General features: G+C 41.5%; 62 protein-coding genes, 1 pseudogene and 1 riboswitch (2 of these 64 cut by a window edge). Of the genes and pseudogenes, 17 read left to right on the top strand and 46 right to left on the bottom strand.

Going from position 1 to position 57,671, the window contains the following annotated elements; genetic code table 11:
- Positions 1-140: the 3' portion of an ABC transporter permease gene (locus tag BM195_RS05670; protein ID WP_090234918.1), read on the top strand. Its footprint begins 667 nt before the window's first position; the window shows 140 of its 807 coding nt (coding positions 668-807); the start codon falls outside the window, past its left edge; it ends in the stop codon at positions 138-140.
- 12 nt (positions 141-152) lie between these two features.
- Here BM195_RS05670 and ytkD read toward each other — a convergent pair whose 3' ends face one another.
- From ytkD to BM195_RS05625, 9 genes are all read right to left on the bottom strand, one after another.
- Positions 153-653: an RNA deprotection pyrophosphohydrolase gene (gene ytkD / locus BM195_RS05665; protein WP_280141237.1), complete on the bottom strand. Its 501-nt coding sequence runs from the start codon at positions 651-653 to the stop codon at positions 153-155.
- A 222-nt stretch (positions 654-875) separates the two neighbouring features.
- Positions 876-1,433: a hypothetical protein gene (locus tag BM195_RS05660; RefSeq protein ID WP_090234916.1), complete on the bottom strand. Its 558-nt coding sequence runs from the start codon at positions 1,431-1,433 to the stop codon at positions 876-878.
- Positions 1,434-1,548: 115 nt separating this feature from the next.
- The gene (locus BM195_RS05655; protein WP_342028015.1) at positions 1,549-1,866 is read right to left on the bottom strand and encodes a hydrolase; all 318 of its coding nucleotides are present in this window, start codon (positions 1,864-1,866) and stop codon (positions 1,549-1,551) included.
- A gap of 179 nt (positions 1,867-2,045) precedes the next feature.
- Positions 2,046-2,876, bottom strand: coding sequence for an ABC transporter ATP-binding protein (locus tag BM195_RS05650; RefSeq protein WP_090234914.1), 831 nt, complete (start codon positions 2,874-2,876; stop codon positions 2,046-2,048).
- Between the two features lie 125 nt (positions 2,877-3,001).
- On the bottom strand, positions 3,002-4,456 hold the full coding sequence (locus BM195_RS05645; protein WP_090234911.1) for an o-succinylbenzoate--CoA ligase: 1,455 nt from the start codon (positions 4,454-4,456) through the stop codon (positions 3,002-3,004).
- 323 nt (positions 4,457-4,779) lie between these two features.
- Positions 4,780-5,598, bottom strand: a complete 819-nt coding sequence (menB, locus tag BM195_RS05640) for a 1,4-dihydroxy-2-naphthoyl-CoA synthase (RefSeq protein WP_090234908.1) — start codon at positions 5,596-5,598, stop codon at positions 4,780-4,782.
- A 33-nt stretch (positions 5,599-5,631) separates the two neighbouring features.
- Entirely contained in the window at positions 5,632-6,435 is an 804-nt protein-coding gene (gene menH / locus BM195_RS05635; RefSeq protein WP_090234905.1) for a 2-succinyl-6-hydroxy-2,4-cyclohexadiene-1-carboxylate synthase, read from the bottom strand.
- Positions 6,436-6,439: 4 nt separating this feature from the next.
- On the bottom strand, positions 6,440-8,182 hold the full coding sequence (menD, locus tag BM195_RS05630; RefSeq protein WP_090234900.1) for a 2-succinyl-5-enolpyruvyl-6-hydroxy-3-cyclohexene-1-carboxylic-acid synthase: 1,743 nt from the start codon (positions 8,180-8,182) through the stop codon (positions 6,440-6,442).
- Between the two features lie 3 nt (positions 8,183-8,185).
- Positions 8,186-9,571: an isochorismate synthase gene (locus BM195_RS05625; protein WP_090234893.1), complete on the bottom strand. Its 1,386-nt coding sequence runs from the start codon at positions 9,569-9,571 to the stop codon at positions 8,186-8,188.
- 312 nt (positions 9,572-9,883) lie between these two features.
- On the opposite strand from BM195_RS05625, the gene BM195_RS05620 reads away from it, so the two are divergent.
- Positions 9,884-10,813 (top strand): 1,4-dihydroxy-2-naphthoate polyprenyltransferase, encoded by a 930-nt coding sequence (locus BM195_RS05620; RefSeq protein WP_090234886.1) that lies wholly within the window; start codon positions 9,884-9,886, stop codon positions 10,811-10,813.
- Positions 10,814-10,855: 42 nt separating this feature from the next.
- Positions 10,856-11,239 (top strand): hotdog fold thioesterase, encoded by a 384-nt coding sequence (locus BM195_RS05615; protein ID WP_090234884.1) that lies wholly within the window; start codon positions 10,856-10,858, stop codon positions 11,237-11,239.
- 187 nt (positions 11,240-11,426) lie between these two features.
- Here BM195_RS05615 and BM195_RS19070 read toward each other — a convergent pair.
- From BM195_RS19070 to BM195_RS05595, 5 genes and pseudogenes are all read right to left on the bottom strand, one after another.
- Positions 11,427-11,528 (bottom strand): annotated as a pseudogene (locus tag BM195_RS19070) (hypothetical protein); the annotation flags it as partial.
- Positions 11,529-11,561: 33 nt separating this feature from the next.
- Positions 11,562-11,765 carry a DUF1153 domain-containing protein gene (locus BM195_RS05610; protein ID WP_090234881.1) on the bottom strand — a complete coding sequence of 68 codons (204 nt, stop codon included), beginning with the start codon at positions 11,763-11,765 and terminating at the stop codon, positions 11,562-11,564.
- Between the two features lie 689 nt (positions 11,766-12,454).
- Positions 12,455-13,048 carry an ECF transporter S component gene (locus BM195_RS05605; RefSeq protein ID WP_170848162.1) on the bottom strand — a complete coding sequence of 198 codons (594 nt, stop codon included), beginning with the start codon at positions 13,046-13,048 and terminating at the stop codon, positions 12,455-12,457.
- 209 nt (positions 13,049-13,257) lie between these two features.
- Positions 13,258-13,405: riboswitch (FMN riboswitch) on the bottom strand.
- A 231-nt stretch (positions 13,406-13,636) separates the two neighbouring features.
- Positions 13,637-18,034: a S8 family peptidase gene (locus tag BM195_RS05600; protein ID WP_090234877.1), complete on the bottom strand. Its 4,398-nt coding sequence runs from the start codon at positions 18,032-18,034 to the stop codon at positions 13,637-13,639.
- 556 nt (positions 18,035-18,590) lie between these two features.
- Complete coding sequence (locus BM195_RS05595; protein ID WP_090234873.1) at positions 18,591-19,646, bottom strand: M20/M25/M40 family metallo-hydrolase; 1,056 nt, start codon at positions 19,644-19,646, stop codon at positions 18,591-18,593.
- A gap of 149 nt (positions 19,647-19,795) precedes the next feature.
- Between BM195_RS05595 and BM195_RS05590 the strand changes: the two genes are divergently transcribed.
- On the top strand, positions 19,796-20,359 hold the full coding sequence (locus BM195_RS05590; protein ID WP_090234866.1) for a thioredoxin family protein: 564 nt from the start codon (positions 19,796-19,798) through the stop codon (positions 20,357-20,359).
- Between the two features lie 191 nt (positions 20,360-20,550).
- The gene (locus tag BM195_RS05585; protein ID WP_090234864.1) at positions 20,551-21,549 is read left to right on the top strand and encodes a potassium channel family protein; all 999 of its coding nucleotides are present in this window, start codon (positions 20,551-20,553) and stop codon (positions 21,547-21,549) included.
- Here BM195_RS05585 and BM195_RS05580 read toward each other — a convergent pair.
- Complete coding sequence (locus tag BM195_RS05580; RefSeq protein WP_090234861.1) at positions 21,535-21,942, bottom strand: YugN family protein; 408 nt, start codon at positions 21,940-21,942, stop codon at positions 21,535-21,537. The genes BM195_RS05585 and BM195_RS05580 overlap by 15 nt on opposite strands.
- A gap of 102 nt (positions 21,943-22,044) precedes the next feature.
- Here BM195_RS05580 and yugI point away from each other — a divergent pair, with 102 nt between their 5' ends.
- The 3 genes from yugI (at position 22,045) to BM195_RS05565 (ending at position 25,409) form a co-directional block, all read left to right on the top strand.
- Positions 22,045-22,431 carry a S1 domain-containing post-transcriptional regulator GSP13 gene (yugI, locus tag BM195_RS05575; RefSeq protein ID WP_090234858.1) on the top strand — a complete coding sequence of 129 codons (387 nt, stop codon included), beginning with the start codon at positions 22,045-22,047 and terminating at the stop codon, positions 22,429-22,431.
- Between the two features lie 133 nt (positions 22,432-22,564).
- Positions 22,565-23,914, top strand: a complete 1,350-nt coding sequence (locus BM195_RS05570) for a glucose-6-phosphate isomerase (RefSeq protein WP_090234855.1) — start codon at positions 22,565-22,567, stop codon at positions 23,912-23,914.
- 328 nt (positions 23,915-24,242) lie between these two features.
- The gene (locus tag BM195_RS05565; RefSeq protein WP_090234852.1) at positions 24,243-25,409 is read left to right on the top strand and encodes a MalY/PatB family protein; all 1,167 of its coding nucleotides are present in this window, start codon (positions 24,243-24,245) and stop codon (positions 25,407-25,409) included.
- Between the two features lie 175 nt (positions 25,410-25,584).
- On the opposite strand, the gene BM195_RS05560 is transcribed toward BM195_RS05565, so the two are convergent.
- Together BM195_RS05560 and BM195_RS05555 are read right to left on the bottom strand one after the other, a co-directional pair.
- Positions 25,585-26,160: a superoxide dismutase family protein gene (locus BM195_RS05560; protein ID WP_090234849.1), complete on the bottom strand. Its 576-nt coding sequence runs from the start codon at positions 26,158-26,160 to the stop codon at positions 25,585-25,587.
- An 87-nt stretch (positions 26,161-26,247) separates the two neighbouring features.
- A complete protein-coding gene (locus BM195_RS05555) occupies positions 26,248-26,469 on the bottom strand; it encodes a hypothetical protein (RefSeq protein ID WP_139223975.1) in 222 nt (73 codons plus the stop codon).
- 83 nt (positions 26,470-26,552) lie between these two features.
- Between BM195_RS05555 and kapB the strand changes: the two genes are divergently transcribed.
- On the top strand, positions 26,553-26,945 hold the full coding sequence (gene kapB, locus BM195_RS05550) for a kinase-associated lipoprotein KapB (RefSeq protein ID WP_090234841.1): 393 nt from the start codon (positions 26,553-26,555) through the stop codon (positions 26,943-26,945).
- A 162-nt stretch (positions 26,946-27,107) separates the two neighbouring features.
- On the opposite strand, the gene BM195_RS05545 is transcribed toward kapB, so the two are convergent.
- The gene (locus BM195_RS05545; RefSeq protein WP_090234836.1) at positions 27,108-27,371 is read right to left on the bottom strand and encodes a phosphocarrier protein HPr; all 264 of its coding nucleotides are present in this window, start codon (positions 27,369-27,371) and stop codon (positions 27,108-27,110) included.
- 202 nt (positions 27,372-27,573) lie between these two features.
- Here BM195_RS05545 and deoD point away from each other — a divergent pair, with 202 nt between their 5' ends.
- From deoD to BM195_RS05530, 3 genes are all read left to right on the top strand, one after another.
- A complete protein-coding gene (gene deoD / locus BM195_RS05540) occupies positions 27,574-28,281 on the top strand; it encodes a purine-nucleoside phosphorylase (RefSeq protein WP_090234833.1) in 708 nt (235 codons plus the stop codon).
- 298 nt (positions 28,282-28,579) lie between these two features.
- Complete coding sequence (locus tag BM195_RS05535) at positions 28,580-29,179, top strand: biotin transporter BioY (RefSeq protein WP_090234829.1); 600 nt, start codon at positions 28,580-28,582, stop codon at positions 29,177-29,179.
- 177 nt (positions 29,180-29,356) lie between these two features.
- Complete coding sequence (locus tag BM195_RS05530) at positions 29,357-29,833, top strand: divergent PAP2 family protein (RefSeq protein ID WP_090234825.1); 477 nt, start codon at positions 29,357-29,359, stop codon at positions 29,831-29,833.
- A gap of 760 nt (positions 29,834-30,593) precedes the next feature.
- Here BM195_RS05530 and BM195_RS05525 read toward each other — a convergent pair.
- The 3 genes from BM195_RS05525 to BM195_RS05515 form a co-directional block, all read right to left on the bottom strand.
- Positions 30,594-31,256, bottom strand: coding sequence for a 3D domain-containing protein (locus BM195_RS05525; protein ID WP_090234990.1), 663 nt, complete (start codon positions 31,254-31,256; stop codon positions 30,594-30,596).
- A gap of 970 nt (positions 31,257-32,226) precedes the next feature.
- Entirely contained in the window at positions 32,227-32,538 is a 312-nt protein-coding gene (locus BM195_RS05520) for a YuiB family protein (protein ID WP_090234821.1), read from the bottom strand.
- A 98-nt stretch (positions 32,539-32,636) separates the two neighbouring features.
- A complete protein-coding gene (locus BM195_RS05515) occupies positions 32,637-33,860 on the bottom strand; it encodes an NAD(P)/FAD-dependent oxidoreductase (RefSeq protein ID WP_090234817.1) in 1,224 nt (407 codons plus the stop codon).
- A gap of 278 nt (positions 33,861-34,138) precedes the next feature.
- Here BM195_RS05515 and BM195_RS05510 point away from each other — a divergent pair, with 278 nt between their 5' ends.
- The gene (locus BM195_RS05510) at positions 34,139-35,125 is read left to right on the top strand and encodes an NAD(P)/FAD-dependent oxidoreductase (protein WP_090234814.1); all 987 of its coding nucleotides are present in this window, start codon (positions 34,139-34,141) and stop codon (positions 35,123-35,125) included.
- A gap of 214 nt (positions 35,126-35,339) precedes the next feature.
- On the opposite strand, the gene BM195_RS05505 is transcribed toward BM195_RS05510, so the two are convergent.
- From BM195_RS05505 to BM195_RS05495, 3 genes are all read right to left on the bottom strand, one after another.
- Positions 35,340-35,696, bottom strand: coding sequence for a HesB/IscA family protein (locus BM195_RS05505; RefSeq protein ID WP_090234810.1), 357 nt, complete (start codon positions 35,694-35,696; stop codon positions 35,340-35,342).
- Positions 35,697-35,818: 122 nt separating this feature from the next.
- Positions 35,819-36,688: a diaminopimelate epimerase gene (dapF, locus tag BM195_RS05500; protein ID WP_090234804.1), complete on the bottom strand. Its 870-nt coding sequence runs from the start codon at positions 36,686-36,688 to the stop codon at positions 35,819-35,821.
- Between the two features lie 18 nt (positions 36,689-36,706).
- Positions 36,707-37,033 (bottom strand): YuzD family protein, encoded by a 327-nt coding sequence (locus BM195_RS05495; protein ID WP_090234799.1) that lies wholly within the window; start codon positions 37,031-37,033, stop codon positions 36,707-36,709.
- Positions 37,034-37,181: 148 nt separating this feature from the next.
- Between BM195_RS05495 and BM195_RS05490 the strand changes: the two genes are divergently transcribed.
- Positions 37,182-37,406 carry a NifU family protein gene (locus BM195_RS05490; RefSeq protein ID WP_090234795.1) on the top strand — a complete coding sequence of 75 codons (225 nt, stop codon included), beginning with the start codon at positions 37,182-37,184 and terminating at the stop codon, positions 37,404-37,406.
- 48 nt (positions 37,407-37,454) lie between these two features.
- Here the strand turns inward: BM195_RS05490 and BM195_RS05485 are convergent, their stop codons facing one another.
- Entirely contained in the window at positions 37,455-38,423 is a 969-nt protein-coding gene (locus BM195_RS05485) for a 2-hydroxyacid dehydrogenase (protein WP_090234793.1), read from the bottom strand.
- A 281-nt stretch (positions 38,424-38,704) separates the two neighbouring features.
- The gene (locus BM195_RS05480) at positions 38,705-39,679 is read right to left on the bottom strand and encodes a protein kinase family protein (RefSeq protein ID WP_244535674.1); all 975 of its coding nucleotides are present in this window, start codon (positions 39,677-39,679) and stop codon (positions 38,705-38,707) included.
- Positions 39,680-39,759: 80 nt separating this feature from the next.
- On the opposite strand from BM195_RS05480, the gene BM195_RS05475 reads away from it, so the two are divergent.
- Entirely contained in the window at positions 39,760-40,272 is a 513-nt protein-coding gene (locus BM195_RS05475) for a phosphatidylglycerophosphatase A family protein (protein ID WP_090234787.1), read from the top strand.
- A gap of 115 nt (positions 40,273-40,387) precedes the next feature.
- Here BM195_RS05475 and BM195_RS05470 read toward each other — a convergent pair whose 3' ends face one another.
- Positions 40,388-41,158 carry a TIGR01457 family HAD-type hydrolase gene (locus BM195_RS05470; RefSeq protein WP_090234781.1) on the bottom strand — a complete coding sequence of 257 codons (771 nt, stop codon included), beginning with the start codon at positions 41,156-41,158 and terminating at the stop codon, positions 40,388-40,390.
- Between the two features lie 52 nt (positions 41,159-41,210).
- Positions 41,211-41,648, bottom strand: a complete 438-nt coding sequence (locus BM195_RS05465) for a DUF86 domain-containing protein (RefSeq protein WP_090234777.1) — start codon at positions 41,646-41,648, stop codon at positions 41,211-41,213.
- Positions 41,649-41,762: 114 nt separating this feature from the next.
- Between BM195_RS05465 and BM195_RS05460 the strand changes: the two genes are divergently transcribed.
- Entirely contained in the window at positions 41,763-42,032 is a 270-nt protein-coding gene (locus BM195_RS05460) for an SAV0927 family protein (protein ID WP_090234774.1), read from the top strand.
- Between the two features lie 35 nt (positions 42,033-42,067).
- Here the strand turns inward: BM195_RS05460 and BM195_RS05455 are convergent, their stop codons facing one another.
- The 17 genes from BM195_RS05455 to BM195_RS05375 form a co-directional block, all read right to left on the bottom strand.
- Complete coding sequence (locus BM195_RS05455; RefSeq protein WP_090234770.1) at positions 42,068-42,742, bottom strand: hypothetical protein; 675 nt, start codon at positions 42,740-42,742, stop codon at positions 42,068-42,070.
- A 182-nt stretch (positions 42,743-42,924) separates the two neighbouring features.
- The gene (locus BM195_RS05450; protein ID WP_090234766.1) at positions 42,925-43,134 is read right to left on the bottom strand and encodes a hypothetical protein; all 210 of its coding nucleotides are present in this window, start codon (positions 43,132-43,134) and stop codon (positions 42,925-42,927) included.
- A 21-nt stretch (positions 43,135-43,155) separates the two neighbouring features.
- Positions 43,156-43,665: a hypothetical protein gene (locus BM195_RS05445; protein WP_139223974.1), complete on the bottom strand. Its 510-nt coding sequence runs from the start codon at positions 43,663-43,665 to the stop codon at positions 43,156-43,158.
- Between the two features lie 22 nt (positions 43,666-43,687).
- Positions 43,688-44,359 carry a Tad domain-containing protein gene (locus tag BM195_RS05440; RefSeq protein WP_090234758.1) on the bottom strand — a complete coding sequence of 224 codons (672 nt, stop codon included), beginning with the start codon at positions 44,357-44,359 and terminating at the stop codon, positions 43,688-43,690.
- Positions 44,356-44,757, bottom strand: coding sequence for a TadE/TadG family type IV pilus assembly protein (locus BM195_RS05435; protein WP_090234755.1), 402 nt, complete (start codon positions 44,755-44,757; stop codon positions 44,356-44,358). Before BM195_RS05435 ends, BM195_RS05440 begins: the two co-directional genes overlap by 4 nt.
- 78 nt (positions 44,758-44,835) lie before the next feature.
- A complete protein-coding gene (locus BM195_RS05430) occupies positions 44,836-45,666 on the bottom strand; it encodes a hypothetical protein (protein ID WP_090234752.1) in 831 nt (276 codons plus the stop codon).
- 32 nt (positions 45,667-45,698) lie between these two features.
- The gene (locus BM195_RS05425; protein WP_090234750.1) at positions 45,699-46,940 is read right to left on the bottom strand and encodes a hypothetical protein; all 1,242 of its coding nucleotides are present in this window, start codon (positions 46,938-46,940) and stop codon (positions 45,699-45,701) included.
- 16 nt (positions 46,941-46,956) lie between these two features.
- Positions 46,957-47,673 (bottom strand): hypothetical protein, encoded by a 717-nt coding sequence (locus BM195_RS05420; protein ID WP_090234748.1) that lies wholly within the window; start codon positions 47,671-47,673, stop codon positions 46,957-46,959.
- A 53-nt stretch (positions 47,674-47,726) separates the two neighbouring features.
- The gene (locus tag BM195_RS05415) at positions 47,727-48,554 is read right to left on the bottom strand and encodes a hypothetical protein (protein ID WP_090234745.1); all 828 of its coding nucleotides are present in this window, start codon (positions 48,552-48,554) and stop codon (positions 47,727-47,729) included.
- 62 nt (positions 48,555-48,616) lie between these two features.
- Positions 48,617-49,954, bottom strand: coding sequence for a hypothetical protein (locus tag BM195_RS05410; RefSeq protein ID WP_090234741.1), 1,338 nt, complete (start codon positions 49,952-49,954; stop codon positions 48,617-48,619).
- Positions 49,955-49,981: 27 nt separating this feature from the next.
- Complete coding sequence (locus BM195_RS05405) at positions 49,982-51,397, bottom strand: VWA domain-containing protein (RefSeq protein WP_090234738.1); 1,416 nt, start codon at positions 51,395-51,397, stop codon at positions 49,982-49,984.
- A 55-nt stretch (positions 51,398-51,452) separates the two neighbouring features.
- Positions 51,453-51,662, bottom strand: coding sequence for a hypothetical protein (locus BM195_RS05400; protein WP_090234734.1), 210 nt, complete (start codon positions 51,660-51,662; stop codon positions 51,453-51,455).
- Positions 51,663-51,684: 22 nt separating this feature from the next.
- Positions 51,685-52,620, bottom strand: coding sequence for a type II secretion system F family protein (locus BM195_RS05395; RefSeq protein WP_090234730.1), 936 nt, complete (start codon positions 52,618-52,620; stop codon positions 51,685-51,687).
- 3 nt (positions 52,621-52,623) lie between these two features.
- Positions 52,624-53,553, bottom strand: coding sequence for a type II secretion system F family protein (locus tag BM195_RS05390; protein ID WP_090234726.1), 930 nt, complete (start codon positions 53,551-53,553; stop codon positions 52,624-52,626).
- Positions 53,525-54,895 (bottom strand): TadA family conjugal transfer-associated ATPase, encoded by a 1,371-nt coding sequence (locus BM195_RS05385; protein WP_170848161.1) that lies wholly within the window; start codon positions 54,893-54,895, stop codon positions 53,525-53,527. The genes BM195_RS05390 and BM195_RS05385 overlap by 29 nt, the downstream gene beginning before the upstream one ends.
- 18 nt (positions 54,896-54,913) lie before the next feature.
- Positions 54,914-56,044 (bottom strand): CpaE/TadZ family protein, encoded by a 1,131-nt coding sequence (locus BM195_RS05380; RefSeq protein WP_090234721.1) that lies wholly within the window; start codon positions 56,042-56,044, stop codon positions 54,914-54,916.
- Positions 56,045-56,073: 29 nt separating this feature from the next.
- A complete protein-coding gene (locus BM195_RS05375) occupies positions 56,074-56,814 on the bottom strand; it encodes a flagella basal body P-ring formation protein FlgA (RefSeq protein WP_090234717.1) in 741 nt (246 codons plus the stop codon).
- A 362-nt stretch (positions 56,815-57,176) separates the two neighbouring features.
- Here BM195_RS05375 and BM195_RS05370 point away from each other — a divergent pair, with 362 nt between their 5' ends.
- Positions 57,177-57,455, top strand: a complete 279-nt coding sequence (locus tag BM195_RS05370; RefSeq protein WP_090234714.1) for a hypothetical protein — start codon at positions 57,177-57,179, stop codon at positions 57,453-57,455.
- 23 nt (positions 57,456-57,478) lie between these two features.
- On the opposite strand, the gene BM195_RS05365 is transcribed toward BM195_RS05370, so the two are convergent.
- Positions 57,479-57,671: the 3' portion of a YutD family protein gene (locus BM195_RS05365; protein ID WP_090234711.1), read on the bottom strand. Its footprint extends 83 nt past the window's final position; the window shows 193 of its 276 coding nt (coding positions 84-276); its start codon lies off the right edge, out of view; it ends in the stop codon at positions 57,479-57,481.

Raw genomic sequence — 57,671 nt, 5'->3', positions numbered from 1 at the left:
GCTATTTAATCGTTTATGGATTTCAGGTATTTGACTTTTCGCTCGTTATGTCTAGTTTGCTCCTTATTGCCATTTTTGCAGCGTTAATGTATAAAGTTGTGGAGCACATCGAATCATTTTTAATTAAACATACCAGATGAGGGAAACGGCGCTCATTGCCGGTTCCCCTGGCACTCTTTTTTAATATATTCCATGCAGTGCTTCAGTACGTCATCCTTCATGACAAAACTGTATTGCTTATTGTGTCTTACATTCCAAGGAATACATGCGAGCCTAATAGGTCCTTCAGTTTCATAATATGTATGCTGTACAACCAATTCAGCTATTTCCGCAAAATAAACATTTTTCACAATGGTGCCGCCTTTACCGGCCACAATATACTGTCCTACATATTGGATGAATTCAACTACTCCACCTGTTTCTTCCTTCACTTCCCTGACAGCTGCTTCTCTGGCGGTTTCATTTTCCTCTACCTTACCGCCGGGGAATTCCAGCCCGCGCTCCTTGTGTTTGGTCAAAAGCCATTTATTATGATACTGACAAATCACCCACACATGTTTCGGGTTTCGGGAAAAAGGATGATCATCAAACGATAATGTTACCTCATTACAATAATAATCCGTGAATCTATACATGATTTCAACTGCTTTCATAAAGTGAATCTTCAATCAATGGAGGGATTACTTTCCCCCCGATGATTGTTAGATGAACTTATCAGGCATTTAGTACGCACAGGGCGTGCTAGTGCAGGCGTTGCGACAGAACGTCGTGAACTTAGCCTGCCTGGCAGTTGATCCACTACAATTTTTATGCATTTACCCGGAAGATTGGATCGTGGATCTTACTGCCAGTTACACACGGGATGTTCTGATCATTTAAGTATGGTTTATATCTGCTATCCGCCATTGACCATTATACCATGTGAATTCAAATCTAACGGTATATGTTCCATACAAATCTGTTGTATTTTCCTGTACGACTTTCATGGTGTTGTAATCTTTTTGTATCATATCATAGTCATGATGTTCTTGAAACCATGGCGGTGTCTCTGTCGGTTTGAGGTATAGGCCGTCTGACGTTTCATGAAAATAATACTGAACATATTCTGACGCAACCTCTTTCGTTGTTATGGTTTCAAATTCCTCCAATAAAGCACGCTTCGAATCAAAATGGATGACTTGATTCATCTCATCCGTTTCCTGTACAAGCATGTCCATAAACCGATCTGTTAAGGATACAATTTGATCATGGGACAACTCCCGTTTAAAGGTTTCTTTCTCCACTATTTCCGATTTGACATCAGCTGCTTTTGCCATTTGACGATTTTGATCCTGGTTAATTGCCAATGCTGGCCGGATGGCAAAAAATAACGATAGTATGATCGCAATACCCATCATGAAGCTTACATACCTAATGCTTTCTCTTTTTAACATAACACATCTCCCCTTGTATGATATATAAGCCTGCTTTTGGTATACTATTCCTCTTTTTTTGTCCGGATTAAACCAAAAAAGGAATAAGATTTTTGTCTTATTCCTCATTGCCCGTTCACATGTGGTTATCACCCAGAACACCCATATTCTCGATATGCTTTTTTGTTTCTTCGTTACCCAGTTCGTAAATCATCTGAAAGGCATCTGTTATGCCGGTATCATAATCATCATTCGATTTATCATTATGGTATGGCATAATCGGCACATGCGCACGGAAAAACGCATGTATATCCGATGTATGCATGCCATCCAGCCTTTGCCGCAAAAGGCGAACCTCATCTTCTGTGGCGTAAATAACAAACTCATTATTATTATCATATTCAATTTGTGATATTTCCTGAGTTCCTAAATTAATATAAAATTTCTTTTTCACTATGCGCACCTCCTGTTATTAACTTGCCTTAAAACAGGATATATTATGAATGAAACGACGTATTGTTTTCCATAGAAAAGATGGGCAATGGCTAACGCATATTAGCTTTCAATTTTCACAGATTTTTGAAGTAAAAAATCCCATCAGCCTGGCTGCTCAGGCGATGGGATTATATTTTTTCAGTTGGCTGCCGGCTGCTGAAGTCCGGCTTTATCAGCCAGTATACAGCGACCCCTACCGTGCGGTATGCACATCGGTGTTCCAAACATCGGATCAAACGTTACATCGCATTTCATTTGAAACACTTCATGTACGAGATTGCACGTGACTATCTCTTCCGGCTTCCCTTGAGCAAAAACATCTTTGTCCTTAATGGCAACAATATGATGTGCATAACGGCAGGCCAGATTCAAGTCGTGCAGTACCATAACAACGGTACGTCCGTCTTTTTCATTTAACTCAAACAAAAGATCAAGCACATCAATCTGGTGTGTCATATCCAAATAAGTTGTTGGTTCATCAAGCAAGATTGTGTCCGTTTCCTGAGCCAGTGTCATAGCAATCCATGCCCGCTGCCGCTGCCCGCCGGACAATGAATCAACCGGGCGGTCCTTAAATTCCAGCATATTCGTTGCTTCAAGTGCTTGATGGACAGCATCTTCATCTTCTTTCGACCATTGCTTCAAAAAGCCGCGGTAAGGATGTCTGCCTTGTTTGACAAGCTCTTTAACGTTCAGTCCATCAGGTGTTGCCGGACTTTGCGGTAAAATGGACAATTTTTTTGCGACTTCTTTTGTATCCATTTTCGCAATATCTGCACCATCTAGTACAACATCGCCTTCCTTTGGCTTTAACAGGCGAGCCAATGAACGAAGCAATGTAGACTTCCCGCAGCCATTACTGCCGATAAATACAGTAATTTCACCTTTGGGGATTGTTATATTCAAATCATCAATGATTATGTCGTCACCGTAACCAAGCGTTAAATCCTTCGCTGATAACGTCTGCATCGGAATCTCTCCCTATGTCTTGCATAGTCTTCGCACCATACACACACAAATATGTAAACAGATGTGCATGTTCCCGAATTTATCAATATATTCTATCTACATTTTATTTGGTTTTTGGCCATAAGTCAATGACTTTGAGAATCATTATCAATAAGCCGATCAGACAATTTGCTTCGTACCAGTTTGTTGGAGGCGTTTCGCGGCAGTTTATCCAAAAAGTAGATGTCCTTTGGCACTTTATATCCGGCAAGTTTATGCCGGGCGAAATCCAGAATATTTTTCTCAGAAACAGATGGATTACACGCTACCACAAAAGCAACAGGGATCTGTCCCCACTTAGCATCTGATTTGCCGACGATACCAACTTCTAGAATGCCCTCCATCGAGGACAGCACGCTTTCAATTTCCGTAGGGTAAATGTTCTCACCGCCAGAAATAATCAGATCTTTGCGCCGGTCAACAACATATAAAAAACCTTCCTGATCTGTATAGCCGAGATCACCGGTTGCCAGCCATCCATCAGTCAAGGCTTGTTGGGTTGCCTGCTCATGATTAAAGTACCCCTTTGTTACCATCGGACCTTTAACCTGAATTTCACCAACCTCATGATCTCCAGCATTAATTTTGAGCTGGGCTGGAAACAACGGCTTCCCGGATGAGCCAAGTTTTTCCATAGCATCAACCGGACTAAGTGTCACAATTTGCGATGACGTTTCTGTCATCCCGTACGATTGAAAAACAGGCACATGCCTTGCCTTCGCTTGCTCAAGCAATGATTTCGATGCAGGACCGCCGCCGAGCAGCATACAGCGGAATGTATCAGGATAAGTGCTGTCACCTAACTGCGTAATCAGATCTTTTACCATCACAGTAACAACCGAAGCAATTGTGACTCCTTTTGTCATGATCGCATCATGAACGAGCTGTTTGCTATATTTTTCCATTAAGTAAACCGGGATGCCATAAATGACACTGCGCAGTAGGATTGATAAACCGCCGACATGAAAAATCGGTAACACCGCAAGCCATTTATCCTGGTTGCTGAGGCCAAGATTTAACATCGATCCGATCGCACTCCACAAGTGATTGCCGTATGTATGAATCACACCTTTTGGAAAACCGGTTGTACCTGATGTGTAAATGATTGTGAAATTCAAATCCAAATCGATTTCCGTATAGAGTTCACCGGTATGTTCCGGGAGCATCCAAACATCAGAAAACGTCTGTACCGCTGCATCAAGTTCCCGATCATGCTGCTGAACCAGCACAAACGCAGCATCGGCATCATGAATCTGGTAATCCAATTCCTGTTCCGTTAATCGGGTATTCAACATAACAGCCACTGCACCAAGATATGTTAATGCATGAACAGCTATTACCGTATCAATATGATTGGCAGACAGGATTCCGACTTTTGTTTCTTTTTGTACACCAAGCCCCCTTAGTCTCCGGGCAAATGACTGGCTTTTATCATGCAGCTCCAGAAAGGTATAGATTGTTCCGTCTGGAAGTTCGACAGCCGTTTGATTCGGGGCAAGATCTGCCTGTTTGGTCAGCCAATGGGGAACGATTTCAGCCATATATATTACCTTCTTTCACGTAAAAATCACATCATCTTCAATTAGTCGGGCACATCAGACGCTGGCGTCATGATGCAACACCTTTGTGAACCGCATCGCGCAGGCGTTGTCATAAAACGTGACGAACTTAGCCTGACTGACAATAATTTCGACTTATTCAACATGACCTCTCCTGCCAGTCTTGAGGCGAAGATCTTACTGCCTGTTATCTACAGGCGAAAAATAGTCCTGATGTTGAACAGCAGTTTCATGATACACGTGCTCCATGCAATGAAAAACCTTTGCCATTAAGCAAGCAAAGGTTTTCCAAAAATACTTTTGTATTACGGAAAACGCGGGAATTGTTTAAAGTCCGGCTTCCGTTTTTCTTTAAATGCATTGCGGCCTTCTTTTGCTTCATCGGTTGTATAATAAAGCAATGTAGCATCGCCGCCCATTTGCTGCAATCCGGCAAGACCGTCTGTATCTGCGTTGAAAGACGCTTTCAGGAATCGAAGCGCAGTCGGTGATTTTTCTAACATTTCTTCACACCATTGCAATGTTTCCTTTTCCAGTTTCTCAAGCGGCACGACAGTATTCACGAGTCCCATTTCATAGGCTTCATCAGCATTGTATTGGCGGCACAAATACCAGATTTCCCGGGCACGTTTGTGACCGACCATCCGGGCAAGCAAGCCGGCACCGTATCCAGCATCAAAGCTTCCAACTTTCGGACCGGTCTGACCAAAAATCGCGTTATCAGCAGCGATTGTCAGATCACAGACAACATGCAGCACATGACCGCCACCAATTGCATAGCCGGACACCATCGCTACGACAGGCTTTGGAATCGTGCGGATGAGGCGCTGCAGATCCAGCACGTTCAAACGCGGAACCTGGTCATCGCCAACATATCCGCCGTGGCCGCGTACAGACTGATCACCACCGGAACAGAATGCCTTGTCCCCTGCCCCTGCCAAAATGATAACACCAATTGATGAATCATCCCTGGCATCGGCAAACGCATCAATCATTTCATTAACGGTAAGCGGGGTGAACGCATTGCGTTTTTCCGGACGATTCATAGTTACTTTGGCAATACCGTTATACTTTTCATAAATAATTTCCTCATACTGTTTAACTTCTTCCCATTGAACAGTCATCATAATCCTCCTTGTCGTCAATATGTACTGCATTTATTGGATGGAATGCAGAAACCCATTTACTATTTTACCAAAAGTCGCATGCTGTTCCACATGAATTGCATGACCAGAATTTTTAACAGTTACATGGTCGGCTGAAGGCATCAGCTTTACCATTGCTTTGTTGATATCCATGAATTTCCGATCAAGTTCCCCAGTCACCAGCAAAACAGGCGTATTCAGATGCTGCAATTTTTCCCACCAGGAAGGCTGTGCCCCTGTTCCCATAAACCGTAATGACTGGGCAAGTCCCTCCTCTGAATGCGACAGGCGTTCCGTGCGTATTGTTTCCCGTACAGCTTCCGGTAACTGTTGCTGGGATTGAAAAAGAGGCATATTTTCCCAGTATTTAACGAAGGCCTCTATTCCTTCTGCTTCAATACGCTGTGCCAGTTTTTCGTCATTGTTCCGGCGGTTTTGCCGTTCTTCTTTATCAGCCAGTCCGGGTGAGGTACTTTCCAATGTCAACGACTTCACGCGTTCAGGATAAACAAGCGCAAATGACAGTGCTGTGCGACCGCCCATGGAATAGCCGATAAGATGTACGTTTTCCCATTGTAAATAATCCAGTAAACGGGCTAAGTCCCAGCAAAAGGCCTCCATCGTTTTTGGGGGATTTATGTCCGTTTTCCCATGACCTGGCAAGTCAATCGTGAGCGTCTGACAGTCATTCATCATGTTATTCACAATATTTGCCCATGTTCCGGTCGTACCGGTGAATCCATGCAGGAATACCACAGGTTCCCCATCACCGTTCAGCTCATACCAATACGCTGTATCATTCACCGTCAAATACACGTGATCATTCCTTACCCTGCAAAAGTGCCTTCTCGATATCCCGCCACTTGCCGCGGTGCCATTCCATATTGGCTGTCCGGTCTGTTTTCACTTCAATCACCGATAAACCATCGTATTGATAGCTTTCTTTTAATGCCTGTTTCAGTTCCGATACAACAGCCGGCTGCTGGTAAGAGCCACCATACATGCTAACAGCCTGGTGAAAATCAATATCCAAAGGCGTACCGAACAATGTCTCAAAATGCTGTGTTTGATTGGCTTGCGGCAAGAAAGAAAAAATGCCGCCTCCGTTATTATTGACCACAAGAATTGTTATGTTCAGCCCATAATGTTTCGCCGCCAGCAGTCCGTTCATATCATGGAAAAAGGACAAATCACCGAGCACAAGCGTGACAGGTTTCCCTGCAGCTGATGCGCCCAAACCGCTGGACAGCATGCCATCGATGCCATTGGCACCACGGTTTGCCAGCACGTCCACTGACTTATATGTCGACATGAAAAAAGTGTCCAGATCACGTACTGCCATACTGTTGCCGACATAGATACTGCTTTCATCCGGGATAACCTCCATCAAACTGCGAATCGCCTCTCCTTCTGTGATCGCATCCATATCGTCGGATGACAGCAAATGATTTTTCGTCGTTTGATTCATCTTTTGCCAAGTATTCAGCCATTCACTTTCGTCATTACCTGCGGCGAATTGACTTGCCAGATCATGACATAACTGCGTTGCATCGGCATAAATCCATTCCGTCTGATTACCGGATGGCTCTCGGTAACCGGCAGTATTTTCCACAACAAATTGGGGAATATCACTGTGTTCCTTTACATAAAAAAGATAAGCTTTGGATACCGGCATGGCACCAAAACGAATGATAAAATCCGGCTTGAGCTGTTTCCGGATTGCTTCACTTCTTAATATTGCATCATAGCTCTCGATTAGCACATCTTTATTGTGGTGCCCTGCCCTCACCTGTGATAATGGATCAGCAAGAACGGGAAGCTGCCATTTTGCTGCAAAATCCGTAACAGCATCGGCAAATTCTTTATCAGTTTGCGGACCACAGACAATCAGCCCTTTTTGCAAGGACCGTAATCTCCTGCTGAGCTTATCAAGCTGCTCCCGATCCAGTCGACGTTTTCCATCAACCGCAGCATAAAAAGAGCGTTCATTTCGTTCTCCCCACAAACGTTCTAATGAAAAATCAGGAATCAATGGTTCACGGAATGGAAAATTCAAATGAACCGGACCTGGATTGCCTTCATTTGCTGTATGGGTTGCCCGTGATGCTTTATTGCGTGCATAAGTCAGCATGCTGTCATCAGCTTCAGGGAGTGCCATTTCATGAAACCATTTGGCATATTCACCGTATAATTTGATTTGTCCGATTGACTGCGGCGCCCCAACATCACGCAATTCATGCGGCCTGTCAGCAGTCAAGACAAGCAGCGGCACCCGGCTGTAGAAGGCTTCAACAATCGCTGGAAAATAATTGGCAGCAGCGGTTCCTGATGTACAAACAAGGGCCACCGCACGTTGTTTTTTCTTGGCCATTCCCAATGCAAAAAAAGCTGCAGACCGCTCATCAATCACAATCCATTGGTTCATGTCAGGATATTCGGTCATTGTCATGGCTAAAGGTGTTGAACGTGAGCCCGGTGAAATAACAACATCTGTCAGTCCGCTTCTGGCAAGTTCGTCCACAAAATTGGCTGTATAACGTGTTAATTTTTCGGTATGTTCCAAACTCTAGCCCCCCAATACGGACAACATTGGCATAAATTTTATATTCGTTTCTTCATACTCTGCCTCAGGTTCAGAATCTTTTACGATACCACATCCGGCAAATAGAGATGCCTGATTGCCCTGAATCAGACCTGATCGGATGGCTACTGCAAACTCGCCATTACGGTTGCTGTCCAGCCAGCCGACAGGAGCGCCATACCAGCCTCGGTCCACCCGTTCATGCTCACGGATAAATGCCAGCGATTTATTCCGCGGAACGCCGCCAAGTGCTGGTGTCGGATGCAGTTCACCAATAATATCAAAAATACTGTAGCCTTCCTTTAAGGTTGCATTTACAGGCGTATACAAATGCTGCAGATTCTTCAGCGGATAGATGACAGGTTCTTCTGGAACGTCGATCGAACTGCAAAAATTCTCCATCGACTGTCTAATCATCTTCACAACAAAATCATGCTCACGCCGGTTTTTTTCATCGTGAAGAAGTGAAGTTCCGATCCTGGCATCCTCTGCTTTTGTTTTTCCTCTTGGAGCGGTACCGGCAAGGCAGGTGGACAACACATCATTTTTATCCTGTTTCACTAATCGTTCTGGGGAGGCCCCGACAAAACAATCTCCAGCACGTTCAAAAGCAAACACGTAACTGTTCGGCTGGGTGTCCGTCAATTTGTTTAAAGTGGTGGATACAACAGCCTCATCTGTCAGTCTCACCAATCGTTCCCGTGCCAGTACGATTTTATCCGCAGAATGCTCCTTAATAAAATCAGTAGCATATTTGACTGTCCGTTTCCATTCTGTTGGTGCGACTTCTTCCGTTTTGTCTATGTCAGGCTCTTCAGGAAGATAACCGGAAGTATTTAAAAGCATATCTTCCGTTCGTTTTAGTTTATCAGCCAGCTGCAGTGGATGATCATCTTTTCCTACCTGGATATTCATGGTTAAATAGCAGGCATCCTCCCATTCTGTTAACATGAATTTCGGAATGGTGAATGCAAGATGTGGGAAGTTTTTCCATAACACTGACTTTTGCTTTGTTGGATCAAAAGACATCCCACCCAGGGCAAGGATACCCGTACCAGGGGTTTCATATGGATTGTGAATAATTGCCTCATCCAGTAATTTTTTCCACACAGCTTCTGTCTGCTCAATACGGTTCGTTTCAGCTATTAAATCGTATGCACTGCCGACGCCGACAACCGTAAAATTGTCAGCTGTACTCGACCAGAATGTACGATCCATCGCGGACTTTTTGGCAGCCTCGAAAAAAAGAATCGGATCTATTTTTTTGATTTCTTTTGTCATGCTCATCAATGGTGATGTATGATTTATTTTCGCTTCATTCACAGCTTTTTCAAGCATCGATTGAAGTGACGTTTCACTTACTTCTATCATCTATATTAACCTCCGTAACTTTCTACCATTACAAAGTACCATATCTATTTTATTCTTTTTTTACATCATCCTCAAGGAATGCTGTTTAATCATGACCAATCAATAAATGGGATTAACTGTCAGGCAGGCTAAGTTCGTCACATCCTGAGTGTCGTAAAAGTCCGATTGTACGATGCAGGTCACAAAGACGCTGCAACACAACGCTCAAGTTCTTGCCATCAGCGCGGAAGATCGCCCCGTTGAATGAAGTTGTTGACACCCTATATGGAATTACCTAAACTTGTAGTGACATGATTAAAGGAGAGAAGATTCGTGAATTCCACAACATCCGTCAAAAAAGAACTGAATGAAAAAAATGGTTTTCAGATCTGGTGGCGGCTATTACGCCCTCATACGCTGACCGCCTCCATCGTTCCGGTATTTGTCGGTACGATGTTTGCACTGACAAACCATCCAATAAATCTATTATTATTTTTGGCCATGCTGATAGCATCCATTTTGATTCAGTCTGCAACAAATATGTTCAACGAGTATTACGATTATGCCCGCGGACTGGACAACGAAAAATCAGTTGGAATTGGCGGTACGATTGTTCGTGATGGCATTTCACCTACAACAGTTCTGCGATTGGCACTCGCATTTTTTGGAATTGCCATGCTGCTTGGGGTATATATTTGTATTGAATCAAGCTGGTGGATTGCTGTTATTGGTTTAATCTGTATGCTTTTTGGTTATTTGTACACAGGAGGGCCTTTACCCATTGCCTATACACCATTTGGTGAACTTTTTTCTGGCTTCTTTATGGGGACTGTCATCATCGGTATCAGTTATTTTATTCAAACCGGGACCCTGACAGTTTCTGTTATTTGGCTGTCGATTCCGATTGCCATTTTTATTGGTGCCATCATGATGTCCAACAATATCCGTGATTTAGATGGTGATAAGGAAAATGGCCGGAAAACAGTCGCCATTTTGCTTGGCAGAAAAAATGCTGTCCGATTTTTGGCTATCATGTTTATTAGTGCCTACTGTTTAACGGCGATATACATTATCGCAGGCGTCCTTCCGGTGTGGTCTGTTCTCGTATTTTTGAGTATGATGAAGGCAGCAGATGTTATTACAAAATTCCGTGGCAAAACAAAACCGCTGGAAATGATGCCTGCCATGGCTGCAACAGGCAAAACCAATACAATGTATGGACTACTGCTTGGTGTTTCGCTATTGGTCAGTCATTTTTTCTGATTCGAGGTTGAGTTTAAAGATCATTTAAGGAGCTGCTCATAAATGAATTTTAACAATACCCTAATGGAAGCACTTGGGATCGAAACGGTATCACTTGATACAGATCAAGTGGTTATGACCATGCCCGTTGATAGACGGACACATCAGCCGGCAGGTTTTTTACATGGCGGTGCTAATGTTGCACTTGCAGAATCTGCTGCAAGCATCGGAGCATTTTTAAATGTTGATCCTGAAAAATTCAATATATTTGGTATTGAGATTAATGCGAATCATATTAAAAGCAAACGTGAAGGTACCGTCACCGCCAAGGCGGAACCGGTTCATAAAGGAAAAACAACAATGGTCTGGGAGATCAGTATAACGGATGAACATGATAACCTGATATGTATATCGCGCTGTACAATCGGTATTGTTCCTAAAAGATAGAAAGGATTCATTCCAAAAAAACACTTCAAAACACTTGCTGGCATAGAAAATGACTGTTTGATAAAAGCAGTCGTTTTTTCGATGGCAGTGTTTTGGGTCGTGGTCTTTATTATTGGTGATGTGGAGTTGAGATTTTCTGTTAATTGATGCTCGTTATCCGGTTGATGTTTGAACTCTCCAGACTCCATCAATGGATTTCTCTATGACCATTATAATCTCTTATCCACTTTCGCAAAACAGATGTACTGGATATGCCGTATTTTTCGATCACATCTTTAAGTGAGTAGTGTTTGGATAGATAATCAGAAAATAGCTGCCAACTTCACTTTTTTGTATACACTTTCTTCTTAGAAGAGGTTCTTTTTAAACCTTCCCATCCATATTTGGTTACGGATTTCTTCCAATCCATAAGCGCTGTATGATGTACACCATACTTTTGATAAATACCTTTTAAGCTAAAACCTTTATGTTCATATGCATCCAATACTATTTGTTTAAATTCAATCGTATAATTCTTTCTTGGCATAAAAATAACTCCCCTCAAAGTAGCAGATTTTATTTTTTCATCTGTCTACTTAGAAGGGAGCATATCAATGATTCCACTATGACTGGAACAGTTCGGATTTATCTTTTGATGTATGTTTAAAAATTGGTTGCGCATGATCTATCAACTGAGAAGTCACTTGGTCTTAGATTTACTTTCTTCCATACTTTTGTTGGTGAGTGCATGATGGTCGCTGCGGAAAAATACGCTTTCCCGGGTACAGTCACAGCTAACTTTGGCAAGAAACACACTTGGCAAAGTTGATCTTCGGCTCACGCTGTTCCCCCAGGCGTATCGCATTTTTCCGCAGCTTAGAATCGTGTTCTTATCAGGTGACAGCAAGTTCAATTGATATTGTTCCGTGCATGCTTTTCTTTCGACAATCAGCACCCCAACATGAGCGGAGGCAGCATACGGAGACCCCGCAGGAAAGAGGGCTTTGCTTTCCGAGGAGGCTGAGGCCGTGCCCATGGAAAGCACAGTATGCTGCCGGAGCGAATAATCACACGCAACTAAAATCAGAATGGAAGGAAGGCTACAACAAATTGTCACGCTTTCGCAGTCGTTATCAACGATCAATAAGGATGTAACTGTTGAAATGCTGCACTTCCTGCTCTGTAATGTTCGTCTTTAGCATGGATAGTTTTAATTGTGTCCCAGCACCCCTTCAGCTATGCTGCCATATTCGTTTGCTTTTGTTCGATCCATGTTCTCATTTTAATAAATAGCGGGATGAACAATAGCCCCACGATGATGCCTTTTATGAGGTTAAACGGCAGCACACCAGCTGATACAGCTACCCATTTGGCGGTAGTCCCCGCCATTTCAGGGGCTCCGATAAACCATGAATATGCAGGCAATATTACATAGTAGTTAAGCACGCTCATGCCAAGCGCCATAATGATCGTTCCGGATACCAGACCGGAAATAATACTTTTAGTACCTTTATATCGATGATAAAGCAAGGCTACTGGCAGAATAAACATAACGCCTGCCAAGAAATTTGCCACTACACCAATCGGATCACCAGCACCCGAAACAACCAAATACAACAGGTTTTTTATAGCTTCTACTATCACTCCGGCCATTGGCGTAAAAATCAATCCTGCAATCAATGCTGGCACTTCACTGAAATCAATCTTCAGATAAGGCGGCAGGAATGGAAGCGGAAAATTCAAGAAAAAAAGGACTAATGAAATTGTTCCAAGCAATGCCAGAATAACAAGTTTTAATAATTTTGATGATTGAACATTTGTCTGCATCATCATTCTCCTCCCTCATCCCAATCGATTCACATCTTTGTCTGATGAAGGATAAGCCGTCTCCTGTTGTTTAGCATTTTAACAGCAGATTTATGACTAAAAGCTAAATCCGAAGAACTCATCACAAATATAAAAACCCTAAAACCTATTCGGGGCTTTAGGGTATCACTCACAGGAAAAATCAAGGTACAAATTTGCACCAATTTTCAGCTTGTCATCTTCTCCCATCCAGACTGTAACTGTCGGTTCCGGAATTAAACCGGATCCACCGCTGAGTTTCACAAAGCGGGTCACGGACTTGAAACATTCAACATGCTCCTTACCGTCGGTCGGGAATTGCACCCTGCCCCGAAGATGTAGAATCGATATATTATTATATAATCATTATAACGGAAAAATCATGATGATACAACGATCTGAACTCATCGATTTTTGAACCAGATCAGTATGTGTTTATCACCTGGCTGTACAGGATATCAACCGAATATTAAATTTATCGACCAAATTGGCAAATTATCAACCAAACATTGACAACAAAAACATCCCGGGTTGCCTTTCTGCAACCCGGGGAATATTTATACAGCTTTGAGGTTATTTGTCACCCGCATTAATAAACAATTTGCCGTCAGCCGTCTCACGTGTTTCATTGCCGAAATCATCGACAACTTTCACTTCAATTTCGGCTCCTTCTGCTACCACATTATTGGTTGCGGTCCAGTATCCGACATAATGACCGTCAGACATCTCCATCATTGGAAGTTCTGTTGCGTTGGCTACTTGTACACCCGAATTTGTCAGTGGCATATGGATAAAGAACGTAGCATCCTGTCCAGGCTCACTGTCGAATTCGATGCGTACACTTTCACCGGCTTCCAGGTTTTTATCCTCTGTTGGCAGCAAATTTTCGATCGTTGGTGCAACAAAATCCGCATCAATCGAAATCGTTTCTAATGCAGCGTTTTCCGCTAGATCCTGTGCGACAACCTCGATTTCGTTTTCCCCATTATCAAGGAGAATCCGCTTCGAATAGGAACCATCATCAGCAACGTCAGCCTTCTGACCGTTTACTTCCACCCAATCAAGGTTTGTATCTGAGACAGTACCTTCGACTGTAACGGTTTCACGGTTTGTCTTATCCCCGTCTTGCGGACTGTCGATCGCAAGTTCAGGACTAGTCGTATCCAATGTTACAGTGACAGGATCTGATTCACCTGTTGCTGCGCCATCCATCATGGATACAGCTTGCAATTCATTTTCGCCTTCTGTCAGTTCGACAGGGATTTCAAATTGACCACTATCGCCAACTTCTGCTGTGCCAACTTCTTCTCCATTATTCAATAATTGAACATTTGTTGTAGGAGAAGCCGTACCTTCAACCGTTGTGTCCGCTTCACTTGTGATCATATCTGACTCAGGCGCTGTAATAACCGGTGCTTCCACTTCATAGCTGACACGTGAGCGGATCATGTAGTTTCCTTCAGAAGCAGGGGATTGAGACCATGTACCGCCCACAAGCTGGTAACTTCGTCCAGCGTTTTGACTGCTTTCATCTGTAGCTAATCCTGGAACATTCGGATTTGCTCCTGTTTGAATATAGACCATATAGAAGTCGCCATCAACGGTGATATTGTGCTCTCTTAAGTCAACAACTGTCCATTCATCAAGGTCTCTTACTGCTTCAGCCTCGACAGGTCCAGCGATTTTTTCGCCTGGTGCCCCATCAGAGCCTGATGCATCCCAGACTTCAACAGCAAACTCAGTACCACCAGGACTTGGCCAATCGGTGCCATGGAATTGGAATACACCATCCGTTACAACAGCTGAATCCTTTCCATCCGGCAAGGACATTTTGACAGCCCAGCCATTACCGGCATCAAAGAATGCACGGGCATTTTCAGCTGTTCCATCATCATAGCCGATTTCCCCGCCAGGATACGTATAGAATGGCTCAAGCGTGATATCCTGTTCAATGTCTTCCTCAAGGTTAATGTCCACTTCTTTACTATAGTAATCTCTTGCCATAACTTTTAGTGTATAGTTTCCTTCATAGCCTGTAATGGAATAGCTGCCGTCCTCATCAGATTCAACAGGTGTAACATTAGCATCTTCCACAAGCAGGACTGTTGCTCCTTCAATCGGCTCACCAGTTGCCTCATCTGTAATCGTACCAGACACTGTCGACTGTGGAATTTCATCAAGGGTGAAATCAGCTTGTGCTGTTCCGTCCGCCTCGAGTGTCACACTTTGCTGTTTTGATTCAAATCCATAAGATTCTGCTTTGAGTGTAAATGTGCCAGCAGCATGGCTCATTGAATACTCACCTGTAGAAGGATCAGTCGTCACTGATCGGCCGCTTTCCAGCACACTTACTTGTGCACTCATTGGCAGCAGGTTAGGATTAACATTGTCCTCTTCGGCAGGAGGATTATCTTTTTTAGGTAAAGCCGGTTTAATATTGTCCGGGTTCACCTTTTCTTTTAATCCCGTTTTTTCGTTCGCTTTAATGACGCCTAATCCCAGGTAAGATCCGTTATGGATCCCGGTAAACAAACGATTATTGTTGCCGTTATTGTCTTTTCCTTTGTTTTTCCCTAAAGATACGCTGTTGCCTTGGGACGTATCGGATAATGCAACGTCATCTATATACCAGCCTTCTCTTGTAACACTTCCGTCTGTTGTTACATTAAAGCCGATATAAATCCGCTGACCGCTATATTCCGACAAGTCAACTTCGGCACTTTCCCAGCCATCTGTTTCACCTCTTACTTCCAATAGCTGTGTCCATTCCTCCTGATCAGTGGAAACAAATACGTGCCCGAAATCATACGCTGTTCCGGAATCATACATCTCTAGATTATGCCATTGATTGAATTGCAGATAGGCATCTCCCTCAGGCAAATCAATTGGCGGCATGACAAGTGTTGCATTCATATTACTCTCATAATCACCCGCAAGATTGGTTGCATAAACATTTTCACCGGATGCTGCATTTCCAGGTCCGGATGTTGGTGTTCCCAACTCCCAGCTATTGTTTTCGCCAAATGACGTCCAGCCTGCAGGATTAGCTTCAAAGTCTTCCGAATAACCCGTCGAAATGCCTGGCTGAATCTCAACAACATATTCTTCGCTCGTCACATCATTTTCACCGAAGTCACGAATGATCCATTTATACGTTAATGAATCTTCCGTAATGTCCTCGCCTGGAATGGTGGCGACATATTCCCCTTCCTCGAAATCACCGGATACACGGGAAGCTTCAATGACTTGCCACTCTCCATTCATATCCTGATATTCCAATTCCACCGATGTAACGCTAACATTATCGCTGGCTTGGACATTCAAATCGAGATCCATTCCGGCATAAGCTTCAGTTGGTGCAGAATGGTCATATACAGGCGCTTCATTATCTTCACCTTGTTTTGTTACCTGGCCTTCAATCGTTCCAATGCCATCCTGTAACGCCGACACTGCATCATACGCATTCACCAAGCCATATCCGAATCCATTATTCGGGGATTCCGGATAATCATCATTGGTTAATGGGATTGCCGTATCAATCAACACTTGTTCCATTTCATCAACTGTAATGCTGCTGTCCACTTGCCGAAGCAGCGCCGCAACAGCTGTTACCGCAGGACCTGCCATTGATGTTCCGCTCATTGCCCCGTACCCGTCACCTGGTAACGAGGAGCGAATACCTACGCCCGGAGCGGATATATCCGGTTTGATTTCATCATATGGTGATGGTCCTTCCAAAGAAAAGCTTGCTAAATTATCATCACTATCTGTCGCCCCCGTTGCAAAAGATTCAGGATAGTTTGCCGGTGTCGCAATGGATCCCGGTCCGCCTGGGTTAAACAAATCTGTGTTGCCCGCTGAAAATTCAGGGAATATTTCAGCTGCACGCCAGTTAATGACAACATCACGGTACCATTCATCAAGACCTGGTCCGCCGCCCCATGAGTTGTTGACAACATCAGGCGCCAGATCAGCACGGGCGTTTCCGTCCGAATCTGTTGGTGCTAAAATCCATTCAGCAGCAGCCAGAAGGTCGGTATCTGTGCCACCGGCCTCGGTAAATGCTTTAACAGAAATAAATTCTGCTCCAGGGGCAACACCGACCTGGTTCGATCCATCTGTTTCATGGCCTACCATCGTACCAGTCACATGCGTCCCATGTCCCTGGTCATCATAAGGCTCAGCTTCCCCAGCTGTCGCATCAAACCAATTATAATCATGATCAACTTCATCAGCTTCTTCATCATATCCGCGATAATTTTCCTGAAGGGCTGGATGATCCCATTGAACGCCGGTATCAATGCTTGCTACAACAGTACCTGATCCATCGATACCCATCTCCCATGTCTCTGGAGCGCTGACACGATCGACATTCCATTCAACATTAGCAATCTCGGATTCTGGTGCTTTAGCATCTTTTGTCTCAGGTTTAAACAATTCTCGTGTTTCGTTTGGCAATATCTTTTCAACTTCTTCAAAGCCGGCAATTTTCTCTGCCACATCTTTTGTTGCAGTCACCGCCATACCATTAACAATGTGGTATGAACGTATATTTTCTGCATTGCCTTCTTCCGCTTCTTTTCCCAAAAATGACTTAACATGCTGCTGTGACTCAAGTGAAGTAGATTTCAATTCAGAAATAACAGCCGAACGCTGGGCAAATTCCGCTTTATGGGCGGATAGATTAGCAGATTCAGCATTTTTTCTGGCTTTTTCAGCTACTTTTTTGGATTCGGCTTTTTCCTTAAACTTGACCAAAAACGTCACTTTGTCGTTGTCTTCAAACTGCTTTTGCAGCCGTTCATTCATCTTTTCTCGGGCAATATCCTGGGAGTTTTTGAAGGCTTCATGCGGCTTTGCGTTGTTCTCAGCAGATTCGGCAAAAGCCATACCCGGCGTCAACATGGAAAAGACCATGAACATGGATGCCACAATACTAAAAGCTCTCGTTTGGCGCTTTTTTCCTAACATGTTTTTTCCTCCCCTTGCAAATTTTTTGAACTAAAAACTGCTGTGCCGACCCCCTTTTCAAGATGATATGTGCGCTCGTCACAGCTGTCAGCAATGGGCAAATATCTATGATGTTATTTACACTATAATAGATTTTACAGAAAATTTGTGTCGGATTCTGTCATTTTATATCTGAATATTCGGAATTGATAGTAAAGTACTGATTCGATCATTTTTTCACATCGACAAAAGTACCAGGATTTGTAACATTTTAGTCAGTCAATTTCCTTATGAATCTTTTCTTAGCAGTGTTTTGGAAACACAAAGCCATTTATCCCATCGACACCTTTCCTGTACCTATCAAAAAAAATAGATCAATAGTCCTGTTAAAAATAACGATTTAAATTCGTCACTAAATTCATTCACATGAAATAGTCATTGATACCTATTTATTGACCAAAACGAATAATAGATGGGAAAAATGACCTTGATACCAGTGAGTTCATGCTATTACTTTCAGCCCAAACAAAAAAGTCCCAAACCCAAATAGTTTGAGACTTTTTTGTCGTCAGCCTTTTTAATCGAGCGGATTTAAACTTTCCTCACCGGTAAGATTGGCAATCATCGTCACAATCAATTCTATTTCCTCTTCTATATCTTTCAGACTGGATGTTTCAACCGGAGAGTGCATGTACCTGAGTGGCAGGGATACCAGCGAAACAGGCACTCCCGATCCGCTCAGCCGCATGCGATCTGCATCTGTTCCAGTCATCCGCGGCGTTAATTCATATTGCACGTTCATATTTAAGTATCGGGCGGTCTTTTCCAGCAGCTGATTGATTTTAATATTAATCGGTGCACCTTTTGCCAGTACCGGACCATCATCAAGTCTGACGTCACCATACTTGTCTTTATTCACGGCCGGATAATCTGTCGCGAATGTGACATCACAGGCAATTGCCATCGTTGGTTCCAGACTTGCTGCTGCGAAATATGCCCCACCCATATTCGTTTCTTCATTTACAGTGCTTGCTGCATATACACCAACATTGCAGCCTTTTTCAGACAGTCGCTTCAGAACCTCAGCCACAATGAACGCACCTGTACGGTTATCCAGACCGCGTCCCGATATATAACGCTCCTTTAATACTTCCGGTTCTGTCTTATAAACAGCCAAATCACCTATTTGTACGTCCCTTTCAGCCTCTTCTTTTGTTTTATAGCCACAGTCAATAAACAAATCTTCCAGACCAAAGTCGTCCTTCAGTCCGCCGTGGTGTTGTGCATTGACGCCAACCACTCCGGTAACCTGATTGCTGAAACCGAGGATCGTGACCGTCATGCCGACAGCAGCTTTCGAATTGATACCGCCCATTTTGTCAAAATGCAAAAACCCGTTATCGTCAATCCGATTTATAACAAGCGCTATTTCATCACAATGGCCTGCAAGCAACACTTTAAACGGAGCATCCGGATTTAACACCCCAATAACGTTTCCAGCATGATCTGTTCTGATTTCATCGGCAAAATCCTTCACATAATGCATCCATTTCCTTTGAATAACCATCTCACCACTGGATGGTGACGGCGTATGTAAAAGTTCCATCAAAAATTCACTGTTTGTCTGTTCCATGAAAAAATACCTCCTTGCTTTGATCACTCTCTTATCATAGCAGATTTTTCAGCATAACGCCTCCTCAATCCCTGACAGAGCACTTTTGTTTACGGCATATCCTCGATTGGGTACACTTTAGAAAGAAATAAAAAAGGAGTGAAACCTTTATGGATCTTCATCAATGGTTTGAAAAGGGAATGGATCCTGATACGTATATCGATTCAATGCAAGAAAACAAAGAAAATCTGTTACATATTTATGATCATTTCACCCCTCGTGAGGATAAGGATTTTATCCAGGAGCTAACTGCGAAAAACCTGCGTGTGATCGTTCTGACAGAGGACTGGTGTGGTGATGCCATGCTGAATATCCCGATATTGCTCCATATGACGGAACGGGCGAATATACCGGTGAGACTCCTGCTGCGCGACCAAAATCTTGAATTAATGGATCAGTATTTAACAAACGGTAAATCCCGCTCGATCCCCATTTTTATTTTTATTGATGAAGATGGCAATGAAGCAGCCAAATGGGGGCCAAGAGCCGAAAAAATCCAACAGTTTGTAGATGAATCAAGGGAAAACCTTCCATCCAAAGATGACGAAAACTATAAAGAAAAGGCAAAAGAAATGTATCTGTTCATGTCGAAATCGTTCAGAGACCATACTGATTTTTGGCAGGAAGTCTATACAAGCATTCAATCTGTTCTAAAAAATGCGTTGAACCTTTAGACTGACAGTCAGCCTCAGCGCGTATATGGATTCATACCCTTTGCCCATACTATGTGTAAAGTGAAATTTCATTCAGCGGGGTAACGTCTGTTAACTCCCACCTATCACATATGTTTCACCGCATGTTCTTGAGGTTGGCGTTTTACGGACGGTTACATCGGAATTAAAAAGGTTGGGACAAAGGTGACAACATGAATCTTGAGGCGTTTAAACATATTTTTTACCGGATGCCGATTGTTGTAAGACTTTTTTTATCCGTATGTTTGATTATGCTGTTTTTTGGAACAATCATTCATCTGATCGAACCACAGCAATTCCCATCGGTTTTCGACGGAGTATGGTGGGCCTTCATTACAGGGGCAACTGTTGGCTACGGTGACTATGTTCCCCTGACAGCTACGGGCAGGGTCGTCGGCATTTTACTCATTCTCTCCGGCGGGGGTATGCTCACATTTTACATCACAACACTGGCTGCCAAGACAATTAATCATGAGAATGACCTATCGGAAGGGAAGGTTTCATATAAAGGTAAACAGCATATCGTTGTCGTCGGTTGGAATGAACGGACAAAACAATTGGTTGAAATGATTGCAGATAAAGACGCGAATCAGGAAATGGTACTGATTGACCGGTCACTTAATAAGCTGCAATACCGACATTACCCGGTTCATTTTATCCATGGCGATCCAAGCGAGGACGCCGTGTTAGTTCAAGCTAACATTGAGGAAGCGGCTTCGGTCCTGATTAGTACCGATATAACGCTGGAAGAGCGTAAAGCCGATATCAATACCATCCTGACGACATTAGCCGTTCGCGGAAATAATCAGGATATCCCCATCAATGCAGAAATGCTGACCATCAGCCAAGTCGAAAATGCCATTCGCGCTGGAGCTGATACTGTCATCAGTTCAAATGATTTCATGAGCATGCTCTTTTATCATGAACTTTTTCATAAAGAAAGCACAAGACCATTTGAATCGATCTTAAATCTGTTAAAACAACAACAATTTTCCCACACCAAACTTCCAGAAGAATTGGAGGATAGCTCTTATCAAGAAGCATTAACCTTTTTTTTGGCGAATCATGAACTCTTGCTGGGCATTATTCGCGACAACAAATGGATGATGAACCCATCAGGAGATACCAAGCTGGATCGTGATGATACAATGATTATCCTATCTGCATGGTAGCAACAGTTCCTCCACCTTTTTCATGATTTTTTTGCCTATTTTAGTGTATGATTCAGGAATATCCGCATCCGAATTGACTGGTGACTGAATTTGATTGAGCATACCGGATGCTGTCCCTCCCAGTCCTTCTCGTTCAAATTGCTCCTGATTATAAACAAGTAAAAATGGCTGCTCAACCCGCACTGTGACCCCGGGATAATCCAATGAGCCTGCTACAGCATAAAACGGTATCCTTAAAAAATAATTCATTCCCTGATCTTTAATTGTAAGTTCCAGATAACCTTCTTCATAATTCCAAATTGACCCAACTACAAAACCACCAGGCCTGAATCTGTCTTCCAATACATATAGCGGATAAATATTGCTTTCAATAATCGATTGCAGCGGGATCATGCCATATACTCCTTTTTAAACTATTTTTTGCCCGGATTCGGAATTTATGCTAAAATGTTTTATTGTGTGAAATGAATCGAATAAATTATAGGGGTGTTCAGCATGACGGACAAATTTGAAACTGGTCAAATTTTAGAAGGAAAGGTAACAGGCATTCAGCCGTACGGTGCATTTGTTGCTTTGGATGATGAAACACAAGGGTTGGTTCATATTTCTGAAGTAACATATGGTTATGTTAAAGATATCAATGATCATTTAGCAGTCGGGGATGACGTTAAAGTAAAGATTTTAAATGTTGATACGGAAAACAATAAAGTTTCCTTATCCATTCGAGCAACTCAGGAACCGCCTAAAAACAGATCGAATAATCGTAAAAATCGTATGCCAGAACAGCAAGATAATGAAAATGCCGGCTTTAATACATTAAAAGATAAACTTGATGAATGGATCAAACAATCCGAAGATCGCCAAGGAACATTTCGAAAATAGACATGTTGACAGAGGAGGCTTTTCTCGTTAAGAAAACGTGATAAAGCTTCCTTTTTTTAGGGATCATTCTTGATTTAACGGTTTCACTTCAGGTAAGGTAAAATGGAGTGGACAACGAAGGAGGCTGCATACAGTGACACATATTCAATTTTCCTATAACAAAGCATTGGATTTCTTTAATGAGCGTGAACTCGATTATCTATCAGAATACGTACGGTCTGCACACATCAGACTCCACGAAAAAACCGGTCAGGGAAATGACTTCTTAGGCTGGATGGATTTGCCAGACAACTATGATCAGGAAGAATTTTCCCGGATTAAGGCTTCGGCAGAAAAAATCAGAAGCGATTCAGACGTGCTGCTCGTCATTGGCATTGGCGGTTCATACTTGGGAGCCCGTGCGGCCATTGAAATGCTGAATCATTCATTCCAGAACCTCCTGCCCGAAAAAAAGCGGAATGCACCACAGGTTATATTTGTCGGACATCATATGAGTTCCGCGTATATCAGTGAGTTATTCGATATGCTTGAAAACAAAGATGTATCGATTAACGTTATTTCCAAAAGTGGCACAACAACCGAACCGGCCATTGCTTTCCGTATTTTTCGGAAGTTCCTTGAAGATAAGTATGGAAAAAAAGAAGCCAGAAAGCGAATTTATGCGACAACGGACAAAGAAAAAGGCGCACTAAAAACCAGTGCAGATATAGAAGGATACAAGACCTTTGTGATCCCTGATGATATCGGCGGGCGCTATTCTGTTCTGACTGCAGTTGGACTTTTGCCCATAACAGTAAGTGGCGTCGCCGCTGATGACATGATGCAAGGGGCTAAAGCCGCCATGGATGATCTTTCCGAGCCTGAACTTGCCAAAAACCTGGCCTATCAATATGCAGCTGTCCGTCATATTTTATATAACAAGGGCAAAACGATTGAAATGCTGATCAACTATGAACCGCACTTGCAATATTTTAGTGAATGGTGGAAACAGCTTTTCGGTGAAAGTGAAGGCAAAGATCAGAAAGGCATTTTCCCTGCATCGGCAAACTTTACAACCGATCTGCATTCAATGGGACAATATATCCAGGACGGGCGCCGTGATCTGTTCGAAACTGTCCTGCGTGTAAATCAGCCAAAAGAAGATATAACATTGGAAGAAGACGGAGAAAACGCTGACGGCCTCAATTACCTGGCAGGTAAAACACTGCATGAAATCAACGACAAGGCATATCAGGGAACCCTGCTGGCACATACTGACGGTGGCGTGCCTAACCTCGTTATTGAAGTACCAGCACTTGATGCCTATACATTCGGCTACCTTGTTTACTTTTTCGAGACGGCATGTGCTGTGAGCGGCTACCTATTGGGCGTCAACCCATTTGACCAGCCGGGAGTAGAAGCCTATAAGAAGAATATGTTTGCCCTTTTAGGCAAGCCCGGGTTTGAAGATGAAAAAGAAAAACTGGAGAAACGACTAACTTAAACGAATATGTATCATGACAAATGGCATAATAACCATAACAGCTTGGAACACTCGAGTCTCATTCTCGTCTTCCAGCGGATGCCGAAGTTCAATCATAGCCTATACTTTCTGATGTTATAAAAAACATCAATTTTTTTGTCAAGCCATGTTTATATTTTTAAATACGGGGTAATACTATAACTGTAAGACTTTCTCGTATTCCCCCTGTAAGCAAGGCGTTACAGACGCTTTGCTTTTTTTTGCGTTCAGGTAGGTGTTCAAAAAATTGAACCTATGCACAGCATTCCGATATAATAGGAAAGAAGCTTTTATTGGTAGGAGGTTGACAATGGGGATTTTTGATAAAGTACATAATCGGAAAAATACACGCTCGGTAAAATGGGATATGCGAAAAGCTGTCTTTCAGGCAGACGATGTCGTCCCAATGTGGGTCGCTGATATGGATTTTCAGGCACCACAGGCTGTCAATGACGCACTGATTGAACGTGCAAAACATGGTATTTACGGGTACACCATCATTGATGACGATGTGAAAAATCCCATTATAAACTGGGTTTCCAAACGTCATAATTGGGATATCCAGTCGGAATGGCTATCTTTCAGCCCCGGTGTCGTTGCCAGTCTGCATATGGCAGTTCAGGCTTTTACCGAACCCGGTGATAGCATCCTGATTCAAACACCTGTTTACACACCATTTTACGGTGTGATTGAATCACACGATCGAAAAGTTATTAAAAATCCGCTTCAGCAGCAAAATCATTATTACCACATTGATTTTGCAGACTTTGAGAAGAAATTGAAACAAGGGGTAAAGGCTTTTATCCTGTGTTCACCGCATAATCCGGTTGGACGTGTGTGGAAAAAAGAAGAGCTGCAGGAGATGGCGAGACTGTGTCTAAAGTATGACGTGCTGATCCTGTCAGATGAAATTCATGCAGACCTGATTTATCCGGGCGAAACCCATATTCCAATTGCTTCTCTGTCAGATGAAATTGCCGCTCGGACCATCACATGTATGTCCCCGTCAAAGACATTCAATCTGGCCGGGTTGCAAGCATCCTATATCATTACGTCCGATAAAGAAAAAAGGGAGACCTTGAATAAACAACTGGGAAAGCAAGGTCACCACATGATCAACACAATGGGCAACGCCGCAATGGAAGCTGCTTATCGCTATGGCGAAGAATGGCTTGATAAGCTCAGGGACGTGCTTCAGAATCATAAACAATATGTAACCAGCATGTTTGAAGAAAAAACGGATATGCTGGTAACCCGGTCAGAAGGTACATATTTGCTGTGGATCGACTGCAGTCAATTGCAATTGGACAATCAAACGCTGAAAAAATTCATGAATGAAACAGCCAAAGTTGGTCTTAATGCCGGAGTGGACTATGGCGAAGAAGGCGAATTGTTTATGCGTATGAACATCGCCTGTCCACGGGAAACACTTGAAGAAGGTATGAGACGGATAATAGAGGCAGTCAATAACCAGTAACCAAACGAAGGGGGATCCTATTTCGGCTGGATCACCCTTCGTTGCTATTTTTATTTCGGGGTGATATAACCATTTTTCTGCAGATACTTTTGCTATTCTGCGGATTTTTCCTGTCTCTGCTCATAACCGTTTCTTCTGAAAATCACTGAAGATAACCATGGTCTTCTGCGCATAGTCATTTCTCTGATTGATCTTCATTAAAGTCAGTTGGATCTGTCGGGGTTTCTGCCGATTTCTTTTCCTCTTTGGCTATAATCCCGCATGCTATCCTGGTACCTGAATCTCCGCCAGGCTGACTGACCCCGTCATCTTTTCCTTCATGGATGATGAGTGATGTACCTTCACCACTAAGCAGGGATTTTTTTCCGTCCATCAGCGTGGCTTCCGGAAGCATTAATTCAGCATCAACAAGCCCGTCCGGATCTGCTTCAATATTCGGCAAATCACCAAGATGTGAACCTTCCGGGTGCATTAGCCCATGCTCATTACCATCCGGGTTAAAATGATTCCCGGCAGTCGTGAAGTCCGGTCCGTCACATTTTGGATATTCATGCACATGCATACCGTGATAACCAGGCTCCAGCCCCTCAAGCTTCACTTTAAAATCAACACCGTCATCCCCTTCAGTCAGCATCACAGTGCCAATCATATCACCAGATGAATTATACATTTCAACGGTTCGAGAAGTTTCGTCATTTGCCTGACAAGCAGTTAATAACATAAATAAAAAGACCAATAATATCTTCCTCATGAATGTTGCTCCTTTGCAGATGCTTTAGTTTCAGTATCTGCATTTAGGCAAAAATTAAACAGGCCCATTGCTAAAATAAGCCTGTTTTCAATCCTGATTTTCATTTATATTTTGCTGATATTGCTTATTCACTTTTTCCGCTTCTTTTCTGGAATTTTTTATAAAATAATACATGACTATGCCGGCACCAATCATAAAGACAATCAGTATGATGACAGCGGGTAGATATTCTGTCTTATCTTCCGGAAAGTAAAGAAATTCCATACCCATATATTCAATCACGTCCTTTGTCTTGATTATAGCATCCATCAAATACATGCCAAAACAGAAACCTGACAATTGCCGAATCCGCACAAAATTTGGCACAATGGTATTAAAGGAGGTTACGTGAAATGGCAGTTTCCATTGGAGACATTGTTCAAGTAAAATATAATTCAGGAAAATACATTGGCGAAGTAATGGAGGATCGCGGTGAACGCTATTTGGTAAAAGTTCATGCCGTTGTAAAACACCCTATGCAAGGTGACCTGCATAATCCCGGTGAAACGGAGGGAGTCTTCTTCCAAGTACGAAAAGCACTCGCCCGCTACGAAAAAATGAACGTCGTTAAATCCGCTGTCAAACGTTTTGACGGTGAACTTCCCGATTATCAAACATCACTGCAGGAAGCAGTTGCTGCGATTAAACAGCAGCTATCCCAAAAAGATACGGCCTTCAATCAGCAGTCACTGAAGCAAATTGAAGAACTGGAACAGCATACTTATACGAAAAGCTATTATAAATAGAAAAACCCGGCTAAAACTTCGGTTCCTCACAACTCAGATACCGGACGCCGGGTTTCAGGTTTGGTACTAAAAAAAAGTGGAGCTGGCGGGCACCCATCGGCAGCTCCACCATTTCCATTCAGGCAAAAATCACGCATGCAGGATCTTTTTCCGATGCGGTCATTATTCACCCAAGTGTTCATTCATAACTTCGGTAACACCTTGAATTGCTTCAGCCTCATCGCCGCCTGTTGCGGTGATTTTAACTTCCGCACCTTTAGGAATCCCCAAAGACATAACACCCATGATTGATTTAAGGTTAACGTCCTTACCATTATATGAAATTTCAATTTCTGATTCGAACTGTCCTGCTTTATTTACCAATAATGTCGCCGGACGTGCATGGACCCCAGTATCCGCTGTAATTGTAAATGTTTTTTCCTGCATTCCTTTTCATCCTTCCAAAAATAAATTCCTATCGTATGTATTCCGTTCATCAAGAAATACTATACAACAATATTATATACAATAATCATGATTTTTGAAATAAAAATGCAACGAATTCTGTGTTAATTTCGTGAAATTTGTTTTAGGAAAACCAATATGATAACGTTATTTTATATGAATTTGTATGCAGGAGGCGAATCGTATGAGTGTACATATTGGTGCGAAAAAAGAGGACATCGCTGACAAAATTTTATTGCCTGGTGACCCGCTGAGAGCAAAGTTTATCGCAGAAACTTTTTTGGAAGATGTTACACAATACAATCAAGTACGTGGTATGTATGGTTTCACCGGTACCTATAAAGGTGAACGAGTGTCTGTCCAGGGAACCGGCATGGGTGTTCCATCCATCTCAATTTATGTCAATGAATTAATTCAGGAATATGACGTACAAAAATTAATCCGTGTCGGTACGTGTGGGGCTATTCAAAATGATGTTAAAGTCCGTGATGTTATTCTGGCACAGGGGGCTACAACCGATTCCCAAATGAACCGCATGATTTTCGACGGAATTGACTATGCTCCCCTGGCCGATTTTGAGCTACTCAAAAATGCATACGATACCGGAAAAGAACAAGGATTGAATCTGCTTGTCGGCAATGTCTTCACAAGTGATACATTTTACCGTGACAATGCAAAACAAATAAATGAGCTGTTGGCACGTTATAAGGTACTGGCAATTGAAATGGAGACGACAGCACTCTACACACTTGCTGCTAAATTTAACCGTCAGGCACTCACGGTTCTGACAGTATCCGATCACATCCTGACTGGTGAAGAGACAACAGCTGAAGAACGCCAGACAACATTTCATGACATGATGGAAGTCGCACTGGACACAGCAATAAAGTGAACTTCATTCAGCGAGATGGTTTTTCACTGAATGATTAGTTGAACAGAATCGGACATCTACGTCGCACAGGACGTGACGAACATAGCCGGCCCGACAGTTGATCCCAACTTACCACCTATGGCTTGACTTAATTGCTCAAACGGGGTTCCTACTGCCAGTTAAGGTGGAATAAAATAATACAGCCTGAATAGTCTTTCTAGTAAGAGGCTGTTTTTTTACCATAATTGTAAACCGAATTAAAAATAGGTTGACAATTGAATAAGTTCAATCTATTATCTTATATAAAAGGAGGTAACTTATGACGAAATTTCGTACAATCGATTTAACATTTGGTGCAGTGTTCGTATGTCTGATGGCCATCGGTGCTAACATTGCGGTCTGGTTTCCGATGCTTGCAGTACCAATCGGAGGTGCGACTGTCCCGCTATCCTTGCAGACGTTTTTCGCCACCATCGCGGGGTTGATGCTTGGCAAAAGACTGGGAAGTTTCGCTATGATTACATATATTTTGGTTGGTGTTGCAGGCGTTCCGGTCTTTTCACAAATGAAGGCAGGCGCAATGCAACTCATATCCCCGACCGGCGGATTCATTATTTCCTTTATATTCGTGGCTTTTTTTGCAGGGCTGATTGCCGAACGAATTAAAAAGCCATCATTACCAATGTATACACTAGCAGCCGTTGTCGGCCTGATTTGTAACTATGGTATCGGGGTAACTTACATGTATTTAGCCATGAATACCTGGCTTGAACTCCAGATTTCCTATGCCCTTGCATGGTCTAGTATGATTCCTTTTCTGATTAAAGATACAGGGTTAGCCTGTTTGGCTGCTGTATTTATGGTGAGCCTTGCAAAACGTGTCCCGTCAAGATGGATGTCAACGGCAAAAGCTTCCTGAACATTGAAGATCATGGAAAAAACAAAAAGATATCTGAACGGAATATCCTTTCCTTATTAAAATGTATACCGGTTATGCTAAAATGACATTACACATTTGAACCGATTATGTTGTTACCATTTTATATAATGGTAACACTGTATACTGCAACAGCAACAGAGAGGATGTTCCTCATTCATGGACTTTTTTGCAAACTTCCCGTTTTGGGCAGCATTATTCGCCATTGTCTTTGCTCAATTGATCAAAATTCCAATCCGGCTGATTGCAACAAGGGAATTTAAACCGGGATTAGCTTTCTCTACAGGTGGAATGCCAAGCAGTCACTCGGCCGCGGTTTCTGCACTGACGACTGGGGTCGGTATTATGGAAGGCGTTGATTCGACGATGTTTGCCATATCAGCCATTTTTAGTGTGATTATCATGTTTGACGCTTCCGGTGTGCGCAGGCAGGCGGGTGAACAGGCGATTGTGATCAATCAATTAGTGAAGGACTTTCAAATCTTCGTAGAAGGCGCGAAAGACTGGAATCAAAAAGAAGTATATCAAAAACGAAAAGAACTGAAAGAGCTTCTCGGACATCAGCCCATCGAAGTGTTTTTTGGCGGATTGTCCGGGGTAGCTATTGCTTTCTTCCTTAAACAGTTCTTCCCGTAAGATCGACTTTAACACACATTGTTTTTATTCATGCAGAAGAGCTGAGACACAATTAAAATTTTCCACGCTAAAGACGAACGATTACAGGGGCAGGAAGGGCAGCATTTTACTTTTTCAACAGTCACATCTTTATTCATTGTTGATAACGACTGCGAACGCTTGACAGTTTGTCTTGGTGCAGCCTTCCTTCCATTCTCATGTTAGTTGCGAGCGATCATTCGCTCCGGCAGCATACTGCGCTTTCCATTGGCACCTTGGAAAGCAAAGACTTCTTTCCTGCGGGGTCTTCGACTCGTGCTGTTCCCATAGGCGTCTCCGTATGCTGCCGGAGCTCATGTTGGGGTGCTGATTGTTGGAAGAAAAGAACTTATAGAACGATATTCATTAACCTTGCTGTCACCTGATGAGAACACGATTCTAAGCTGCGGAAAAATGCGACACCTGGGGGAACAGCGCAAGCCGAAGATCCACTTTGCCAAGTGGTTTTCTTGGCAACGTTAGCTGCGGTCGTGCCCCTGGAAAGGGCGTATTTTTTCGCAGCGACCATCATACACTCACCAACAAAAGCATGGAAGCAAGAAACCAAGTTACTTCTCCGTTAATGGATCATGCGCAACAAATGTTCAAACATCCCTCAAAAGATAAGTCCGAACCGTTCCCATCATAGTGGAATCACCGTTCGGATTTATCTTTGGCTAATATACTTTTGTTCCAGCCTCTTTGATTTTAGGATATGATGGGCGTTCCCGCTTTTGATCTTTTAACTTTTGATGATTTGATTCCGGAAAACTTGCATAGCTTCATTCTCATTCAGATTGTTTAACACTTCTTCGGTCAGATTACCGTCACCTTTTTCAATAATGTAAACTTCGACTTCTTTTTTGCCCCATTCTGAATAGACATCTTCCACCGTTTCATAGTATAAATCGATTTTGTCCCCATTAATGGCACTGCCTTTATCCGCAACAACACCATATCCATAACCGGGGATAAACATAATCGTCCCAATCGGATAAATGTCCAAATCCGCCGCAATGGTAGAATATAAGTCTCGTTTCACTTTTACACCAGAATACGTTATACCATAATGTGGATGATCAGATGTTTTACCAGTTGACTCCTCACCGGCCGTATATCCTGTTGCCACAACGGTAGCACTGGGATATTGATCCGTATTCACATATTCCTCCAGTGTTTTCGGTCCTTCAATATGATCACTGGAAATATATCGTTTCTGCTGGTTGATTGTATTCAATTTCTTATCCTTTAAAGCTACTTCTCTTTGCTCGGCTTTACCGTGGGTTGTTGAGGCTGAAGAAGCCTGTTTTTCACCTTCAATTGCCCAGGCCTGCACATCTGTAATCGTAACATTTGAAATGGACGATAACGTTACAAAGAAAGCTCCCAAAAACAAGAGCGTCATCACAGTCCTTTTCAACACAATAATCGTATTCAATGATAACACCTTTCCGGCAGCATGCTAATTTTGAAAAAACGGTCTGCAATAGAAGTTCCTGCAACCGTCAATCTGATGACTGCCTACTTGGACAGTGTTACCAAATAATATATTTATATACGTTTCAATTTTAAATATATTTCTGAATATTAAACCACACATCCTTGAACAAAGAGGTCAAACAGCTATCATAAAAACCAGTAAAAAAGAGGCTGGACACAATGAAAACTTTCCACGCTAAAGACGAAGATTACAGACAGGGCAGGAAATGCAGCATTTGACTTTTTCAAACAGTTACATCCTTATTCATCGTTGATAAAGACTGCGAACGCGTGACAATTTGTCTTGGTGCAGCCTTCCTTCCATTCTGATGTTAGTGGCGTGCGATCATTCGCTCCAGCAGCATACTGCGCTTTCCATGGGCACGGCCTCAGCCTTCTCGGAAAGCAAAGACCTCTTCCGTGCGGGGTCTTCGGCTCGTGCTGTTCCCATAGGAGTCTCCGTATGCTGCTTTCGCTCATGTTGGGTGCTGATGGTTGGAAGAAAAGAACTTTATAGAACGATATTGATTGAACTTGCTGTCACCTTATGAGAACACGATTCTAAGCTGCGGAAAAGTGCAACACGCCTGGGGGAATAGCGCGAGGAAGATCCACTTTGCCAAGTGGTTTTCTTACCAAAGTTAGCTGAGGCTGTGCCCCGGAAAGGGCGTATTTTTCCGCAGCGACAATCATGCATTCACCAACAAAAGCATGGAAAAAAGCAAATCTAAGACCAAGTGACTTCTCCGTTTATCGATCATTCGCAATAAATTTTCAAACATCCCTCAAAAGATAAATCCGAACTGTTCCCATCATAGTGGAATCATCGTTCGGATGTATCTTTGGCTAATATACTTTTGTCCCGGCTTCGTTCTGCGGCAGTCGGCAGTCGATCATTAAAACATTTGGTACCCGCTTCTGCGTAACAATCTGATTACAAAACCGGAAACAATTGTCCCGATAAAACCCGCCAGAAGAATCGTTATATCCGCAGCAGTTATGTTGGTTAATCTGGAGAAAGCTTGCGCAAATGATTCCCCCGGCGATGTAAAATATTCCACAGTGGAAATGTCATCAACAATGATTAAAACAATGAACGGATAAATAACCGCCAGCAGCCATGTACGACGTAATAGCATGTTTAATATAAATGCCAGACCAAAAAATATAACAAAAAACAATAAAATAGAAACAATAAATTGGATCAACGCTGTATCTCCCTTCACCTCTACATCCAGCCCTTATTTTATAACAAAAATAAGAAAAAGCAAAGACAAGTATACAGCCTCTTCCCCATTAATGCATGTCAATTAAAAATATTAAACTTGCTTTTTCGAATTAGCAGGTTGAACCCACCCAATTTCAGCAAATAGCGGTTATCAATCACTTTTTTCATGAGAGCAGCCTTCCAGCCGAATATTTTACGATTATTTAAAATATCACCTATTGCATCCGTATGCCCAAGGGATACGACTGTTCCAAGCAGTTTCGGCTCAAATGTTTCAAGTTCCTCACTTTCTTCTTGAATAAGCGCTCTAATATTATTCGCGACAGTATCAGACGCTTGAATCGCAATTTGTGCAGTCGGCGAATAAGCTTCGCCGGTATCCCTATTTATAATCATTGCGCAATCACCGATTGCAAACACATCATCATAATCCGGTGCACGCATATCATGAGACACTTTTATACTACCCTGGTGATGCTCGAAACCGGATTTCTCAACAATTGAATTAGCATGTACACCTGCTGCCCAAATCGTTGTATATGTTGGGATTTCCACTCTTTTTCCATCTTTTTCATATATGACATGATCAGAAGCGCATTCTTTTAACGTCGCATCAGTGATAAATTCAACACCGCGTGATTCGAGTGAATTCATGGCGTATTCTACAAGCTGCTTATCAAAATCGGACAACACGGTAGGTGAACGCTCGATATTAATAATGCGTACCATTGTTTTATGAATATCATATTCTTCACAAAGTTCCGGAATTCGATTTACCAGCTCACCTAAAAATTGAATTCCTGTCAATCCACCGCCGCCAACCACGATATTGAGTCTGCCCGGATTTTTTTCATCCTCGTGATGATACATCGCAAAATTATATTCCACATGTTCCTTAATCAGACGGGCGCTATTGATATTTCTGATGGTAAATGCATGTTCCTCTATACCAGGTGTTCCAAATGTTGTTGCTTCAAATCCTAAACCAATGACAAGGATATCGTAAAGTAATTCGCCATTTTCCAATTTAACCTTTTTTTCTTCAGGCTTTATCGAAACAACCGTATCCAATACGAATTCAGTTTTCTGCATGTTCATAATATCCTTAATAGGGATTCGTGATCGATCGTGGTGCAGTGTACCGGCTGCGTTTTCATGCAGCCAAGTTGTTTGGTAATGATAATCATATTTATTTACAAGCGTTAATGTTGCTTCTTGACCGGATAACATCTTTTCCAGCTTTACTGCTGTCATGATGCCTCCATACCCGGCACCTAAAATAACAATATGCGGCTTCCCCATGCTTTCATCACTTCCATCTATAAAAGGTTCTATCTAATAATGATCTATAAAATGAAAAACGTTGTTCACATTTTTGTAACACTGCTGTAATCCATTGCATATCATATGTGTTTTTCCAACATGTTTCAAGACAAACTGTTAATTCACGACAACTTTGATTTTTCTTAATTTTAATCATCTGCAGTCCTATTCACTTTCAGGATGCATCAATACACATATCTTGTCTGTTTATGATACGATAGGCGTGGTGTATTAAAAATATAAATGGGGGGACATCCATGACAGATAAAGTTTACGATGTGACCATTATTGGAGCTGGTCCCACTGGCTTATTCACTGCATTTTATGGTGGAATGCGCCAGGCAAGTGTGAAAATAATGGAAAGTTTACCACATACTGGCGGGCAATTGACAGCCTTGTATCCAGAGAAATATATTTATGATGTTGCCGGATTCCCGAAAGTTCGTGCTCAGGATTTAGTAGATAACCTTGAGGAACAGGCAAAGATGTTCGACCCGACGATTGTGCTGGAACAATCCGTTGAAAAAGTGGAACGCCTTGACGACGATACATTCAAATTAACGTCCAATAAAGGTGACGAACACTATACCAGGACGATTATTATTACGGCAGGCAACGGCGCATTTCAGCCGCGCCGTCTGAACGTTGACGGCTGTGACCAATTCGAAGGAGTCAATTTACATTATCATGTCAAAGATATCAGCGCCTACCAAGGACAGAACGTCATGCTGCTCGGTGGTGGTGATTCTGCAGTAGATTGGGCACTAATGCTCGAACCAATCGCCAGCAAAGTCACACTGGTTCACCGACGCGATAAATTCAGGGCACACGAGCATAGTGTGGAACAATTAATGAACTCCAGTATTGAGATTGCAACACCTTATATCCCAACTGTGATCAGCGGCGCCGATGCGATCGAAAAAGTGACGTTAAGTGAGGTTAAAGGGGATACTACATTTGACGTCGAGGTCGATTCAGTACTCTGTAATTATGGGTTTGTATCATCTCTTGGATCCATCAAAGACTGGGGACTCAACATCGAAAAAAATAGTATTATCGTCAATTCTCGAATGGAAACCAACATCCCTGGAATATATGCAGCCGGTGATATCACGACTTATCCCGGAAAAGTGAATCTGATCGCTACCGGATTCGGGGAAGGCCCGACAGCGATTAACAATGCTAAACAATACATTGATCCTAAAGCACGTATCCAGCCAAAACACTCGACTGCGATGTTTTAAGTAACAAAGCTTATTTAGTAAAGATTGTTGTTTGTGCCTGAAGAACACAGAGGGAAATATGCTCGCTCTCTCCTCGCTCGCACTCGCCACAGGGGCTCGATTGGCTCGTTTTTCCGCAGGATTCTCGCAGATTTCCCTCTGCTAAATGATCTTTTTAGAAAAACAGCCAAAACAAAAAACCAGGGCGCCTTACGCAGACGCTCTGGATTTTTTATTAGCATTTCTCCGGTATACCTTCACGTTGTTTTGCTCTAAATGACGACCCACAGCCGCATGATACAATGGCGTTCGGATTATCAATTGAAAATCCGCCGCCCATCATGTTTTGTTTGAAGTCAATTGTCGTTCCTTCGATAATGGGTATGTCCTGTTTATGAATCACGACCGGAATGCCATTTATATCTTCAACCATATCCAACTCTTCATTAACATTGTATTCAAATCCTAATGAATACGACAGTCCGCTGCAGCCGCCTCCCTTTATACCAAAACGCAGACGGGCACCTGCTTCTTCTTCCTTCATCATTTCCTTAACCTGATCTGCCGCTCCTTCTGTGATTGAAATAACCATATTTTACGTCCTCCTCTTATTTTAAGATGAGTCAATTCAATTGTTACTACCAAGTATACAAACTATCAAAAAGCGATTCAATGATGACACCTTGAAACATTTACACGTAACGTTTAAAATCATCAGCCGGTTCTAACTTGATCATAGTAAAATTCCCCGGCTGCAATCACTTCTGCTCCACCCGTCATCCAGACATTGCCGTCTTTTGACCATTCAATCCTCAGGTCACCACCTGCAAGATGTACTGTAAACGCGTTTCCCCGCGCAACCTTTCCGTTCAAAACAGCGGCAACAACTGCAGCACACGCCCCGGTGCCACATGCCTGGGTTACACCTGAACCACGTTCCCAGACCCGGAAGTTTAACTCTTTTGGCGATACCACCTCAATAAACTCCACGTTTACACCGTCAGGAAAACGGGCGTCTGATTCAATTACCGGTCCGAGCTCGTATAATGGGGCTTTATCAATGTCTTCCACAAAAAACACCGCGTGTGGATTTCCCATTGATACCGCAGTTAATTCCAATACTGAATCGGCTGCATCAAACCGTTCGGCAACTACTTCAGGAGTGTCATTCCCTGTCATTGGAATCAGCGAACGTTTCAATACCGGCTCTCCCATATTGACCGTTATCTCCCGTACTGCACCGGAATCCGCCAATACTTTTGCCTCAACTATGTTGGCACGTGTCTCAATCTTGAATCGATTCTGGTTAACGATATCATGTTCAAAAGCATATTTCGCAACACAGCGCAGCCCATTTCCGCAACTTTTGGCTTCAGACCCATCTTTGTTAAAAATTCGCATCCCAACATCCGCCACTTCACTCGGATGAATCAGAATCAATCCGTCCGATCCGATGCCGGTGTGAATATCCGAAACCTTTCGTGCCAAATCCGGTATTCCTTCTTCCTTCAACTCAACTTGAAACAAATCAATATAAATATAATTATTTCCGAGTCCGTGCATTTTGGTAAATGGTACTTTCATCTCAAAACCTCATTCTTTCTATGATTTAACGACTGCTCCATTTTTGTCCAGTTCCCGATAAACCGTTTTTAATCTTGGAATGCCTTCTGCAACAATTTCGTCATTAACCAGTACAAGCGGATAAAAGAACTCATCTTGCAGAATACGCACTGCCAGTTGCTGATGTTTTTCATCATTTGGAGGCTGTTCAATATCGATATACGCATACGAAATGTTATCATCAATATATTTTCTGCCGATTGCAGCCTGCAGCCACTCATAGGTGTCCCATGAACCTGGTGCACCGACACAGCTTGCACAAATCTGCTCTGTCCCATAAACCGTAATCAGGATATCGTTATCCATTTCCGCTCCCCCCTTCACCTTTTCGTTAATTTTATTTTACAAAAAGCATGATTAAAGATAAAATAAAACTAACTAATGGGTTTAAAATAATGGATAGATTTTTTCAGAAATTCATCTATAATGATACAAAGAAAGGAGAAGATGGATAATGCAAGAACAGGTACAAGAAGTATTAACCAAACTGCGTCCATTTTTACTGCGTGATGGTGGCGATGTAGAGCTGGTTGATGTAGATGATGATGGTATTGTACTTATTCGTCTTATGGGTGCTTGCGGTAACTGTCCAAGTTCCACGATTACATTAAAAGCCGGAATCGAACGTGCGCTTAGATCTGAAGTTCCAGGCGTCACAGAAATTGAACAAGTATTTTAAATGAGACATGACATATATCAAAGGCAGACAAACCGATGTCTGCCTTTTTTATCTAACCGGGGTGATGGGCTGCTCTCCATGCAATACTGCTTTCAGGTTATCCAGACAAAGTTCAAGCATTCTTGTCCGGGTATCCACACTAGCTGAACCAATATGCGGGAGACAGATAACACTATCCAGCTTCATAAGCGGGTGGTCTGGTGCAATCGGTTCCTGATCAAACACGTCTAGTCCGGCTGTTCGGATTTCCTCGTTTACCAATGCATCATACAATGCCTGTTCGTCCACCGCTCCACCACGGGATACATTGACAAAAACAGCGGATGGTTTCATGTTCCGGAAGGCGTCCTGATCAAACATTTTCTTTGTCTCATCCGTTAAAGGCACGAGTGATACAACAAAATCTGCTTCCTGAAGAAGACCGGTGAAACCTCTATAAGCAGCACCCAATTCCCGTTCTGCACTTTCCTTTCTTGAACGGTTATGATACAGAATGGACATGCCGAAACCTTTCGCGCGTCTGGCCACTGCTTCGCCAATTCTGCCCATGCCGACAATACCGATTTTTTTGCCATAAATATCAGATCCAGCCAGCAAATAAGGTGACCAATGCTCCCATTTTCCTTTGCGAATATAATCGGTAGCTTCCACGATCCGTCGTGCAGCAGCCACCAATAAGGCAAATGCCAAATCAGCCGTGGTTTCTGTCAGGACGTCAGGGGTATTCGTCACAACCACACCATGTTCACGAGCAGCTTCCACATCGATATTGTCGTAGCCGACCGCCATATTTGCCACCACTTTCAAATGCTTGGCAGCGTCAAGAAGTTCCTTGTCAACCTTTTCTGTTAGCAAGCATAATATACCATCAGCCGACTTAACTTCACGTAACAGAACATCCCGTGGCACAGGTTCTTCTTCCTGATCCCACATACGAACGTCGAATGAATCCTCATATGGCTTTAATACGTGATCCGGAATTTTTCTGGTTACATAAATAACAGGTTTCACGTTCATCACTCCAGTGTCATTGTCAATTGGTTTGTCCCGCATATAACTAGCAGTTTTTATCTTGCGGTTTGTACACATACTGCAAGCAGGATTAACTGCCAGGCAGGCTAAGTTCGTCACGTCCCCCTATGACAACGCCTTCACTGGCACGTCCTTTGCATCGTAAATGCCCGATTTGTTCGGGCCTGCACGATACAGTCACAAAGGCGTTGCAGCAACACGATGTTGGCATTTAGCCTTTGTTCCACTTATTAGCGGTAAACAGCGACCGCTTAATGAAGTTTCACTTACAGCCAGTGTAACACAGGTATCTGCAAATCTTTACAATCAATTCCTGCATTTTCAAAAAATGATCCCAATCTTTTTTCATAGACAGGCTGCCATTCCAATAGAGCTGAAAGATCTGCATAAACCGTTTCAGATTGATCAGCCGAAAATCCGCGTTCGATCATATCAAATAAATGAATCGGATATAACAATCGTGCATATAATAAACGCCAGCTGAAAATGGATAAAGGCCGCACACGCTGATAATCAGCCAAAAATTTCTGTATCTGCGTCATAGGGTCTTTCTTTTCCAGTAATTTAATTCGGATATATTCCGCCAAATCGCGTGAAGGGTGATCATAAGCAAGATCGGTCACCCATAAGGCGCGATGTTTAAATTGTCCATTGTATCTCCTGAAAACGATGGTGCCCTGATCAGCCTCATGAAATCGTGGCTCAGACTCAGTTTCCTGCATATACTGAATGGCATTTTCACTTATGCCAATTACATACGGCAAGGAATCCATCAGTAGCCTGTAATAAGCATTCGGATGATCATCTGCCTCTGTTTCGATCTTTTTCTCGAATGCGGTGATCTTATCGATCCATAGCGTTTTCCATTGACCATAGCTTGAAATGGTCTGTGGTTCGTATTGATAAGCCGCCCCGGTCAGATGAAATGCTGCCAGCTGCTCTCCATGCCGGCTATTGTTTGCAGGTATTGTATGGTCTGCCCGCAGTACCATGTAATAATGATCGTTGTATTTCGTATACCATTCACCCTGGCTGTTCGGCACTGGTATCGCTATTTGCGGGCAATGATTTTCATATAAATAATATGCCAGTGCTGCTTGTTCCATATGTATGATTTCCTTCTGTTTGGCAGAAATGGTAAAATAAACATAATTCGAATCCATAAAGCCTTCCGCGCCGTACCATACTGTTTTTTTCTGAGCTTGAATGCCATAATACGCTGCCAGAAAATCTCTCAACACGGTCACTCCTTTCATCCTTCTACTTTACTATATGTTTGGAAGTGTACCATCTTAACAATTTTTTAGAAAAAGGTGATAGCATGACTAATAATACGAATAAAACCGAATTAGAAGTTAAGGCACGGGAATGGCTGTCAGAACGCGGTGTTACTGTTCAAGATATTGCAGATCTTGTATATTACCTACAGTCTAAATACCATGATGATTTGAATATGGATACCTGCCAGCATAATGTGAATCAAGTATTGAAAAAACGTGAAGTACAAAATGCCATTTTAACCGGTATCCAATTGGATAAACTTGCCGAACAAAACAAGCTTGATCAACCGCTGCAAAAGACAATCGAAATCGATGAAAGTTTGTATGGAATCGATGAAATTGTGGCGTTTTCGATTGTCAATGTGTATGGGTCGATCGGGTTTACCAATTATGGCTATATTGATAAACAAAAACCAGGGATCCTTGAACATTTGAATGATAAATCGACAGGGGAATGCCACACATTTCTTGATGATATTGTCGGTGCTATTGCCGCAGCTGCCTCAAGCCGTCTCGCCCACGCCACAGCGGATGACGAGCTGGTGGATGACTAGGGCTACTGGGTTGTCCGCGCATCATTTCAAAAACCATGTGACAATGATCGGATTTTTAAAGCGTTGAAATAACCGATTTCAGTAGGGAAAAACTGCTCCATGACGGGGCAGTTTTTTAAATATATGGCATCCAATCACTTAAATGTTGTACATGATAGGAAGGTTTCTGTCGGAGAGTTTGGTAATCACTGTAGGTGGTCACACCGGTAAACACCATCAGCGTATCGATACCGCTGTTTATCCCCGCAAGAATATCCGTTTGGTAGTTATCACCAACCATCAATGTCTCCTGCCTGTAAGCTCCAAGTTGTTCTAACGCCTGTTCCATGATAATGGATTCGGGCTTACCGATAAACAGCGGCTGCTTCCCGGTGCTGACTGTCACCACTGAAGTGAGAGCGCCATTACCAGGCTCCAGGCCGCGTTCGGTCGGCAGTGCGACATCACCGTTTGTGGAAATGAAGGTGGCGCCATTGCGGACTTCCCGACAGGCTTTTGATAATTTTTCATAATTGATTTCCCTATCAATCCCCAATACAACAACATCACAATCCGTATCAGCGACAATATGACCTTCTCTTTCCATGGCGTCATACAAACCTTCTTCACCAATCACATAACAACGTGCATGCCTTTTTAGCTGTTTAATGTGCTTGGCCGTTGCCATACTTGAAGTAAAAACATGTTCAGGAGCAGAGCGGATATTCATCTTCTCTAATTTATCAGAAACTTGTGCTTGGGTTTTGGACGAATTATTCGTTAAAAATAAGTACGGAATGCCTTTTGAAGCCAATCTATCGACAAATTCACCGGCAAACTCAATGGGCTCATCTCCCCGATATATCGTTCCGTCCAAATCGATTAAATACGCATGGTAGTTTTTCATATGCTCTGACACCTTCTTAACGCATTCATTTTTGCTGATTGTCTCTCTATGTTTATTCATTGGTAAAGGCATTGGCAACACCCAGCTCACTGTCAAGGTAGGTTCTGATACGTGAACTGAATTGATCCAATGTACGTTTACGGGTTCGCATCGTTTCAGCTAATGTGTCATGGTCAATCTGCAAATAATCTTTGACCACCATTCTTCTCAGCCCGATAACCGCTTTATAATCCTCCTCCTCATGTCTGAGAAGAACCTTTTCATCAATCAGTATATCGATGATGTCGTCAAAACTGCCCGGATCACGCATAATAAAACCGTCAATCATCATATTCCCGACATCCAGCATGGACTCGATCACCATATGTACAGTGCGTTCGAGATATAACTTATCCGCAAATGTATGAAATGAATGTCTTCCGATTTCATTCAGCAGCTTTTCCATATAGGTTAATGTTTCTTCTATCTTCTTCCGCTCGACAAAGTACATGACGAACCCCTCCAAACGCATGCTATATTTATCATACCACATGAAAAAATGAACAAAGAAGCAAAACATGATATAGTATGGGAAATATCTATTTTACAATCGGGGTGAATGATAATGAGTAATCATTTTGAATTCTTGAAAGACGAAACGGTAACACGAGAAATTAGATATATCAGTTTTATGAGCAGTCTGAAACGGTATGATTTCGCGTTTATGAAGAACGAGGAAAATCCCGGCAAGTATACCGTCATCAATTTACAAAAAAACCGCTTTGCCGTTCTGGGAAAAGATGACTTATCAAAAAAAGGGGATATTGAACATACCTTTCATGAATCACAAATGGAAGCTGATGAAATCCGGAAATTTTTGAAGGAAGTACTGTGAAAAGATAGGGAAGATGCTGGATGGTATCTTCCTTGTTATGACGTCGGGTTCCTATGTCGAAAATTATAGTGATAATATAAGACCGGCTCCTCGGTCGTAAAGGAATATTGACTCCAAATATGGTCACTTGTCTCTTCTGTCTTAACCATCTTTAATTCACCGGGATCAAGTTTCATAATCTTAGAATCTATAACCTTTATTTCTTCCTGATCATTATTAGCTGCGTGGATTTTGATCTGCATCTCTTTCGGCTGATTCAAATTATTTCTTACATAGAACACGTTATGATACTGTTCATCACAACCTCTTCTTCTCAGACAATCTCTCTCCGAACGGACTAGGACTAACGAAACATCCTCATTCCCTGGAGTATCCGCCATTGCACTCACCGCATTATTCAAGGTTACAGTATAAGCCATTTTTTGTCCGAGCGACATAAACCACATGAAAAAAATCAGCATCACACCAGCCAGTACACCGGAATAGATCCATATCGCCTTTGGATTATGGAGAGATTTCGGCAGGTTTTTACCACGGCTTGTAAGCGTAACAATTATATTTATAATAGCAATAATGACCCAAAGTCCTCCAACTATAATCAATCCTATCATACTTGAATAACCGTTTTGAAAGAATGCCAGATTATAAGCAGATGATAGATAGCCATTTACCACAACATTGCCTGCTGTTATAACGACAAGCAGTATCATGGGCATTTTCCAGTTAATCCGTAATTAGTTAAGTATTTCGATATCTTCCAATAACGCTTTGAAAACAATTTATCCAAGTTATTAACAATGATTTTATATTAGCTTTTTCTACAAGCTGCAATCGTGTCATATCCAGTTATTCGGCCAGATTGCCCGGTTCTTAATTAAATTGCAAACCAGACTTAAACAGCGTCTTTTTCTTCTTTCTCCCGTATAGCACGTATGTGATTTATTCGGGCTAAAGGAAGCCCCACCCCTACAACAATAGCTGTCAATGGAAATCCTCCAGTCCCTGACAGCCACTCAAAAGCCGTTACCGGCACATAAATAGCATATATAAAAACCATTAAGATCAGATAAAATCTTTTCCAACGCTTCTCAGTTTTGGACATTCGTATCACCCCTTACATTGATCAACTTTCTTCCTCAAGCTCTAGATTATGTTCATCAGCCAGATCTTCTATTTTCTTATCTGCTTTTTGTGCCTTTTCTCCTGCTTCCATGAAATTATTATCAGCATCCATAATAATTTCATCGGCTTCCTCTTCACTAATCGATTCATTCACCATCTTTTCCAGGACATCATATTTCATTTGAAACGCTTCATACCAGGTGTCAACTTGATCAGATCTTAATGAATGATATTCTTTTACAACATTTGACTCAGGCTCCTGTGAATCCATATAATCCTTAATTTCGTTCACAAGTGGCAGTAATTCATTGGTTTGAATATCAAGTGCTTCCTCAAAAGACGCTGAACTTAGTGATTTTTCACTAAGAGTGTTGATTTCCGTTATTTTACTGTTCACATGATCAACATAACCATTGTGGTAATCCATTAATTCTTCTGTCTCTGCTGAGGTACATGCAGCAAGCAGCAATAATACTGCTATACATCCAAACAACAGTAAATGCCGTTTCATTTTATCATCCTTTTCAAAAATATTAATCGAGTGCAATCACTTGATCCCCGTCCCAAACTACATCCAGAAAATCAATTTTAGGACCTGCCGACTCTTGATAAACATTTTCCTGTATTCCTTCCATATATCCATCAAATGAAACGGATTCCAGTTCATTAGCAGCACGTACATGAAAACGGTCGTTCCGTATGGTCAATTGTGCGCCTTCTAATACGCCTTCATTGGCAACAATAGCATTCTTAGTTGTATTGATGACTTCTGTTTCAATATCTTCATCTTCCAGCAATTCAATTAATTTACTTCTTACAACGTCTTTATTAAGTTCCTCTGATAAAACCTGGTCGAACGCTTCCAACTCTATTTCATTTGATGTCCAATCAGCATAATTTCCCATGCTCGATAATTCCTCTACCCTTTCATCTACCATCTGATCGATATCCTCGAAAAACGTCTGAAGGGCTCCTTCCAAAGTTTCATCCTCATATTCATATACAACCCGTTGGACTTCCTCATATAATACACTGGATGCTGCCATGCTTGCCTGCTGTACAGTGGTTCCCGATTGTTCCTTTGTAGCCAAAGCACCGCCAAGGTTCACAACAAAAATCAGTAAAATCATAATGAGGCTTAACATACCGAGTACAAACAGTGCAATGTTACCGTCTTCGTTCTGAAACCGTTGCTTCAGCATCATTCAATCACCCTGCTGCTGGCTGTTGCTGCATATGGGATGGAGGGAACTTGATACCCAAATAATTCTCTGGGTAAAAAAACGAGACGTATATTTACATTGGCTTCAGCAGTAAACTTTTTATTTCCAAGGTTAGATCCCGTAACACCCTGATTTTGCAAGTAACTACCGGTAGTTGAAAGAATGTTGTTAGCCGCCGTACTTGCCTCACTGTCACTATTGGTTATAGAATACACTTTTGCGTATTCATTAGCTGCAGACTGTGTAACTAAAACACCATTAATTCCCACAATAAACTGCCAAATAATCATGAGTAATAGCAAAGCTAATGGTAAAATCCCCAAAAATTCAATTGTAGCCGAGCCGTCTTCATTTTTAAATTTTCTTTTCCATCGTTTCATTGATTAAACAACTCCTGTGTATCGAAATACCGAGCAGACCAGAAACGTTACGATCGTTTTTATAATTCCTGCATTGATTTAACCCAGAGTTGGATACCTTAGATTCTTGATTAATGACTTGTTGGATTCTTTCTGTCTTTTTATATAGTCCTCTTGTACTGTCTTCATAAATTGTTCTTTTGACAGTTGATCTAAATTATCCACATAAGTAGCCTCATCAAGGGACGATTTTAACATATCCTTCCCACGTGAAAATTCCTCGATATATTGTTTAACCTCCTCGAAATTAACTATACTTTTAATGGTTTCATTTTGATTAATTATTTGATTTAAAGATGCAAAAAAATCAACAGATTTATAGGATATTTGCCCCTGAGTAAACTGAATATAATCCATTTCAGCATGAAAGTCATGTACTTCTTCAACCTCTGGTACGGAGAATTCATTCCCTTCTGTTTCCTTTTTTTCTCTAAACTGTTCGAACTCGTCCATAAGTGCAACCATCCGGTTTTGTAATGAAATAGCATCATTCATTGAGTGGAGACATTGATCAATTATATTTTTTTCATTTGAGGACAATGTTGCATACTCAAGCGTTTTCTCCAAATAAGCTCTTGTTTTGTAAAACCCCTTCATATTAATGTTTTTGCGTTCCATACCAACTTCTTGAATAGCAGCCATCCTATTCATAAGGATGACTAGCCATTCAAATGCTTCTTTATAATCCGCATTGGAAACTTCGGATTGTGTTGACAAGATTCCTATTTCTGTCTTCTGAAACCTCTCATAAAAAGACAAATAAAAATGGGAGCCTTTAAAATATAAATGATTGGGTTCGATCCAATATTTCTCAAATAGTTTTTTATGCTTTTTAGCCCTATTCTGCAGAGTCTCTTCTATCGCTTTCATTTATAGCATTCCTCCACACTTATTGGTTAAACTTATGAGAACCACCCAGTTACAGTATCCCAGGCTTTTTTAGCTGTATCTTTTGTTTTATTCCACATGGCCTTGCCTGTATCTGCCAAGTTTCCTTTCCAATTGTCGGCCACAAACTTAACACCTTTAGATACTGCCCAAACACCTGCTCCGACAGCTACCATACCAGCACCTATTGCCTGACCACCGGGAATAGCAGTTGTAACAACACCTGCATTCATTATGGTATCTCCCAAACTGGCAGTCGCATCTGCAACCGCAGATGTTTTATCAGCTCCTGAGGCATCACTAGTGAGAACATCAACAGCTTTTGCCGATTTAAATCCTGTTTCAAAAGCAGAAATACCCGTTCCTACTGCTGCGGCAGCTATATTAAACTTGGATAAAGCACCAACTGAAGACGCTGGTGGAGTCTTACCGGAAATTTTACTTGATGCACTAGCCAAATCGCCCGCCGTATCAGTTGTCTTTTGAGCATTTCGAATATAGTTGTAGTCCTTAATACCACCAATACCATCAGATACATGCGTATATGTATCATAGGAATCAAAGGCTATATTATCACCAACACCCAGTTTCAGGCCGTTCATAAACACATTTGAGTAAAATCTGCCACCATAATTCATTTTGGCGTTATAGCCCATATCCTGCATATTTTGATAGGTTTGTAGATCACCAATCAGCCCGGCCTGCCCCATCATAATGTCTTTGACAATATATTTACCCACATCATAGCCATAAGGCAGTGATGAAAAGTCCTCAAGTGATGTCGGATCGCCTTCTGTTTCATTTCCACTCGTACCATTTCCATTTGTACCATTTCCATCGAGACTGTCACTATCCGTCCCATTACCTTCGAAGTCAGGTGTCAGCCATGGATTTCCGATACCACCTGGACCATAGCGATAGCCAGGCATGTTCCATGGCCCCCCCGGTGAGGTCCCGTCCCCGGAATATCCATCACTTGACCCTGGATTACCATTCATGCCATCTTGTTGATTCCAATTTTGTCCTGACCAGGGTGCTGGGCTTTCAGTGTCATTACCTTGCCACGAATTGCCTTCCCACGACTCACCTTGCCATTGTAGATCAGTTCCATTCCACGGCGTTCCTTCCCACGATTCACCTTCCCATGGGTTACCGGTCCAAGAATCTACTGCATATACAGCAGGCACAAATACGGGCTGTACAGCAATAATGACAATGGCTAACAAAGCTAAAACTCTTTTTAACAATCGATTCATGCACACACCTGCTCTCTTAACCATCATTTGTATTAGCCTTAACTTCAAGTGTTTCAAGCGCTTCACGCCATTTAAGTATGTATGAAGTCAACATCATAATAACAAAAGGATAAATAATTATATTGAGCGTCATCTGGGTGATAATCTGTGCAGCAAATGAGGATGTAACATTAAATAGCTGATATGTTACGAAAATGCCGAATAAGAGTTCCGCCGATCCTGCCAGTATAACGATTAACATAATTTTAAAGAATTTCTTTTTGCCGATTCGAAACCCTTCTTTAAATGACTTCCAGACAGATTTGCCGTCAAAAACACTTATATATGGTACCGGGAATACCAGTGCAAGGAAAACTAGCCCCGGTAATATTAAAAACATAAAACCTACAGTACTTATGATGGAAACAATACAAGCAAAAACGAATACCGTAAAACCGTTAACCAGAAAATGGTAAATTGAGTTTCGTAAATTGTTTTCAACGCCTTTATATTCGTTATATATGAAACGAATATAAGGTATTTGCGCATAAAGATATAATAGTAGTGTAATAAGACCATAATAAATATCGGCGACTGAATAAATAGCTGAATCATTTGGTGTAATTGCATATATGTAATTTGTCACATATGAATGTACCATCAACAATGGCAGAGTTGTTGTCAGCATAAGTACTAATATTTTTTCGAATTTGCCTGTGTATATTTCCCATGTAAATTTAAGCGGTTTTTCCATGGTATTCTCCTTGTCACTTTTAATCCTTATTATTATGTTAAGTTTAGTGTAGTCTATTTAGGGTATCTCAATAATTTTCGCGTTGATGCGTTTGTCTCTGCTAAGTTTTTATAAAAACCCTTTTTTGCACCTTCAATATGTTCTTCTCTTGTTAATTCTTCCATATTCGATTGGAATTTAACGCTTTCTATACTTTTACGCTGCTCCTCTTCACCTTTTGAAAACTCAACCAGATACCTTTTAACAGCTGTAGTCATATGTTTTTTTACCTCTTGATTATTTATTTTTTTAATATATTTAAATTTAGGGATATATTCATAGATTGCTACAATTTGCCTGTATTGAATATAGTCTAGCTCACCAAGATAATGGGCTGCTTCTTTTAGATCTTGTATCGTAAAGTTTTCTTTTTCTTTATCATGTAATTTCTGATTTTTTTGTTGAAAATCATGATATATTTCGACCAGTCGCTCCTGCAGGCTCGTAATTAATTTGATTCTTTCAAGACAATAATTTAAGACACTTCTGATTTCTTTTGTTAAATCGTTTCCAGCTTCATATAAAACATCCGACAGAAACCTTTCCATTGTAGTAAAGGCATGCATATCAGCACTCGCTTTTTCCCCACCATGAGTCAAAATTAATGTTGTTATCTGTGCATATTCCAATAGTGCATCAAATGCCTCGAGATACTCGTCTCTCCCAGCATGAGAAGTTGGAGAAACTACTGCACAATCGGTAATTTTATTCCATTTGTAATAATTTATAAAAAAATAATCATGATTGTTTATTCGATAGGAACCCGGGTTAATGTTAAACGTTTCGAAAAGTTTTTTATGTTTTTTTGCTTCTTTCGCAACAAGTGGATCATCATACTTCATACCATTCACTCTCTTCAGTCATTGAAATATGGTTAACAGAAATGAGCTATGGCTCATTTCTGTTAACTAAATAAACCTGTCACAGCGTCCCAGCCTTTTTTAGCAACATTTTTCGTTCCTTCCCAGACTTTTTTACCTGTATCTTTGATGGAATTCCAGTTGTTAGCAACCGTTTTTGTAAGTTTTGAGGCTCCCCAAAGGACAGCTCCACCAACTACCATTACTCCTCCAGCAACTCTTGCACCTGGTAGGGGGACAGCAGAGGTAACAACGCCGGCACTCATAAGTGTATTACCTGCACTTTCTCCTACATCAGCCGCTACGGCAGTTTTTTCTGCCCCACTTGCATTACTGTCCATCACTTCAGAAGCACTTTGCCATTTATTAAAAGTCTCAACTCCTGAATACGCCGTACCTACTGCTGCAGTGGCTACATTAAACTTAGATAATGCTTTTTCAACTCCTCCCGGTTTAGAAAGTTTTGTGGACTTTGAACCAGTGGATATATCTCTTCCACCTGGTGTTGAGGTTTTCCTGAAGTCTTTTGCATCTCTAACTTTTTTATATCCTTTAACGCCATCATTAATTTTTGTACCTGCATCTAATCCATCTGTAAATGTATTATCCACCCCGGCCAATTTTAGCCCATTTGCAAGGATGCCACCGTATGTACTAAATGCAGTTGAGCCAAAACCTGAACCTAATCTCCCGACATCCTGGTATCGTTGATGTCTTAAACCAGCTTCTATAAAGGAAGCAGTACCACCCATTACATCAACAACACCAAACTTTGTTATCTCTGCTTTCGTTCCATTTCCATTGGTGCCATTACCATTTGTTCCTTGGCCATTCGTATCGTTTCCATTAAAACCGTTCTGAGACCATGGACTGCCGTCATAAGGACTTCCTTGATAGCCATCCTGTGACCAAGGATTACCGGAGTAACTATCACCTTGAAATTCATCTTGCATCCATGGACTGCCATTCGTTCTATCTCCATTGAATCCATCCCGGTTCCATGGATCTCCGGTTGTACCATCCCCATTAAATCCGGGTTGAGCCCACGGATTGCCGGAATACCCATCCTCAGACCAGTCATCCGCATACCAGCCCTCTAAATACCAAGGGATATGGGACCAATCAACACTCCCATCAGCACCATTTCCAACTGAAGGCCCTTCAGTTCCTTCACCTTCCCAGGAATCACCTTGCCATGTATTGCCATCCCATTCCAGGTTAGACCCATCCCATGGTGAACCATCCCAGGATTCTCCTTCCCATGACTCACCAGTCCATGAACTTACAGCAAATACCGTAGGGGTCAATACTGGAAAAAAGGTAATTAAGAGTACGGTAGCTAGTAATAAGCTTTTTCTTAACCATTTACCAATTTTTATCACCCTTTTCAAATTTTCTTATACGGAGTGTTAATTCTGAGTTTGCTGATTGTATCTTTCTTTGATTGATTGTTTCATTTCTTCTACTTTCTCTGCGCTAATATCATTCAATTGTTCTTCAACTTCAGCCTTTGATTCCTTTATTAACTCACGATCTTCATCTCTCATGGATCTAATCTCACTTTTTTGTTGGCTATTTATTATATCTGCATTTTGGAGCATGTTCACCAAACGTGAAATATTATTGGATTGTAAAGTATCTTTTTGCCCCCAATCATTAGTAACACTTAAAATATCAAAATTGTTGGTAACTTTGGCATGCTCAGCATCATCTAATGCGTCTTCTTTCCAATCCTCCCAAGCTTCTAATACTTCCTCTGCCCTGTTGAACTCCTCTTCTAGTTCATCCTGATTGTTGGCTGTTGCAAAAATACCATCTGACACATCTGCCATCTCTTTCAGTTGTTCCTGAGCATCAGAGTCGACATTGAAGCCAATAATATTCATGATGGGTTGTGCGTTTGAATCGGATAGTGATTTAGCAACTTCAACAGGATCGCCATCACATGTTTCGATCCCATCACTGACAACATAAATAAGGTTCGTATTCTTTTCAGCATCAAATTCTGAAAGCGAATTCTCTGCTTCTTTCAGTACATCAGCCAATGGCGTCCAGCCTGCCGGTTCTATTTTGTCCAGTTCTTGCTGAAACTCATCTTCTTCATATGGAGCGTAACCGTAAACTTGCTCAATAGCTCCACAAGACATCTCTTTATCACTATCAGAACCGGTTCCTTTATGCCCGTAAATCCGAAAAGACACATTTGCTTCCTCGGGTACCTGCTTCATAAAGTCATTAATGGATTCCTTGGCAATCTGCATCATTGTTTTATCGCCAATATAGTTGCCCATGCTTCCACTGGCATCAAGTAATACTTCAACGTTGTAATTTTCTTTGAAGTGATAGCGTGCATCTGGTAAATCAGGGTTACCAAAGGATCCAAACTCCCATTTTTTTATAGTGTCCTGAGGATCAGGAAAATCTTCAGCAACCAGCGAATATATATACTGATAATATGCATTCAACTGCTCTTCATTGGCATCTTCAGGTAGCGAATCAAGTTTAAAAAGATCTTCCTTAACATCATCCACAACACTTTCATCTCTTACATCAATTCCTGCATAAGGTCCTGCAGCTTGATTTATAAAACCTGCTGTATCGTTTGGTACTTCAGGTACATCTTTTAAGAAACTCAAATTTTGATTATCTTCTACTTTATTCTCTTGAATCGAACTAGGGTCATCCGAGTTCTTTTTTTCATTATCAGCCTCTGCTGTATCTTCTTCATTTTGAATTGAATCTTGATCCGGATCCTCTTCACCCGTACACCCGATCAATAGTACTGTCAAGAACATTATAGAGCTTATTAACAACTTATATCTCATAAAGAACTCTCCTGTAACTTTTCATTATGGAATGTTTTAATACGAACCGTTTTTATTACCCGCCAATGTTATCGATAAATTCCTCAAATTTTTCTTTAACTGTATCTCCCAAACTATCATCAAATGCATTAGAAATGATCCCTACAATAATTACAATCACGGCCGCAATGCCCAACCACTCCAAAGTCTGTGAACCTCTTTCATCATTTTTCATAGCCTCCACATTGTTAATAGCTTTTGCATACAATCCTTTAATAAAGTTCATACTGAAACTCCTCCTTTAAAATTTAAAACATATTAAAAATGTTATTTTCTCCCATCAACATATTCATGATCATCAATCCAGCAATCATCAATATGGACACGGGTGCAATCAAAAATGTTGTGACCAGCGTAACTTTTGGCGAAGCTTTTGCTGCCAATTCCTTCACTTGCTCTTGACGTATTTCGCGCAACTCTTCAGCTTGGATTTGAAATGTCTTCGCTATCGGTATTCCGAGATCCATCCCTTGTATTAGTGCCTTTATCAGTGACTGGAATTCTTGGTTTTCATTTCTTTTCAAGAGTTCACGATAGGCTTTTTCCCGGGGAACTCCAAGATCAATTTCCTGATTGAAACGCGAGAACTCTTCACGGATCGGACCATCGAAATATCGAATCACCTCCCTTAAAGCATTATCCAGACTCACACCAGCTTGCAGGCTGGTACTGACAGTGTCCATAAAATCTGGCAATTTAGATCTGATTTGCTGCTGTCTTTTCTTGACCTCCCTCCTTATCAATACAATGGGTATGAAATAACCAATAATTGGGTTAAATACAAGCATATATTGTGAGAACGGAAGCCCCATGATAATGGCCAGGATACCGGTGAAAAATCCAACAATCAGCAAAAATATTTTCAGACCCTGGAACCGGGCAACCGTCAACTTCAAGGGATTCCCAGATTTTTTGAGCCATTCTTCAACCATGTGGTTTTCACTGAAGAAATTGATACGCTGCCCCAAATCAGTGAAATCATCAGCATATTTCGTGACACGGCTGAAGATTTGAGCACGTCTGTTTTTCTTTTTTTCCTTTTTTTCAAACGGGTCAACATGGCTAACATCTGATACATGCCCTAACATATCACGCTTCTCGCTCAAAAAGGACCAAAAATGTTTCAAGCAAAGCAATATGCAGAACCAGAAAGCAATAGTTGATAAAATAATTAATGCATCCATAAGCTACACCTTAATATTTGTAATTTTACGTATGAGAAAAAATGATAAAACAATAGCTGTTATAAATATAATTAAAATAACCAATCCAAAACCTGACCATAAAGGTTCAATAAATCCATCTATCACATTATTCATCACAAGCAGCAAAAATACAGGTAACGCTGGTACAATAAACGATATATATTTTTGTTCGGATGTCATTGTTTTAATAATCTGGTTTAGTACTTTTCTGTCTTCAAACGTATTTGCCATAGTATCCAGAGTCAGTGCCAAATTCCCGCCTGTTTTTTTCTGAATAAGCAACGTAGCAATAAACAAGTTAAAATCGCGTGATGTATTTCGTTTTTGGACAGACCGAAATGCCGATTCTAAATTAACTCCGAGCTTCAGTTCATTGGAGATTCGTTTAAATTCCTCTCCTGCAGGGGCAGCAACTTCTCGGGCAACAATATCGATTCCCTGGTTGATTGTTAAACCTGATCTGGCTGCACTGCCAAGGATCCGGCAAACTTCACTCAATTGATCATTAAAACGCAGTTCATAGCTATTTTTCCGAAAATAGAATAATAGATAGTTAGATACAAATAACAATAATATCGGTAAAGCTATACTCAGCGGTAACGGCATTCCAAAAATGGAATAAAACATAACGAATAATACAAGGTACCCTACAATTAAGATCCCCAGATATTCCGATGGCAGTAATTTGAGATTCGCATGATGCAGTTTATTTCTTAATTTCTCCGAAGACTCCTTTTCATCAAATCGGTCTCCCCATTTACTGATAAGACTTTTGCGTTCTTCTTCTGGAAACCATTCTTCCACCTTTTGCTTCCATTCTTTCTTCTGGGATCTGTATCCAAGAAAGTAATAGACAAATAACAGAAACGACAAAACTCCTAAACTATAAAGTATAGATACTGCCAGATTCATAGCTGCTTCCCTCCCTCGGTTCAAACAGCTCTTTATCCAAATCAATACCGAATACCTCTAAATGCGGCAAACATTTTGGAATAACGCCTGTTGGGGTAAAATATCCCCTGACATTACCTTCACCATCGACACCAGTACGCTGAAACCGGAAGATGTCTCTAACCTCAATCCGGTTTTCCCCTGTTTTTTCCACTTCAGATATATTCGTGATTTTTCGTGTTCCATCCGTCAGGCGCTGTACTTGCACAATATAGTCAAGTGCACCGGCGATATAGTCGCGTATCACGTGTGTAGGCAAATCCATTCCGGCCATGACAACCATTCCTTCAACACGATTAATCGCATCAAACGGTGTATTCGCGTGAACAGTTGTCAGCGAGCCTTCGTGACCTGTGTTCATGGCCTGAAGCATATCGAACGCTTCTGCCCCGCGTACTTCCCCGACAAGAATACGGTCGGGGCGCATACGGAGGGAATTTTTCACTAACTGTCTGATGGTCACCTCACCACTGCCTTCCACGTTAGGCGGCCGAGCTTCCATGCCAACGACATTCGGCCGATCGAACTTTAATTCAGCTGAATCCTCAATCGTGACAACACGTTCACCATTGGGAATTGATTTGGCCAGTGCATTCAGCAATGTTGTTTTCCCGCTGCCGGTACCGCCAGAAATAAGCAAACTCAATTTTGTTTCCACCAACGCTTGCATGAAGGTAGACATTGCATTTGTAAAGGTACCAATATCCTTTAAATCATCCATCATAAATGGAGTCTTTCGGAATTTCCGAATTGAGAGAAGTGTTCCTCCCAGACTTATAGGTTCAATAACAGCGTTAACACGGCTACCGTCTGGCAAACGAGCATCAACCATCGGAGAACTTTCGTCGATCCTTCTTCCAAGTGGGGCTACAACTCTGTCTACGATATGCTTAACATGTGCCTCGTCCTTGAATGATATATTAATTCTCTCAAGATTGCCATTTCTTTCAACATAAACTTCTTTCGGATTATTCACCAATATTTCCGTGACTGAATCGTCTTTCAGCAATGGTTCCAATGGGCCGAAGCCAACACTCTCATCAATTAACATGGTTAGCATTCGTTCTTTATCCTGTCTTGGGATAACCACTTTTTCCTCAGACATGAACTGATTGATAAATCGTTCAATCTTCAACCGTTTATCAGAATCATCCAGACTAGTTATCTGATCCAGATTCACTTCAGTCAACAGCCTGGATTTATAATGTTCAACCAGTTCATCCAAATATCCGGAATTGGAAACAAACCCGGCATCTATGTCGTTTTCTGACTGTACTTTTGCATTTCTTTGAAAAAGAGACACGATACCACCACCATTTGATTATTTCAACATTGAATGAACCCATTTATGAATATCTTTGGAAAATGGGTGCAGCTTCTTTTCCCGGGGTTCTTTCCTTATTGGCTCACCCTGATTAATATATGCTTGAACATTCTTGATATCCTTCCTGATTTCTGAAGCTACCGGATAAGTTGAAAAGCGTTCTAAGTCTTTTTTGGTCAGTTCATTATCCTTTCCTTTAAAATTAATGACAAACTCTAAGCGATCCTGTGTGATAACACCCAATCGTTGGAATAGGTTTTCGACACTTTTCAGCACACGGATAGCAACCGTATCAAGATTCATCGTGTAGTAAACCCGATTGGCTTCTTCCAGAACAGTTACTGTTCTTTCATCCATCCAGACTGGTAAATCTACTACAATAAAATCATAATGCCGTTTACTGGCCCGAAGAAGTTTAACAACAAAGTCATCTGTTATTTTCTCGGCCAATTCAGCATCCATTGGACTTACAAGCACATGTAAATCCGAATGCTCCTCCTTTTCTGATACATTGCGGATATGGTGTTCACCAAGTTCATCCATAACAGGCAATAAATCGATTATCGAGCGATTACTGTCAATTCCAAGGAATGTTTCAGCCCCCCCATAATGCAAATTCAAATCAATATATAGTACTTTGGCAGTCGATTCCAGTTTCAATGTCTGCGCAAATGTCGTGCTGATTAAGGATTTGCCAGTACCCCCGCTTCCGCTGTAAAAAGCGAAAATCTTTCCACCACCACGTCTAAAACTTGTTTCAGATACTTTTTCGTTTTTCGTACTGACTTCTTCTGCCAAAGCTTCCAGACGTTCCATAAAAATCAGTTCTTCACCGGGAAGCACGTAAAAGTCTGTTATCCCCAATTGGTTCAAGCTTCTCAGCAGATTAAAGTTTTCTTCATCACTCAAGCAAATAATCCATGAATCAGGATGTTCGGATAAAACCATTTGTGCATCATCTGTGGCAGTCTCTCCGTTATTCATAATCAGAATTATTGGCGCATCTACCTTTTTCACATCAGTGGCACCATGAAAATTCAACTGAAACGATTCATTTACTTGTTCCTTTAATGTCACTGCCAAGTCTTCATTTTCCCCTATTACATAAATATCGTTGACTTTACTCATTCGGTTCCTCCAAGTGCATTACTGTAATATTAATCATTATTCTCATTACTATCATTCGATTGTTCGGATTCTTCTTCCTCATTTCCGGACTCACCATTAGTTGAATTTTTGTCCTCGGAAGTCTCTGTTCCCTGTTCTGTTTCTTCCCGCCGTTGATCTTCTGCTACATTTGCTTTAACAACACGTAAGCTGTCTGCATAATTTTGCATATGTATAAGTTCTGAAACTCTTTCATATGGAATTTCCAGTTGAACACCTGAAAACTCCCCTTCTTCGTTATGCGCTACCCTTGCTACCTTTATATCCTCCATAAAAACTTCCGTAAGCGGCTCTTCTTCAAAACTATGTGAAACAATGATATCTGCACGATCCAATGCAATCATTTCCTCATCAAATGATACTTTTTCCGATCTCAACATCGATACAAGCCGGTTGTTAGCTTCTGTTACGGCTGAAGCTTCTTTTAAAATGTTTCTGGTTATGATATCACCATCTGACAATGGTACAACGGAAACTTTGTTTACCAGCTCTTCAACATCTGTAATATGTTCATCACGAAGATATTGCTGTGGTATTTCATCAGTTGTTACATCATCAGGCGTTACGACTTTTCTTGATGGAATTTCTTTATCGGCCGTGTAAATCGTTACCATTGTTCCCAAATCTGTATTTAGTGCCTGAACTTTTTTTAATACCAGGAAACCGGAAACTGCAGCCAATAAAATCGCCAATAAAAAAAATATAATTGCTCTCCGCTTCGATTCCAGCATTTACGGTGAACCCTCTTTCTTTATGCAGTTAATATTTTAGTGGGGATAAATCTGTCACTATCATCGCAAAAATGGAGAATATGTCAATTTTGTGATAGAAAACAGTAACTTTATAATAGGCCATCTGATCTATATAACCACATATAATATAGAGAAATTAATTTCAAACAAGTCATTGTTCGAGGGGCATAAGACCCATATAATTGGCAATAATTAGTAACATATATTACAGTTCATAGATATAACGATTCATTTTTTGAAATATTTTACATTTATTTTGAATTCAGACTAAATTTTACATATTTTGGAATTGTAATTTCTACAAAATGAGAGAAAATAACTAGCAGGAAAGGGTGAAAGCAATGTCCAGGGAAAAAAAATACAGCAATTTCTCAAATGTTACAAACCAGCAAAATCTAATTCCTGAAGAATTTCCGGAAGGGCCGTTCGGGTCGGAAATAAATGATGAAGAACTAAAAGGAAGCAAATCAACCCCATGGCGAGAGGGACAAAAGCGGGAAAGTGCATTCGTATTTCCTAATAAAGCGCTTCATGACGACTTGCCGAGACAGGCGCCTGGAGCACATCCGATTCACGATGAACCAGGTAATACACATTCAGAGAAAGAAGAAGAGCAGTAGTCCTTAGCTGAACTACTGCTCTCTTATTGATCTACTTTCTTTATAATGAAATAGGCACAACCAAAATTGCAATACTCATATAAATAATCATCCAATGTGCTTATTTTTGTATCAAAACCAGCTCTTGGGTTTTGATCATCATAAAATCCTTTGAGTCGCAGCTGATCATATCCCCAATCACCGACAATAAAATCATATTTAGACAAAATATCGGAA

It is taken from the genome of Lentibacillus halodurans (assembly GCF_900112045.1).
Taxonomy (GTDB): Bacteria; Bacillota; Bacilli; order Bacillales; family Amphibacillaceae; genus Lentibacillus; species Lentibacillus halodurans.
Note: the sequence above shows the minus strand (reverse complement) of the source record. Positions and strands in the feature narration are given on the sequence as shown.

Bases quoted from the DNA above. Each gene is read 5' to 3' on its own strand.
- ytkD (WP_280141237.1), bottom strand. From the start codon at position 653: ATGAAAGCAGTTGAAATCATGTATAGATTCACGGATTATTATTGTAAT.
- BM195_RS05660 (WP_090234916.1), bottom strand. From the start codon at position 1,433: ATGTTAAAAAGAGAAAGCATTAGGTATGTAAGCTTCATGATGGGTATT.
- BM195_RS05650 (WP_090234914.1), bottom strand. From the start codon at position 2,876: ATGCAGACGTTATCAGCGAAGGATTTAACGCTTGGTTACGGTGACGAC.
- BM195_RS05645 (WP_090234911.1), bottom strand. From the start codon at position 4,456: ATGGCTGAAATCGTTCCCCATTGGCTGACCAAACAGGCAGATCTTGCC.
- menB (WP_090234908.1), bottom strand. From the start codon at position 5,598: ATGACTGTTCAATGGGAAGAAGTTAAACAGTATGAGGAAATTATTTAT.
- BM195_RS05625 (WP_090234893.1), bottom strand. From the start codon at position 9,571: ATGATAGAAGTAAGTGAAACGTCACTTCAATCGATGCTTGAAAAAGCT.
- BM195_RS05615 (WP_090234884.1), top strand. From the start codon at position 10,856: ATGAATTTTAACAATACCCTAATGGAAGCACTTGGGATCGAAACGGTA.
- BM195_RS05610 (WP_090234881.1), bottom strand. From the start codon at position 11,765: ATGCCAAGAAAGAATTATACGATTGAATTTAAACAAATAGTATTGGAT.
- BM195_RS05605 (WP_170848162.1), bottom strand. From the start codon at position 13,048: ATGATGCAGACAAATGTTCAATCATCAAAATTATTAAAACTTGTTATT.
- BM195_RS05600 (WP_090234877.1), bottom strand. From the start codon at position 18,034: ATGTTAGGAAAAAAGCGCCAAACGAGAGCTTTTAGTATTGTGGCATCC.
- BM195_RS05595 (WP_090234873.1), bottom strand. From the start codon at position 19,646: ATGGAACAGACAAACAGTGAATTTTTGATGGAACTTTTACATACGCCG.
- BM195_RS05590 (WP_090234866.1), top strand. From the start codon at position 19,796: ATGGATCTTCATCAATGGTTTGAAAAGGGAATGGATCCTGATACGTAT.
- BM195_RS05585 (WP_090234864.1), top strand. From the start codon at position 20,551: ATGAATCTTGAGGCGTTTAAACATATTTTTTACCGGATGCCGATTGTT.
- BM195_RS05580 (WP_090234861.1), bottom strand. From the start codon at position 21,942: ATGATCCCGCTGCAATCGATTATTGAAAGCAATATTTATCCGCTATAT.
- yugI (WP_090234858.1), top strand. From the start codon at position 22,045: ATGACGGACAAATTTGAAACTGGTCAAATTTTAGAAGGAAAGGTAACA.
- BM195_RS05565 (WP_090234852.1), top strand. From the start codon at position 24,243: ATGGGGATTTTTGATAAAGTACATAATCGGAAAAATACACGCTCGGTA.
- BM195_RS05560 (WP_090234849.1), bottom strand. From the start codon at position 26,160: ATGAGGAAGATATTATTGGTCTTTTTATTTATGTTATTAACTGCTTGT.
- BM195_RS05555 (WP_139223975.1), bottom strand. From the start codon at position 26,469: ATGGATGCTATAATCAAGACAAAGGACGTGATTGAATATATGGGTATG.
- kapB (WP_090234841.1), top strand. From the start codon at position 26,553: ATGGCAGTTTCCATTGGAGACATTGTTCAAGTAAAATATAATTCAGGA.
- BM195_RS05545 (WP_090234836.1), bottom strand. From the start codon at position 27,371: ATGCAGGAAAAAACATTTACAATTACAGCGGATACTGGGGTCCATGCA.
- deoD (WP_090234833.1), top strand. From the start codon at position 27,574: ATGAGTGTACATATTGGTGCGAAAAAAGAGGACATCGCTGACAAAATT.
- BM195_RS05535 (WP_090234829.1), top strand. From the start codon at position 28,580: ATGACGAAATTTCGTACAATCGATTTAACATTTGGTGCAGTGTTCGTA.
- BM195_RS05530 (WP_090234825.1), top strand. From the start codon at position 29,357: ATGGACTTTTTTGCAAACTTCCCGTTTTGGGCAGCATTATTCGCCATT.
- BM195_RS05525 (WP_090234990.1), bottom strand. From the start codon at position 31,256: ATGACGCTCTTGTTTTTGGGAGCTTTCTTTGTAACGTTATCGTCCATT.
- BM195_RS05515 (WP_090234817.1), bottom strand. From the start codon at position 33,860: ATGGGGAAGCCGCATATTGTTATTTTAGGTGCCGGGTATGGAGGCATC.
- BM195_RS05510 (WP_090234814.1), top strand. From the start codon at position 34,139: ATGACAGATAAAGTTTACGATGTGACCATTATTGGAGCTGGTCCCACT.
- BM195_RS05505 (WP_090234810.1), bottom strand. From the start codon at position 35,696: ATGGTTATTTCAATCACAGAAGGAGCGGCAGATCAGGTTAAGGAAATG.
- dapF (WP_090234804.1), bottom strand. From the start codon at position 36,688: ATGAAAGTACCATTTACCAAAATGCACGGACTCGGAAATAATTATATT.
- BM195_RS05495 (WP_090234799.1), bottom strand. From the start codon at position 37,033: ATGGATAACGATATCCTGATTACGGTTTATGGGACAGAGCAGATTTGT.
- BM195_RS05490 (WP_090234795.1), top strand. From the start codon at position 37,182: ATGCAAGAACAGGTACAAGAAGTATTAACCAAACTGCGTCCATTTTTA.
- BM195_RS05485 (WP_090234793.1), bottom strand. From the start codon at position 38,423: ATGAACGTGAAACCTGTTATTTATGTAACCAGAAAAATTCCGGATCAC.
- BM195_RS05475 (WP_090234787.1), top strand. From the start codon at position 39,760: ATGACTAATAATACGAATAAAACCGAATTAGAAGTTAAGGCACGGGAA.
- BM195_RS05470 (WP_090234781.1), bottom strand. From the start codon at position 41,158: ATGAAAAACTACCATGCGTATTTAATCGATTTGGACGGAACGATATAT.
- BM195_RS05465 (WP_090234777.1), bottom strand. From the start codon at position 41,648: ATGTACTTTGTCGAGCGGAAGAAGATAGAAGAAACATTAACCTATATG.
- BM195_RS05460 (WP_090234774.1), top strand. From the start codon at position 41,763: ATGAGTAATCATTTTGAATTCTTGAAAGACGAAACGGTAACACGAGAA.
- BM195_RS05455 (WP_090234770.1), bottom strand. From the start codon at position 42,742: ATGATACTGCTTGTCGTTATAACAGCAGGCAATGTTGTGGTAAATGGC.
- BM195_RS05450 (WP_090234766.1), bottom strand. From the start codon at position 43,134: ATGTCCAAAACTGAGAAGCGTTGGAAAAGATTTTATCTGATCTTAATG.
- BM195_RS05445 (WP_139223974.1), bottom strand. From the start codon at position 43,665: ATGAAACGGCATTTACTGTTGTTTGGATGTATAGCAGTATTATTGCTG.
- BM195_RS05440 (WP_090234758.1), bottom strand. From the start codon at position 44,359: ATGATGCTGAAGCAACGGTTTCAGAACGAAGACGGTAACATTGCACTG.
- BM195_RS05435 (WP_090234755.1), bottom strand. From the start codon at position 44,757: ATGAAACGATGGAAAAGAAAATTTAAAAATGAAGACGGCTCGGCTACA.
- BM195_RS05430 (WP_090234752.1), bottom strand. From the start codon at position 45,666: ATGAAAGCGATAGAAGAGACTCTGCAGAATAGGGCTAAAAAGCATAAA.
- BM195_RS05425 (WP_090234750.1), bottom strand. From the start codon at position 46,940: ATGAATCGATTGTTAAAAAGAGTTTTAGCTTTGTTAGCCATTGTCATT.
- BM195_RS05420 (WP_090234748.1), bottom strand. From the start codon at position 47,673: ATGGAAAAACCGCTTAAATTTACATGGGAAATATACACAGGCAAATTC.
- BM195_RS05415 (WP_090234745.1), bottom strand. From the start codon at position 48,554: ATGAAGTATGATGATCCACTTGTTGCGAAAGAAGCAAAAAAACATAAA.
- BM195_RS05405 (WP_090234738.1), bottom strand. From the start codon at position 51,397: ATGAGATATAAGTTGTTAATAAGCTCTATAATGTTCTTGACAGTACTA.
- BM195_RS05400 (WP_090234734.1), bottom strand. From the start codon at position 51,662: ATGAACTTTATTAAAGGATTGTATGCAAAAGCTATTAACAATGTGGAG.
- BM195_RS05395 (WP_090234730.1), bottom strand. From the start codon at position 52,620: ATGGATGCATTAATTATTTTATCAACTATTGCTTTCTGGTTCTGCATA.
- BM195_RS05390 (WP_090234726.1), bottom strand. From the start codon at position 53,553: ATGAATCTGGCAGTATCTATACTTTATAGTTTAGGAGTTTTGTCGTTT.
- BM195_RS05380 (WP_090234721.1), bottom strand. From the start codon at position 56,044: ATGAGTAAAGTCAACGATATTTATGTAATAGGGGAAAATGAAGACTTG.
- BM195_RS05375 (WP_090234717.1), bottom strand. From the start codon at position 56,814: ATGCTGGAATCGAAGCGGAGAGCAATTATATTTTTTTTATTGGCGATT.
- BM195_RS05370 (WP_090234714.1), top strand. From the start codon at position 57,177: ATGTCCAGGGAAAAAAAATACAGCAATTTCTCAAATGTTACAAACCAG.